Source organism: Citrobacter sp. FP75 (assembly GCF_018342065.1).
Classification (GTDB): Bacteria; Pseudomonadota; Gammaproteobacteria; order Enterobacterales; family Enterobacteriaceae; genus Citrobacter.
Genome location: NZ_JAFDOE010000004.1, coordinates 230687 through 288357, shown reverse-complemented (window position 1 = coordinate 288357; position 57671 = coordinate 230687). Strand labels below are relative to the sequence as shown.

Below are 57671 nucleotides of genomic sequence, written 5' to 3'. Positions count from 1 at the left end.
TGAGATAGCCAGGCAATACACGCCCGCATCTTTGCTATACAGAGTGATAAGCACGCCAACCGCGTAAGGTCCACAGAAGCCGCCGAGGTTGCCCAGCGCGTTGATCACGCCGCGTGCGCCGCCTGCCATTTCAGCGCTGAACAGACGTGCCGGAATAGTCCAGAACACGCCTGCCGCCGATTGCAGGAAGAACCCACAACCAACCAGCGCGGAGTAAGCCAGCCAGACGTTATTTTTCAGCACCACGGAGAGGAACATGCACAGGGCGAAGCCAACCAGCGGCAGGCAAACAAACATTTTACGTTTGCCGGTACGGTCAGAGAGGGTGGAGAACAGGAACATCCCGGCAATGGCGCCGACGTAGGGCAGAATGGCGAGCATGCCGACCTGCCCCATGGTGCTATGGGTCAGCTCTTTGAGGATGGTCGGTAGCCAAAGGGTGTAGCCGTAAATCCCGGTCTGATAAAAGAAGTTCAGCGCGATAAGCTGCCACATGGTTTTATCGGAAAGCACCGCGCCGAGAGAGGCGTTTTTGACTTCGGTTCCGGCAATCGCTTTTTGTTCGGCAGCCAGCGTTTCGACCAGATAGTTTTTCTCGGCGTCGGATATCCAGCGCGCTTCCTGCGGACGGTCATAGACGGTATAGGCCCACAGTACCAGCACAGCCACAGAGAGCAGACCTTCAATGATGAACAGCCAGCGCCAGTCGAGTACGGTGATTATCCAACCTGAGAGCGGGGCGGTGATAATCCCGGCAATCGGCACAAACATGATCACAATCGCGTTAGCACGACCGCGTTCGGCGTCGGGGAACCAGTTGCTGATCATCGTCAGCACTACCGGCAGCATGCCGCCTTCGGCTACACCGAGTAAGAAGCGCAGCACCAGCAACTGGTACTGATTGGTGATTAAACCTGTGAGGACGGAGATAATCGCCCAGGCAACCAGCGACCAGCCGATAAACTTCTTGCCGCTGCCGTGAACGGCAATTTTGCCGCCGGGAACCTGTAAAAACAGATAGCCAATAAAGAAAATACCGCCAGCCAGTCCCGCCATGGTGGCGGAAATACCTAACTCAGCATCCATGCCGCCGGGCATCGCGAAGGCGATATTGACGCGGTCCATATAAGAAATAATACAGGCGATTAAAATAGGTGGAATAATCCGCAGCCAGCGCTGACGGGGTATATCTTTGAGTGTAGGGCGAGAGGTCATGTTCATATTAATGTTCTCGTAGAGTAGTATGTTTTTATTATAATTTTGCTTTATTTAATGCAGCGATCCCGTCGCGTAATATTGCTACGCGATGGTTAACATCCGCATTGGCGTTTATTTCCAGCAATTTAATGCCAGCAAATTGCAAGGGTTCGCTTCCGGCACCGGCGAATAACTCGCGGGCATGATCGGCGGTCATCAGGCTTTGCGGGCAGAACGGAGCAAACGGCGCGTGCAAATCCTGCCATTCGCCGTACTCACCGGTGAGCGTGGTGCCGGAAAACATCAGCGCACCGAGTTTTCCGGCCTGTTTAGCCTGCTGTGTGTGGGTCAGCGGTAGGACCGTATTTTGTCCTTCAATGGCAGAGCGCGCCCAGTTGATGCACACGCTGATGTCATAACCGGCAACCACTTCCAGCACGTTGTCTAACGGCAGAAATCCTTTACGCGGCGCGGGACCTGTCATGGCGTCGCAATGTTCCAGCACCAGATCGCAGGACCAGTCCCAGTTGGCGATCTCTTTGAGTGAACGGGCAAACGCATCAGTGGCCTGAGTGACGTTCGGATCTCCTGCCAGCGGGGCGGCATGTAGCTCAAGCGCAATCACTTTCCCGGCGCTGGTGGCGTTGATGCTGTTGATTTTCTGCTGAAGATGGCGGTAGTACGCCACGCAGGCTTTGCGTTGTTCTTCGTCGCTGGAGGCCAACCCAAAACCGCTGTTTCCGCCACGGCGGCGCATGGTCTCCATAATGGCGGTGACCACAATTTGCCAGTCACCCGGCGTATGGCGCAATAACCATTCGTCGCCTAGCGGGTGAAGATGCTCGAGGCAGGGCTGCTCCAGACCGCGAATATCCGGGGTATCCGCGAGTTGTCGCCAGAATTCCTTCTCTTCCTCTTCACTCTTTTGGTGAAATGAGGGTGCACAGGGGTACGCACCGATAATATAACCGGCATTATTAACGCTCATGTTGTGCTCCTTTTTATAAAACTGAAATAGCGACCTTCACGACTATTTTGCGGATCGTTGTGGCGACAGTTTTATGACATGCAGGGCGGTGAACATCCTGCGGGAAAAATATGGCGTAGCTTCCCGGAATCATTTCGATGAAAGATTCATGTTCGCTGGCGTGATAAAAAATAATATCGCGTTGTTCTAATAACGATTCGCTAATTTGGTTATTACCGGTATCAATGGCGATACCGATTTTTTCTTCGCCCCAGGCTAAAAACTGAATATCCAGATAGCGACGATGAACTTCCGGGCGGTTTTCGGCAGCGTCGCGGGTGGTTAAATCGATAACCTGCGCGAAGATATTTTTGCCGTCAATCTCCACCACGCCCGGCTCCAGCACGCTGAAGTCTGTGCTGCGCAGAAAGTCGAGCGCCCTTTCAATGGCGGCGGGCAAACGACACGGATTAGGCTGAGCGATATGACCAAAGATCATGGTTTATCTCCTTATAACGCCTGGATTTTGGCCCATACGCTGTCATCAACGGTGATACCGTTGCGGCGATTTTCTTCCAGTAGCTTTGTAAACTCGTGACCGGGCAGGCGGACTGGCGTCTCCTCATCCGCGCGTTCAGCGGTGGTGATGAAATCCATAATGCGCTGCAGTTTGGCGTCGCGGGAGGCGCCATCGATCAACTTGTCTACTTCAATGGCGATGAAAATCTGCGAAATGCCGTATTCATCGCTGTTGTCCTGGGTGACTTCGGCCACGGAAGAACCGTCTGAAAGCAGGGTGGCGATCATATCCAGTACGATCGACAGGCCGGAACCCTTCCAGTAGCCCATTGGCAAAATACGGCGATTTTTCTCGATAACGCCAGGTTCTCTGGTGAGGTTGCCTTCATCGTCGAACCCACCGTCCACCGGCAGTTCACGACCCGCCAGACGGTTAACTTCCAGCATGCCGTAGGAGAACATCGACATCGACATATCCACCATGGTGATCGGCGTTGATGGGATGGCGACAATCAGCGGATTGGTGCCGATGCAGCACTCTTTAGAACCCCACGCAGGCATCACGGCGATGGAGTTGGTCCAGCAGATGCCGATGTAACCTTTTTCTGCGGCCTGCCAGCCATAGCTGCCGCCGCGCATCCAGTGATTTGCATTACGCAGCGCCACCAGGCCAATGCCGTGATCGGAGGCAAGCTCGATGGCTCGGTCCATCATCTTTTTCGCCGTCAAATTGCCGATCGAACGTTGGGCGTCCCACTGCTCAATCGCACCCAGGCTGGTAATACGCTGCGGTTTGGCCTCAGGAATGATGTCGCCGTTGTCCAGTTGCTGAATGAAGCGAGGAAAACGGTTCACGCCATGCGAATAGACGCCGGATTCGGTGGTGCGTGCGAACATTTCAGCACAGGCATCCGCGGTTTCAACGGCAAGACCGCGTGCCAGCAGCACCCGATTGAACGCTTCTTTCAACTGCTCAAAAGTGACTTTCATTCCTGTTTCCTTAATTAAATTTGATCGCTTTTTTGTCTCTAAATTTCACTATGCGAAATCTGATTTCAAATATAGCGATCAAATTTTGACAGATCAACGGGGTGGCCTGTTTTTTAAAATTATCAAAATCAAATGGTTATGTTTTTTTGGTTCAGATCGTGAACTGAAACACACTTTGCGCTACCATCAGAGCGCGACGAAAAGGGGAGCGGAAGCGATGGGCACAAAAGAGAATGAGATGACGCAAGAAAAAGAGAGGCCAGCCGGAAGTCAGAGCCTGTTTCGTGGTTTGATGTTGATTGAGATCCTGAGCAACTATCCGAATGGCTGCCCGTTGGCCCACCTGTCTGAGCTGGCGGGGCTGAACAAAAGTACCGTGCACCGGCTGCTGCAAGGGCTGCAATCTTGTGGATACGTCACGCCCGCGCCCGCAGCGGGGAGCTATCGCCTGACCACCAAATTCATCGCCGTTGGGCAGAAGGCGCTGTCGTCACTGAATATTATCCATGTCGCCGCGCCGCACCTTGAAGCGCTTAACATCGCCACCGGCGAAACAATCAACTTTTCCAGCCGTGAAGATGATCACGCGATTCTGATTTATAAGCTGGAGCCCACCACCGGTATGCTGCGTACCCGCGCCTATATTGGTCAGCATATGCCGCTGTATTGCTCGGCGATGGGCAAAATTTATATGGCGTTTGGTCATCCGGACTATGTGGCGTCTTACTGGGAAAGCCACCAGGATATGATTCAGCCGCTGACACGCAATACGATTACTGGTTTACCGGCGATGTACGATGAGCTGGCGCAAATCCGTGAAAGCAGCATGGCGATGGACCGTGAAGAGAACGAGCTGGGCGTGTCCTGCATTGCGGTGCCGGTGTTTGATATTCATGGGCGGGTGCCATACTCGGTATCGATTTCACTCTCTACCTCGCGACTTAAGCAGGTCGGAGAAAAGAATTTACTCAAGCCGCTGCGGGAAACTGCTCAGGCAATTTCTAATGAACTGGGCTTTACCGTTCGCGATTAGGCGCAACGCCAGAGTCGCTCACATACCTGACAAAATTTAACCGTTTCCCCTGTCCGATCAAGGCGGCAGGGGCAGCGTCTCTGGCACTCTGTGGTTTTAACGGCGACGGAGAAGGCAATGAACGGGTTTATTATGGCGGATGCGGCAAAATGTATTGGGTGTCGTACCTGCGAAGTGGCCTGCGTCGTCGCGCACCAGGAAGACCAGGACTGTGCGGCGGTCTCTTCCTCCGCCTTTATCCCGCGTATTCGGGTGATCAAAGATGATGCGTTTACCACAGCGGTTGCCTGTCATCAATGTGAAGATGCTCCTTGCGCGAATTCTTGCCCAACAAGCGCCATTCGCCGCGAACGTGGGCATATCTTCGTTGAACAGGCGCGCTGCATTGGCTGTAAAAGCTGTATGCTAGCCTGCCCGTTTGGTGCCATGAATGTGGTTGCCCGTTCGTCACGGGCGCAGGCGATTAAATGCGATTTGTGCTGGCATCGCGAGACGGGCCCGGCGTGTGTAGAAGCCTGTCCGACCAGCGCGTTGCAGTGCGTTGACGCTGCCAAAATTCAGCAGCAGCGTCTGCGTTCACAGCCACTGTAATACAATACCTGACCGGCTATGCGGTCGGGTTTTGCATCAGCCTTCGCGCCAGGCGCGTTCTATCTCTTCAGCCAGAATCTTCACGCCCGCCTCGATTTTCTCCGGTTCCGGAACGTAGTTCATCCGCATGCACTGATGGGTATGCGGCCACGGCTTATCCAGCCCCGGGAAGAAGTAATCACCAGGAACCATCAGCACGCCACGCGCTTTCAGGCGCTGATACAGCAGTTCGGTAGTGATGGGCAAATCCTTGAACCACAGCCACAGGAAAATCGCCCCCTCTGGTTTATGGATCAGACAGCGTTCTTCAGACAGGTAACGGCGAATGATCGCCACGGTTTCCTGAACGCGCTGATAATAAAACGGTTTGATCACGGTCTCTGACAGGCGCAGCAGATCGTTGCGCTTAATCATCTCGCACATAATCGCCGGACCCATGCCGCCAGGTGCAAGGCTGATAATGCCGTTCATATTGGTGATAGCGGTGATGATTTTTTCATTGGCGATGATAATGCCGCAGCGCGAACCCGGCAGCCCGAGCTTGGAAAGGCTCATGCACAGCACAATGTTGGGGTTCCACAGCGGACGTGCTTCACTAAAGATAATGCCAGGAAACGGGACGCCGTACGCGTTATCAATCACCAGCGGTATACCGTGCTGATTAGCAAGGCGGTCCAGCTTCAGTAGCTCTTCGTCAGTGATCACATTGCCTGTCGGGTTGGTGGGGCGCGACACGCAAATCATGCCGGTTTCTTCGCCAATGTGCAGGTGTTCAAAGTCAACGTGATACTTAAACTGGCCTTCCGGTAACAGTTCGATGTTTGGTCGTGCGGAGACGAAGAGATCTTCTTCCAGTCCGGAATCGGCATAACCAATGTATTCCGGTGCCAGTGGGAACAGGACTTTTCGGGTGGTCCCGTCGGCGCGGCGTCCGGCGAAGAGATTGAATAAGTAGAAAAACGCGCTCTGACTGCCATTTGTCAGTGCAATATTTTGTGGTTCGATATCCCAGCCCAGCTTTTCGCGCAGCAGTGTGGCCAGCTCAGCCAGTAGCTCAGTTTTACCTTGTGGACCGTCATAATTACAAAGCGCATCAGTGACTTTGCCGTTTTCCAGCATCTCTGCCAGCAGAGACTGAAAATAATCCTGCATTTGTGGGATTTGCGCCGGATTACCGCCGCCAAGCATGATCGCGCCGGGCGTACGTAAACCGTCGTTGAGGTCCTCCATCAGGCGGGTGATGCCTGAATGGCGGGTAAATTTGTCGCCAAAAAGTGAGAATGTCATAGCAGGTGATCTGTCGAGCTGAGTAATAAAGTGGCTAACCATAGCGCTACCTATGGCAGGGTGCAAATCAGGCCCGCAGGGCTTGATTGACGTATTGTGCTGCAGATTTGTGACGGGCTGGTTTTTTATTTTGCATCAGGCTTCCCGTACCATCCTGTACGAGAAGCCTGATGGGATTAGGGCTGGCCTGCCCAGATGACCATCACTTTGTCATCACCGTGCTCGCGGGTAAACCCGTAGCCTTGCTTTAACGTCAGGGTGGTTTGCTTACCCGCACCGATGGCGGAATGCCTGGCCCTGAACTGGCTGATTTTCTGCCAGTGTGCGACGCTGGTGGCAGATTTACCGCTGACATCCAGCCAGTTCATATCGGAGCGTGTGCCCTGTAAAGGGTCTGAGCCAGTGGGGCCGAATGGGCGGGCCGACTCGTCGCCGTAAAACAGCTGCACCGCGCCGGGTGCCAGCAGCAACAGTTCGGCTGCTTTATCTCCACCTTCGCGGAACAGGCGCGTATCGTGCGATGAGAGATAGCTCAGGACGTTAAAATCCTGCAATTTATCCGCCATCTGCTGCCAGGTGAGATCCATATTGGCCAGGCAGTCGACGGCGTTGGCCGCCTGCTCCTGATAATCAAAATTGATCATCGCGTCGAAGCCGTGGCGGTAATAATCGCTGCGCATGACGCCATGACCCCACGCCTCGCCAGTCATCCAGAACGGTTTATCATCCAGCGCTTTGTCCGGGTTGGCTTTTTTCCATTCGGCCAGCGCTGCGCTGGCCTGGGTTTTCAACTGCTGCCAGGCGGGAAGCTCGACGTGTTTGGCGGTATCGACCCGAAAACCGTCAATTCCGTAATCGCGTACCCATTGGCTGAGCCAATGGGTGAGGTAGTCGCGTGGGGCGAAGCCGTCGATGGCTTTGGCGTGCGTGTCCGGTTTCTGGCGATAGAAATTCGGCAGGCCGCTCGGCGTCGTGGACTCGGTTTTCAGGTCGGGCAGGAACGCCAGCGACATTGTCAGGTCGTCAAAACCGGGACTGTCGTAGTCGCCGATGTCGGTGCGGATCCAGTTTTTCCCCCACCATTTTTCCCAGGCGGTTTTATCGCTGAAGTTGATGTAATCATTAAAGCTGTGCCAGCTCTGTCCGGCGGTGGGCTTCCAGTCTGTCCAGCGTTCGCCAAGCGTATTTTTTAGTTCATCGCCCGATAAGTACAGCGCCCCAAACTGATACTCCTGCATATCGGCAAGCGTCGCGTAACCGGCGTGGTTCATCACCACATCGAACAGGACGCGGATCCCGCGCTGATGAGCGCCATCGACCAGCGCACGCAGATCGGCCTCGTTGCCCATATTAGCGTCGAGCGTGGTCCAGTCCTGCGTGTAATAGCCATGATAGGCGTAGTGGGGGAAATCTCCTTTAGTGCCACCGCCAACCCAGCCGTGAATCTGTTCAAACGGAGCGCTGATCCACAGGGCGTTTACCCCCAACCGTTGCAGGTAGTCGAGTTTGCTGGCAAGACCGCGTAAATCGCCGCCATGAAAGGTACCAATCTCCTGCATGCCGTCATTGTGACGGCCATAGCTGTGGTCGTTAGTCTGATCGCCATTCTGAAAACGGTCGGTCAGCACGAAATACACCGTGGCATTATGCCAGTCGAAGGGGGCAGGTAAGTCCGTTTCTGCGCGTTCAAGCAACAACAGCCCGTTGCTGGCTGCGGCAGGCTGCATTGCGATCTGACCGTTCTTCACCGTTGCCGTTTGCTGGCTGTAGTAATCGCGTACCACAGTCCCTTCCGGAAAGGTCTGGCTCACGTCCAGTGTTAACGGTGAACCATCCCATTTTGGACACTGGCGAATCTGGACCGTGACGGGATCGTTGGTGCTTTTAACCGAAAGCATCAGCGTTGGCGTACCGGAGCGGGTATCGACTTCCAGCGTATAGCGACCGTCTTTGAATAAACGCCACTGCGGTGGCTCGCCTTCGCAGGGTTTGAGCGACAGCATCTGATTGAGTTTAATGGTATCGGCAGGCTGCCAGCACTGTTGGTCAAAATTTAGAATTAAAGGACGGGTACCCTTCGTCAACGCTGCATGGCTGACAAACTTACCCGTTCCTTCCACTTCGAAGACGGGGAACCCTTGAGAAGTCCATGAAGAGGCGATGGCGATGCCGGGCATAAGCGCCAGCGCAAAGGCGGCAAGTTTCATAACGCTGTCCTTGATGCTGCGGTTTTAGCCAGTTTGCCAGCGAATTACCGTCGGAGACTCATCCTTTGGGTGGATTCCACCAGGATGAGACGTGAGGGTGAGCGATCGTGCGCAAAAAACGATGTTATTTTGCGATAACCTCCACATTTTCTTCGAATTAATGCCAATCTTAACCGTTAGCGCGTGACATAGTTTCGGAATTGGACTATTCCTTTGGGTGCTCTTGACGGCTATTTTTGCTATGATTTGAGATTCATCTCTCATTTTTGTGAAAAATATAAGGTGTTGGAATGTATAAATCCGACCAGGAGACCTAATGATATTGACTCCCATTCGACGATATGGGGCAATGATTCTTATGTTACTCACCATTGCATTTTCGGGTGAGGTGCTGGCAAAGACACACACGGCAACAACGAGTCAAAAGCCCCAGGCAACCAAGACAAGTAATACACAGGTAAGCAGTAAACAAGAGTATTCTCGCAATAGTGCAAAGAGTAGTTCACTTCCTGATTTGCGAAAATACCCTTCCGGAACACCAAGGAAAAAAGCGTTTCTCCGGACGGTTATGCCTTACATTACCAGTCAAAATGCGGCCATTACTGCTGAACGTAACTGGCTGATTTCAAAGCAGTACCAGAATCGCTGGTCGCCGAGCGAGCGTGCGCGTATGAAAGATATCGCCAAACGCTATAAGGTGAGCTGGTCTGGTAACACGCGTAAAATTCCGTGGAATACGCTGCTCGAGCGTGTGGACATTATCCCGACCAGTATGGTTGCGACCATGGCTGCGGCTGAAAGCGGCTGGGGTACGTCGAAGCTGGCGCGTAGCAACAACAACCTGTTTGGCATGAAATGTGTCAAAGGGCGCTGCACCAATGCGCCGGGTAAGGTGAAAGGCTACTCTCAGTTTGACTCGGTGAAAGAGTCGGTGACGGCCTACGTCATCAACCTGAATACGCATCCGGCGTACTCTTCTTTCCGTAAATCTCGTGCCCAGTTGCGTAAAACGGATCAGGAAGTCACCGCCACGGCGATGATTCACAAGCTGAAGGGTTATTCCACTAAAGGACAGAGCTACAACAACTATCTGTTCGCGATGTATCAGGATAACCAGCGCTTAATCGCCGCGCACATGTAATCTCAGCATGCCTTCAGGCCTACATGATGATGTGTAGGCCTGATAGCGCGGTGCCATCAGGCAATGCTCTTCACAGCAACACTTCACTGTTCACATCGCGATACTCTTTTGGCGTCGTGTCGTACTCTTTTTTGAAGACAGAATAGAAATACTGCAGGGATGGATAACCGCACATCTGCGAAATCTCGTTGATCGACAGCGTGGTCGAAATCAACAGGCTGCGCGCTTTTTCCAGCTTTTCGGCATGGATCACCGCGTGGATAGTCTCCCCGACCTCCTCTTTAAAACGTTTCTCCAGATTCGAACGCGAAATCCCCACCGAGTCCAGCACTTGATCAACCTTGATACCTTTGCAGGCATGGTTGCGAATGTAATGCATGGCCTGAATAACAGCAGGATCGGTAAGCGAACGATAATCCGTAGACTGACGCTCAACAACGCGTACAGGAGATACCAGAATGCGCTGTAAGGGTATCTCTTCGTGAGCCAGCAGGCGGTGGAGGAGTTTGGCTGCCTGATACCCCATTTGTCTGGCTCCCTGAGCGACGGAGGACAAGGCGACGCGTGACAGGTAACGAGTGAGCTCTTCGTTGTCGATACCAATGACGCACAGTTTTTCCGGTACCGGAATATGCAGATGTTCACAGGCCTGCAGAACGTGCCGCGCACGCGCGTCGGTGACGGCGATAATACCGGTATGCGGCGGCAGGGTTTGCAGCCAGTCGGCCAGCCGATTTTGTGCGTGCTGCCAGTTTTCTGGCGCAGTTTCCAGACCCTGATACACCACGCCACGGTATTTTTCTTTTGCGACCAGCTGACAAAAGGCATACTCGCGCTCCTCCGCCCAGCGCTTGCCGCTTGAGGCCGGAAGACCATAAAATGCAAACCGGTTAATCCCTTTTTCTTTTAAATGCAAAAAGGCGCTTTCAACCAAAGCATGGTTGTCGGTGGCGATGTAATGGACCGGTGGATAATGTTCGGCAAGATGGTAGGACCCCCCGATGCCGATGATAGGAACATCCACATCGACAAGTAATTGCGCAATGTCATCATCGTCATAATCGGCAATAACGCCGTCGCCTAACCACTCTTTAATGTTATCTATGCGAGCACGAAAATCTTCTTCAATGAAGATATCCCACTCCGATTGCGAGGCCTGTAAATACTCACCCACGCCCTCTACCACCTGGCGGTCGTAGGCCTTATTGGCATTAAATAACAACGTAATGCGATGACGTTTATAAAACATGGTTCTTTTCCTGCTGAATCATGTAGAAAAGACAATGCCGGTTGCATTAACCGGCATTGCGATACACCCACTTCCTAAATTCAGGCTCGACGTTTGGTTGCCGAGTCCATCCATACCGCCAACAACAATATCGCCCCTTTCACGATGTATTGCCAGAAGGTGGGAACGTCCATCATACTCATTCCATTATCGAGAGAAGCCATAATAAATGCGCCCATGACGGCGCCGGCAACACTCCCGACCCCTCCCGCCAGGCTGGTTCCCCCGATGACACACGCGGCAATAGCATCCAGTTCTGCAATATTCCCTGCAGAAGGGGAACCTGCGCCAAGTCGAGAGCTAAGAATGAGCCCGGCAATGGCGACCATCAAACCATTAATAGCGAAGACGGCAAGTTTGGTGCGTTCAACGTTGATGCCGGAAAGGCGAGCGGCTTCCAGGTTCCCACCAATGGCGTAAATCCGCCGACCGAATGCGGTGCGGGTGGCCATAAACATCCCACCGAGCAACAGCAGCGTCAGCAGCAGGACGGGCGTTGGGACACCACGATAATCGTTTAATAGCCAGATTGCCCCTAAGACGATAATGGCAGTGAATGCCTGGCGACCCACGGCCGACGTCGATGCGGGAGTAGTAAGGCCTAACGCCTGGCGACGCATACGGCCGCGCCATTGCCAGCCAACAAACGCCATTAAGCCGAGAGCGCCGATGACAAAGCCTGTGCCATCGGACAAGTAGCTCTGACCAATCTGAGACATTGCTGCGCTGGTGGGAGATACGGTTGTGCCGTTGGTGATGCCAATCAGAATGCCGCGGAAAGCCAGCATTCCCGCGAGGGTGACGATAAACGACGGAACCTTACGGTAAGCAACCCACCATCCATTCCATGCCCCGAGGAGCAATCCCAGAGCCAGGGTTACGATCACCGTCAGCGGTAAGGGCCAGCCTAACCAGACATCACAGATCGCCGCTACGCCGCCCAACAACCCCATCATGGAACCGACTGACAGATCGATTTCAGCGGAAATGATCACAAACACCATCCCCACGGCAAGAATACCGGTAATCGCAGTCTGTCGAAGCAGGTTCGAGACATTACGTGCGCTCAGGTATGCGCCATCAGTGGTCCACGTGAAAAACAACATAATCACGATGATCGCCGCAATCATGACGAAGACTTGTAAGTTAAGCGATTTTATTGCTGGGAAACCGCCTGCGAGAGAGGGTGAAAGTTTCGCTTCAGACGGATTGTTTTTCGACATGATGTTCGCTCCTTAATGCGGCTTCCATCACCTGCTCCTGAGTCAGGTTATGATTTACCAGGTTAGCTTTCAGTTTTCCTTCATGCATCACGAGGATGCGATCGCTTAGTCCGAGCACTTCAGGTAATTCAGAGGAGATGACAATCACGGCAATGCCTTCCTGAACGAGCTGGTTGATGAGCTTGTAGATTTCATATTTGGCACCGATATCAATGCCCCTGGTGGGTTCATCAAGAATGAGAATTCGGGGATTTAACAGGAGGCAACGCGCGAGAATCGCTTTTTGCTGATTCCCTCCGCTCAGACGCCCGATCGCAAGGTCGGGAGACGATGTTTTCACTTTGAGCTGTTGCAGCGATTCCAGAATACATTTCTGCTCTGCAGCATCATCAAGATGGCTCATGCTCCCGGTAAATTTATCGAGCGCGGCCAGCGTGATATTTTTCCCCACAGCCATCACCGGAACAATGCCATCTTTTTTTCTGTCTTCCGGCACCATGGCGATGCCGTGAGCAATAGCTTGCTGGCAGTTATGGATATGCACCTGAGTGCCTTCAATAAAAATCTTTCCCTCCCAACGACCAGGCCAGACGCCAAACAGGCACTGTACGGCTTCGGTACGTCCTGCGCCGACGAGTCCGGCAATGCCGAGAATTTCGCCCTGCTTGAGTGAGAAAGAAATGTCGTTGACGCGTTTTATATGGCGATTGACGGGATGCCAGGCTGTCAGATTCTCAACCCGTAAAATCTCTTCTCCCGTGGTATGAGGCTCACTGGGGTAGAGTGCGGTGAGCTCACGACCAACCATCATGGTGATAATATCGTCCTCAGTCATATTGGTCGCATCGCGTGTGCCGATGTGCTTACCGTCGCGAATGACGCAAATGGTATTCGAGATAGCCTTAACCTCATTCAATTTGTGTGAAATATAAATGCAGGCAATATCATGCTGTTGCAGGTCTCGTATAATATTCAGCAGTATTGCGGTTTCCTGCTCGGTGAGGGAGGCCGTAGGTTCATCCAGAATAAGTAAGCGGACCTGCTTATTCAGCGCTTTTGCAATTTCTACCAGCTGTTGTTGCCCTAAGCCTAAATCGCCCACGCGCGTATCTGGCGAAATAGACAAACTGACCTGATCGAGTAATTTTTGGCAGCGTAACGTCATCATCTCGTAATCAAGAACGCCGTTACGGGTCATTTCGCTACCGAGGAAAATGTTTTCCAGTATTGTTAACTCTTTCACCAGGGCTAATTCCTGGTGGATGATCGCAATACCCTTACGTTCGGTATCACGAATATGGCTGGCACGGATGGTTTCGCCAGCAAAAATGATCTCGCCTTCGTAGGTTCCATGCGGATAAATTCCGCACAGCACTTTCATTAGCGTCGATTTACCCGAACCATTTTCACCGCATAATGAAACGATTTCGCCAGCATTGACCCTGAGACTAACGTTATCAACAGCCTTCACTACGCCGAATGTCTTGGTAATGTTTTTCATTTCAAGAAGATATGGCATAACTGCTCCACATAAGCCAATAAGAGAACCCTTCGTGGACGTTCACGTATACCCGTGGCGAATTTGACACCACGTTTTATTGCCCTCTGATTTTGCAGAGGGCACACGGCTTACAGATCGCTGTTCTTGTGGAATCCGTCTTTAATAACGGTCTCGCTTATATTGTCTTTGTTAACATCAATGGGTGTGAGCAGTCGGGAAGGGACATCTTTCAGGCCATTATTCAACGTAGTATCTGCTTTAGGCTGTTGATCATTTCCCAGTTCGACGGCGATTTCCGCAGCGGTATTTGCGAGTAATGTAATGGGTTTATAAACCGTCATGGTTTGAGTCCCGGCGACAATGCGTTTGATGCCCGCAAGGTCTGCATCCTGTCCGGAAATAGCGACTTTTCCTGATAATCCTTGCGCACTCAGCGCCTGAATCGCACCGCCAGCGGTGGCGTCATTTGAGGCAACTACCGCGTCAATTTTGTTATTGTTGGCGGTTAGCGCATTTTCCATAATCTTCAACGCATTTTCCGGTAACCAGCCGTCGACCCATTGATCGCCCACCACCTTAATTTTTCCGCTGTCGATATAAGGTTTTAATACTTTCATTTGCCCGGCGCGGAACAGTTTCGCGTTGTTATCAACCGGTGAGCCGCCCATCAGGAAATAATTCCCTTGGGGGACAATATTGACTAATGATTGGGCCTGTAACTCACCTACTTTTTCATTATCGAAAGAGATATAAAAATCGATGTCAGCATCATTGATCATGCGATCGTAAGCCAGCACCTTAATCCCTTCTTGTTTTGCTTCTTTGATAACATTGCTTAATACCTGGCCGTTGTAAGGGATTATCACAAGGACATCCACGCCCCGGTTTATCATGTTTTCAATCTGCGACATTTGGGTTTCTTCATTACCATTTGCCGATTGTACAAATACTTTCGCACCAAGCGATTCAGCTTTGCTGACGAAAATATCGCGATCTTTTTGCCAGCGTTCCAGACGGAGATCATCAATCGCCATACCGATTTTTACTTCTTTGGCATGACCTGCGACGCTGGTGAGTAAAAGGGATGTGCAAACAGCAAGTAAAATGTTCTTCATCTTCATAATCGTGATGCCTTTTGTAGGGGAGAGACAGCAGTAAAAGTAACAATCACAGCATAAGACGTAGCAAAGTTTTAACAGGTAACGCCCGGAAGGCAATTATAGATTTTTATCTTCCAATTACGTTTTTTGGTTTATTTCTTGATTTATGACCGGGATCGTATTTTAAATGATTCGTTGCCTGGGTTGCATTTAAGTCTGATAAGTAACGATTTTTAAATTGATCAAATTTTATTTTGAGAACTGGCGCACACTTGTGAATTATCTCAATAGCAGTGTGAAATAACATAATTGAGCAATAGGTGGGGAGTGCCCAATATTACGACATTATCCATCACCCGCGCATTACCTGATTATGGAGTTCATTATGCCAGCCTATTTTGACCAGCTTGAGCGTGTCCGTTATGAAGGCACCAAATCAACTAATCCATTAGCATTTCGCCACTACAACCCTGATGAGTTAGTGTTAGGCAAGCGTATGGAAGATCACCTGCGTTTTGCGGCCTGCTACTGGCACACTTTCTGCTGGAATGGTGCCGATATGTTTGGTGTTGGTGCGTTTAATCGCCCGTGGCAGCAGCCCGGTGAAGCGCTTGAATTAGCGAAGCGCAAAGCGGATGTGGCGTTTGAATTTTTCCACAAGCTGAATGTGCCTTACTACTGCTTCCATGATGTGGATGTCTCGCCTGAAGGCGCGTCACTGAAAGAATACAAAAACAACTTCGCACAAATGGTTGATGTGCTGGCCGCAAAACAGGAACAGAGCGGCGTGAAGCTGCTGTGGGGAACGGCAAACTGCTTTACTAACCCACGTTACGGCGCAGGTGCAGCCACCAACCCGGATCCGGAAGTATTCAGCTGGGCGGCTACTCAGGTGGTGACCGCCATGGATGCCACGCATAAATTAGGTGGGGAGAACTATGTCCTGTGGGGCGGTCGTGAAGGCTATGAAACGCTGCTGAATACCGATCTGCGCCAGGAACGTGAACAGATTGGTCGTTTCATGCAGCTGGTGGTTGAGCACAAACACAAAACTGGTTTCCAGGGCACCTTGCTGATCGAACCTAAGCCGCAGGAACCGACCAAACACCAGTACGACTACGATGCGGCGACCGTCTATGGCTTCCTGAAGCAGTTCGGTCTGGAAAAAGAGATCAAACTGAATATCGAAGCCAACCACGCCACGCTTGCGGGCCACTCTTTCCATCACGAAATCGCCACCGCGATCGCGCTGGGCCTGTTTGGCTCTGTTGACGCCAACCGCGGTGATGCGCAACTGGGCTGGGATACCGACCAGTTCCCGAACAGCGTAGAAGAGAATGCGCTGGTGATGTACGAAATCCTGAAAGCAGGCGGTTTCACCACTGGCGGCCTGAACTTTGATGCCAAAGTCCGTCGCCAGAGCACCGATAAATACGATCTGTTCTATGGTCATATTGGGGCGATGGACACCATGGCGCTGTCGCTGAAAATTGCGGCGCGCATGATTGAAGATGGTGGTCTGGATCAGCGCGTGGCAAAACGTTATGCCGGATGGAATGGTGAGCTGGGCCAGCAAATTCTGAAAGGCCAGATGACGCTGACGGAAATTGCGCAGTACGCTGAACAGCATAACCTGGCACCGGAACATCAGAGCGGTCATCAGGAACAGCTGGAAAATCTGGTAAACCATTATTTGTTCGACAAATAACGGATCGTTGAGAACGTTCGTAAGCCCGGATAGCGACGCGCTGCCGGGCCTTTCTTTAAGGAACGATACCCTATGTATATCGGGATAGATCTTGGCACATCAGGCGTAAAGGCCATACTGCTGAATGAGCAGGGGGATGTCGTAGCCTCGCAGACGGAGAAGCTTACGGTCTCGCGTCCTCATCCGTTATGGTCGGAGCAGGATCCTGAACAATGGTGGCAGGCAACGGATTGCGCCGTCAAAGCGCTGGGCCTGCAGCATTCACTCAGCGAGGTGAAGGCGCTGGGTATTGCGGGTCAAATGCACGGTGCGACGCTACTTGATAAGCAGCAGAAGGTATTGCGCCCGGCGATTCTGTGGAATGACGGACGCTGTGCGCAAGAGTGCGAGATACTGGAAAACCTGGTTCCGCAGTCTCGCAGGATCACCGGCAATCTGATGATGCCGGGTTTTACGGCACCAAAATTGCTGTGGGTTCAGCGCCATGAGCCGGAGATTTTCAGTCAGGTTGATAAAGTCCTGCTGCCGAAAGATTACCTGCGTTTGCGAATGACCGGGAAATTTGCCAGCGATATGTCTGATGCCGCCGGTACGATGTGGCTGGACGTCGCGAAGCGTGACTGGAGTGACGTCATGCTGGCGGCCTGTCGCCTGACCCGCGCGCATATGCCCGCGTTGTTTGAAGGCAGCGAGATCACCGGAGCGTTGTTGCCTGCCGTTGCTCAATCCTGGGGCATGTCAGAGATTCCGGTAGTGGCGGGCGGCGGCGATAACGCGGCGGGCGCAGTTGGCGTCGGCATGATGAATGCCGGTCAGGCGATGCTCTCGCTGGGCACGTCCGGTGTTTACTTTGCGGTAAGCGACGGATTCCTCAGTAAACCGGAAAGTGCGGTACACAGTTTTTGTCATGCTTTGCCCGAGAGATGGCACCTGATGTCCGTTATGCTCAGTGCGGCATCCTGCCTTGACTGGGCGGCAAAGTTAACCGGACTGGCGAGCGTTCCTGCCTTGATTGCCGCAGCGCAACAGGCGGATGAGCAGGCTGAACCCATCTGGTTTTTGCCGTACCTGTCGGGTGAACGCACACCGCACAATAACCCGCAGGCGAAAGGCGTGTTTTTTGGCCTGACGCATCAGCATGGCCCGGCAGAACTGGCGCGGGCGGTGCTGGAGGGTGTGGGATTCGCGTTGGCAGATGGCATGGATGTGGTGCATGCCTGCGGCGTTAAACCAGCCAGCATTACGCTCATTGGTGGCGGGGCTCGTAGCGAGTACTGGCGTCAGATGCTGTCTGATATCAGCGGGTTGCAGCTGGATTACCGTACCGGTGGCGATGTTGGTCCTGCATTGGGCGCGGCGCGTCTGGCGCAAATTGCGCTGAACCCACAGCAGCCATTATCTGACCTGCTGCCTCAACTGATGCTGGAACAGGCACACTATCCTGATGTTGAGCGCCACGCACTTTATCAGCAACGCCGCGAAACCTTCCGTCGTATCTATCAGCAATTGCTGCCGCTAATGTCCTGACCTTATTTCCCCTCTGCTATTCGGAGGGGATTTTTATAATCTATATATTCTCCGAATTAATAATGTGCGTGCATGGATTTATTCTGAAAATCTGATCAGGTGTTATTTTTCAGTGTTGTCTTTAGTGGGTTATTCATATTGTATCTGTGATGGATAAGGAGATCCCAATGAAGGCGACAAGGTTGATGGCATGGCTATTATTCTTTTCTGGCGCACTGATTTACGTTATCGGCTTATGGCGGGCATGCCCGTTATTGAGCGGAAAAGGGTATTTTTTTGGTACGTTGATGACGGGAATGTTCGTTGCGTACGTTTATCAGCGGGCTGAAATTCGTAATCAAAACGATGAGCGCTTTACCTCTGTGTGTCAGATGGTGGTGCTAATCACGGTAGGATTATTGCTGGTGGGTGTGTGGAATACCCCGTTAGCGCCCATTGAGCTGGGGCTGTATCCGGCAGCATTCTTCGTATGTTTACTGGGACAAGTTTTGCTATTGCGCTCATCAGAAAATTTAACCAAAGGACAGGAACTCTGAATGGAAAATAGAACATCAACTTATTCCCCCGCATTTAGCATTGTGTCATGGATAGCGCTCTTCGGCGGTATAGGAACTTATCTGCTGGGGTTGTGGAATGCCGATATGCAGTTGAACGAAAAGGGGTATTACTTTGCTGTTTTGGTGCTTGGTTTGTTTTCTGCTGCGTCGTATCAAAAGACGGTACGGGATAAATATGAGGGTATCCCGACTACGCCGATTTACTATGTAACCTGTCTGTCTGCATTTATTATTGCGGTTGCATTGCTGGTTGTCGGTTTGTGGAATGCCACGTTGCTGCTCAGCGAAAAAGGGTTTTACGGTCTGGCCTTCTTTTTGAGTCTGTTTGGCGCGGTCGCTGTGCAGAAAAACATTCGTGATGGAGGTTTTGAGCGTTCAAAAGAAACGGTGGCTGTCGCAGAAGATCTTACGGAGTGACCGTATGCCCTTGATTGTTACCGATCGAGGGCTTTTCTTTTTAGCTCACCAGCCTGCGCGTATCGATGCGCTGCAGCAGGATAGATAGCAACAGACTTCCTGCCAGCGTGGCGCTAAAAATCCATAGCATATCCAGCGGCGGCCAGCGCTTTAGTTCAAGACCGTTGGTGCGTAGCGCATGAATAATCAGCGCATGGAAGCCGTAGATGCCCAGTGAGTGGCGGGAAATCAGGCCCAGTACGGGAATGGTGCGTGTGTCGAGGGTATTTTTGACCAGCGTAAGCAGCGAGACCGCGCAAATGAACACCGCGGGGCCGCAGTAAAGATACCAGGTGTCGGCGAAATTTCCTCGCCAGCGGAGCTCATATAACGTTCCACGAGAGATAACAAACACGGTGGTGATGTACAGCGCCGCACTGATCCAGGTGAGCGATCGTTTTTGCGTGTTCATCATGCCAATCGCCCGGCCCAGCATGCCGTACAGGATGTAATAGACCGTATCGCCGCTGATGTACAGGTTGATGGGCAGCCACTCAACGCCCCCGATTTTTTGCGATATGGTGTTGGGATTGGCAAGAATGCCAAGCACTACCATCAGCGCCAGCAGCATTTTCCCGCTGATATTTTTTACCTGAATCAGCGGTGACACCAGGTAGATGACGGCGATGGCGAAGAAAAACCACAGGTGATAGAACACCGGTTTTTGCAGCAGATTTTTCAACGACAGCCCGACGTTGATCGAGGTAAACAGTGAGATGTAAGCCAGCGCGACGGTACTGTAAAACAGAATGCAGAGCGCAATACGGAGAAAATGTCGTGGCTGGGCGCTGCGTTCGCCAAAAAACAGATAGCCTGAAATCATGAAAAACAGCGGTACGCTAACGCGTGAAGCAGAATTAAGCACATTGGCGAGATCCCAGGTTAACGGGCTGACGCTTTGCGCATTGGTGATGTACCAGGTGGTGGTATGGATCATGACAACCATTAAACAGGCAATCCCGCGCGCGTTATCAATCCAGAAAATTTTGGGCTGCATCAGTTCCTCTGTTTCCATTTAAAAAAAGTCTGACTGGCATTTCGTGGGCGTATCTCACTGGAATAATCTGAGTTTTTACGCTAAAGCTTGTGATGGTCCGATGAGATTCTCAAAATAGGACCGGTTTCCAGACAGTAATAATAATAAAGCTGACCCGCAAATCAGGGGCAATAAAATGATGATGAAGTATTTCTTTCCCGCGATGGTTGCCCTCCTGCTGGCAGGATGCGCTGATCCGCAAACGCCAGCGCCGACTCAGAAAGCGCAAAAGGCCAAAGTGAGTCCTTCGCATTCGCTGGACATGGAAGCATTGTGCAAAAATGAAGCCGCGGAACGCTATAACACGGGCACAAAGAAAATTGATGTTACCGGCTTCGAACAGTTCCAGGGCAGCTATGAGATGCGGGGTTCTACCTTCCGTAAAGAGAGTTTTGTCTGCTCATTTGACGCAGACGGGCAGTTTTTGCACCTTTCCATGCGCTAAGTTCCGCCTTTTTCCCGTTTCGTACTGTATATCTTGCAGCCAGCGGGTATACTGACCGCTTCCTTTAAATCCACACGTATCCAGCACGAAATAATATGCAAAAGTTTGATACCAGGACCTTCCAGGGCTTGATCCTGACCTTACAGGATTACTGGGCTCGCCAGGGCTGCACCATCGTTCAACCATTGGACATGGAAGTCGGCGCGGGCACTTCTCACCCAATGACCTGCCTGCGCGCGCTGGGGCCGGAGCCGATGGCGACTGCTTACGTGCAGCCTTCTCGTCGTCCGACCGACGGTCGCTATGGCGAAAACCCGAACCGCTTACAGCACTACTATCAGTTCCAGGTCGTCATTAAGCCGTCCCCGGACAATATTCAGGAGCTGTACCTTGGTTCCCTGAAAGAGCTGGGTATGGATCCGACCATTCACGATATCCGTTTCGTGGAAGATAACTGGGAAAACCCAACGCTGGGTGCCTGGGGTCTGGGTTGGGAAGTGTGGCTGAACGGCATGGAAGTGACGCAGTTCACCTACTTCCAACAGGTGGGCGGTCTGGAATGTAAGCCTGTGACCGGCGAAATCACCTACGGTCTGGAACGTCTGGCCATGTACATTCAGGGCGTAGACAGCGTTTACGACCTGGTCTGGAGCGACGGCCCACTGGGTAAAACCACCTACGGTGACGTATTCCATCAGAACGAAGTCGAGCAATCGACTTACAACTTCGAATACGCCGATGTGGACTTCCTGTTCTCCTGCTTCGAGCAGTACGAGAAAGAAGCCCAGCAGCTGTTGGCGCTGGAAAACCCGCTGCCGCTGCCTGCTTACGAACGTATTCTGAAAGCCGCCCATAGCTTCAACCTGCTGGATGCGCGTAAAGCCATCTCCGTCACCGAGCGTCAGCGCTATATTCTGCGCATTCGCACCCTGACCAAAGCAGTGGCAGAAGCTTACTACGCTTCCCGTGAAGCCCTTGGCTTCCCGATGTGCAACAAAGACAAATAAGAGGCGGCCATGTCTGAGAAAACTTTTCTGGTGGAAATTGGCACTGAAGAGCTGCCACCAAAAGCACTGCGCAGCCTGGCTGAGTCCTTTGCTGCGAATTTCACTGCGGAGCTGGACAACGCTGGCCTCGCACACGGCAACGTAGAGTGGTTTGCCGCCCCACGTCGTCTGGCGCTGAAAGTGGCTGCCCTTGCTGAATCTCAACCGGATCGTGAAGTTGAAAAGCGCGGCCCGGCTATTGCTCAGGCGTTTGACGCGGAAGGCAAACCGAGCAAAGCGGCAGAAGGTTGGGCACGTGGCTGCGGCATCACGGTTGATCAGGCTGAGCGTCTGACTACCGACAAAGGCGAATGGTTGCTGTATCGTGCGCATGTGAAAGGTGAAAGCGCTGAAGCGCTGCTGCCGAACATGATTGCCACGTCACTGGCGAAGCTGCCGATCCCGAAACTGATGCGCTGGGGCGCGTCTGACGTCCACTTCGTGCGTCCGGTTCACACCGTCACTCTGCTGCTGGGCGACAAAGTGATCCCGGCAACGATTCTGGGCATTCAGTCCGATCGCGTGATCCGTGGACATCGCTTTATGGGCGAGCCGGAATTCACCATCGATTCTGCCGATCAGTACCCGGAAATCCTGCGCCAGCGCGGTAAAGTGATTGCCGATTACGCCGAGCGTAAGGCAAAAATCAAGGCCGATGCCGAAGAAGCGGCGCGTAAGATTGGCGGCAACGCTGACCTGAGCGAAAGCCTGCTGGAAGAAGTGGCTTCTCTGGTTGAATGGCCGGTGGTGCTGACTGCGAAATTCGAAGAAAAATTCCTCGCGGTGCCGTCTGAAGCGCTGGTTCACACCATGAAAGGTGACCAGAAGTACTTCCCGGTGTATGCGAACGACGGCAAACTGCTGCCAAACTTTATCTTCGTTGCTAACATCGAATCGAAAGATCCGATTCAGATTATTTCCGGTAACGAGAAAGTCGTGCGTCCGCGTCTGGCAGATGCCGAATTCTTCTTCAATACTGACCGCAAAAAACGTCTGGAAGACCATCTGCCGCGTCTGCAAACCGTGCTGTTCCAACAGCAACTGGGTACGTTGCGCGACAAGACCGATCGTATTCAGGCCCTGGCGGGCTGGATTGCCGAGCAGATTGGTGCTGACGTTAACCACGCGACCCGCGCGGGCCTGCTGTCCAAGTGTGACCTGATGACCAACATGGTCTTCGAGTTCACCGACACTCAGGGCGTGATGGGCATGCACTATGCGCGTTATGATGGTGAAGCGGAAGACGTGGCCGTGGCGTTGAACGAACAGTATCAGCCGCGCTTTGCTGGTGATGAGCTGCCGTCCAACCCGGTTGCCTGTGCCGTAGCGATTGCCGACAAGATGGACACCCTGGCGGGTATCTTCGGCATTGGTCAGCATCCGAAAGGCGACAAAGACCCGTTTGCGCTGCGTCGTGCTGCGCTGGGCGTGCTGCGTATCATCGTTGAGAAGAATCTGAATCTGGATCTGCAAACGCTGACCGAAGAAGCGGCTCGTCTGTATGGCGATAAGCTGACCAACGCCAGCGTAGTGGATGATGTCATCGACTTTATGCTGGGTCGCTTCCGCGCCTGGTATCAGGACGAAGGTTATACCGTAGATACCATTCAGGCCGTGCTGGCGCGTCGTCCGACCCGTCCGGCTGATTTCGACGCTCGTATGAAGGCGGTTTCGCACTTCCGTACGCTGGAAGCCGCGTCCGCGCTGGCTGCTGCCAACAAACGTGTATCGAATATTCTGGCGAAGTCAGAAGAAACGCTGAATGACCGCGTAAATGCGGCCACTCTGAAAGAGCCGGAAGAAATTGCGCTGGCGATGCAGGTTGTGGTGTTACGCGATAAGCTGGAGCCTGTCTTCGCTGCTGGTCGTTACCAGGAAGCGCTGGTTGAGTTATCGGCGCTGCGCGAACCGGTCGATGCGTTCTTCGAGAAAGTGATGGTGAACGTAGAAGATAAAGATCTGCGTATTAACCGTCTGTCTATGCTTGAAAAACTGCGCGAACTGTTCCTGCGCGTGGCGGATATTTCTCTGCTGCAGTAACGGCCCTGAGCTGACGTAGAAAATGCCGGATCGCGTTGCGCCATCCGGCATTTTTTTATGTTGTTAGCGCAGTTGCAATTCGGTCAGGCAGGTCTGGCTGTCATTCATCGTCTTAATGGCATGAGTGGCTTTTTTGCCGTTGTAGCTGACTTCAATCGTGCCTTCCATATTGCGCGGCAGCCATACGCCGATAAAACCATTGCGATAACTCGTCATCTCTTTCTGCACCACAACGTCACCCTTGCTATCCGTCACTTTGACATCAAAGGTTTTCTCGGGCATTTCTCCCTTGCAGCCAGAAAGGCTGTGGTTGAAACAGGGATGGGTTTGCCATTCATACGGGGCAAAGGAGAGATAGAATTTGTCACCGAGCGGCAGCGTATAAACCTGTTCACCGGAAGAGAGCTTCAGCTCGGTGCTGGTGATGGCAGCGGAATAAGGCAGTGGTCGGCTCTGAGGCGACTGGTCAATGGCGTCGACGATTTGCTCAACGGATTTCCCGCTCAGCCCGTGTTGCGCCAGAAAGGTTGATTCTGGAGTAGCAGCGAATACGCTACTTGTGGTGAGCAAACCTAATAACAGCAGCAGTGAGGATTTCGACATAGCTTCAATTCCTTGTGGAAATTGTGGAATACATGCCGGCGTACTATAAAGCTTACCCTTAGGGAAAGGTCAAAGGTGCGGTGGGTAAAGTAATGCAAAGAAGCAGTTGGGGGATTTAGTGTGAAAAACAGATAAAAAAATCCCCGCCGTTTGGCAGGGATCTTGAATTTTTTAGCTTTTTAAGCTTACAGGCTGGTTACGTTGCCAGCTGCCGGGCCTTTAGCGCCGCTTTCGATGGTGAAGGAAACTTTCTGACCTTCATCCAGAGATTTGTAGCCTTCGTTCTGGATAGCAGAGAAGTGTACGAACACGTCTTTTGAGCCATCGTCAGGAGTGATGAAACCGAAGCCTTTATCAGCGTTGAACCATTTTACGATACCAGTCATTTTACCGGACATAGTGTATTACCTTTTAAAAAATAAGTGTGCCTTTCGGCGATATGGCGTGCTTTACAGATTTTTTAACAGTAAAGGAAAATGCTCACTACGAAGGGTATCAATGATAACTCTTGAAGGGACTTGCCTTACTAAACTGCTGTAATGGTCTGTACGTCAAACCGTTGAGCGCATTAACTCATTTTATGCCTGAGGATGCAACTACTATTTTCTTTTTTGTTGTTGGAGCAGGTAGGAAAACGGTCCTTTTGCAGGACCGTTCTTAAGAAGAACTAGAAAATATCTCAATCCATCAATTGCTTACTTAGTCTTGGGTCGGCCTGAATCAGGCGCATCAATTTCAATTCGGTGCTGGAAGGCTTTACGCGCTTAGACTCCCACTCATGAACCATAGCGACGGTTACGCCCATTACTCGGGCAAAATCATCGGTTTTTAAACCCGTCCCTCGTCGTAGCTGTTCAAATTCAGTAAAGGGGTTGGCTTTTTGCTTCAGGGTAACCGTCTGCGATACATCTTTAAAAACAATCTGTTCCAGACTGCTAAGCAGTTCAAGCATAGGATCTTTATATTCCATTGAGGACTCCTAAAATCACACAGCGGGATCGTGAATTTCATCGAAGCTCATTAAGAATAGTCGTAAAAAATGAAGGTGAGCGCCTGGTTTGCGTGGGGGGATGCGTTTCAGCGGAGCGCGGAGTCAACCTGTCGTTTGCTAACGGCCTGATAAAGGTCGGGATCTCCGATCGCCTAAACGCAATTGTAAAGATGACGAAAATATTACGTCGTTCGGCTTATGGCGCATTGTTTAGCAAAACGCAGGGTCGCAGAAACGGTTATTTTCCCCCACAAGATTACGCGGAAAGGGTATCTTGCGGGGCTGACCTGGACTATCCTTGTCATCGTCAGGCACGCGGGTGTCGTTGTGCGCATTTTTGGGTGAAGGAGTATTAAAATGGCGACAGGTAAGTCCTGCTCTCGCTGGTTTGCGCCTGTTTTGGCGCTCTTAATGGTAGTTGGCCTGAGTGGGTGTTTTGATAAAGAAGGCGATCAACGCAAAGCGTTTGTCGATTTCCTGCAGAATACTGCAATGCGTAGCGGAGAGCGTTTACCGACGCTGACCGCCGATCAGAAAAAACAGTTTGGCCCGTTTGTCTCCGATTACGCGATTCTTTATGGCTATTCGCAGCAGGTCAATCAGGCGATGGACTCCGGTCTGCGCCCGGTTGTTGATAGTGTAAATGCCATCCGTGTTCCTCAGGATTATGTGACTCAGCGTGAACCGCTGCGTCAGGCAAATGGTGCGCTGGGCGTGTTAGGGCAACAACTGCAGAATGCGAAGCTGCAGGCAGATGCCGCACGTGGTGCGCTGAAACAAAGCGAAGATCTGAAACCGGTCTTTGATCAGGTCTACAGCAAAGTCGTGACCGCACCGTCAGAGGCGTTACAGCCGCTGATTCCTGCCGCGCAAATCTTCACGCAGCAGCTGGTACAGGTGGGTGATTTTATCGCACAGCAGGATACGCAGGTGAGCTTTGTGGCGAATGGTATCCAGTTCCCGACATCACAACAGGCAAGTCAGTACAATACGCTGATTGGCCCGCTGGCAGCCCAGCATCAGGCATTTAATCAGGCCTGGACTGCTGCGGTGAACGCAGCCCAGTAATTCTCGCAATAACGGTATACAGAATGCCGGGTACGCATTAGCGCCGCCCGGCATTTTTTTATCCTGCCACCTGCGGGTTCACGCAGTTCTTCTCGACGTTCCCTTGCAGCGCATCAATGAGGTTATCCACCGCGCAGGCCGCCATGTTGTAGCGCGTTTCATGGGTTGCTGAACCAATATGCGGTACTGCTACCACGTTTGGCAGCGACAGCAGCGGTGAGTCCACGGGCAGCGGTTCCTGCTCAAACACATCCAGACCGGCGGCATGAATTTCCCCGCTTTGCAGCGCCGCAATCAACGCGGTTTCATCCACGACCGGGCCACGTCCGGCATTAATGAAAATGGCGGAGGACTTCATTTTGGCAAACTGCTCGGTACTAAACAGATGATGCGTTTCTTCGGTTAATGGCAGGATCAGACAAACAAAATCAGACTCTTGCAACAGCGTATCCAGATTGCAGTAGCGCGCGTTGAAGCGCTCTTCCGCTTCCTTATGCTGACGGCGAGCGTTATAGAGAATCGGCATACCAAAGCCGAAATGTGCGCGTTGTGCCAGCGCCAGGCCGATGCGGCCCATGCCGACGATCCCCAATGTTTTGTGGTGTACATCGGTGCCAAACCAGTCCGGCCCGATACTTTTGGTCCATTCGCCCACTTTCACGCGTTCAGCCACTTCTACCACACGGCGAGCGGTGCTCAGCACCAGCGCCATCACCGTATCAGCCACGGTTTCGGTCAGCACGGTTGGCGTGTGCATCAGCAGCACCTTACGTGCGTTAAGCGCATCAACGTCGAAATTGTCATAGCCTACAGAGATCGTTGAGGTCGCACGCAGCCTGGGCATTTTCTCCAGCAGGGCGCTATTGACGGTTTCGCTGGAGCCCAGCAGACCTTCCGCACTGGCAAAAGCTTCGGCGTGCTGTGCGACCGTTTCCGGGCGCAGGTTAGGCACCTGAGTCACAGTAAAATGCTCTTCCAGGCGGTGCAGTAAATCGTCAGGTAACGCTTTATAGAGAATAATGGACGGCTTCATGCGAATCTCCGTAAGTTAAAATTTAAGCGTGGCGTGCGCCAACGGGGAGTTGCTGATTATTAGCAGGCTTAACAATTAAAGTTAGCCACACTGAGACAAAAAGCGCCACCCCCATAAAAATGTACGAGGCGGACGGGCTGCCGGTGGTGCCATTGAGGTAGCCAACAAACCAGGAGCCAAAGAATGAGCCTAGCGCGCCCATACTGTTAATTAGCGCCATGGCGCCTCCGGCGACATTACGTGGCAGCATTTCAGGAATAATGGCAAAGAAAGGGCCATAAGGGGCGTACATTGCCGCACCCGCAATCACTAGCAGGGTGTAAGAAATCCAGAAGTGGTCAGCGCCAACGGCCCAGGAGCCAATAAAGGCACAAGCCGCAATCAGCAACAGTGGCCAGACGAATAGCTTACGGTTTTGCAGTTTGTCGGAAGCCCATGAAGCCAGGATCATGGCAACGGTTGCGGCCAGATACGGGACCGAGGAAAGCCAGCCCACTTCCACCATACCCAGATTTTCGCCGCCGCTGCGGATGATGGACGGCAGCCATAATACAAAACCGTAAACGCCAATACTCCAGGTGAAATACTGCATACACAGCAGGATCACATTGCGTGAGCGAAAAGCCTCACCATAGTTTCGTACAGCTTTAATCCCCTGCTGCTCTTGTTCCAGTTGCGCCTGCAGCGCGCTTTTTTCGGCTTCCGTTAGCCAGCCCACCTGGGAAGGCTTGTCTTTGACCAGCATCCACCAGCAGAACGCCCAGATGACAGCCGGAAAGCCCTCAATGATGAACATTTCACGCCAGCCAAGCGCCTGAATCAGATAACCGGAAACCACGGACATCCACAGCACGGTAACCGGGTTACCGAGGATCAGGAAAGTGTTGGCGCGCGAGCGCTCGGATTTGGTAAACCAGTTACTGATGTATATCAGCATTGCGGGCATCACGGCAGCTTCAACGACGCCAAGAATAAAGCGAATGGCGACAAGCATGGGGATGTTACTGACCATGCCGGTCAGTGAGGCACATCCGCCCCAGAGGATCAGACAGACAAAAATCAGTTTTCGCACGCTGCGGCGTTCGGCGTAAATTGCGCCTGGGATCTGAAAGAAGAAATAGCCGAGGAAAAACAGCGCGCCCAGCAGGGAAGAGATCCCTTTGGTAATACCGAGGTCTTCGTTGATACCGGCGGCGGAGGCGAAGCTGAAGTTCGCGCGGTCGAGATACGCCAGGCTGTACGTGATAAACACGATTGGCATGATGTACCACCAGCGTTTTGCTGCATTGGTTGAGCTATTCATAGACTGCCCTCTGGTTATGCTGATACGCCGCCTCTGTTTGTAGGGTACAGAGACAGAGTTGGCCGGGAGTTTATTCCCCTAATTGTTCACGTGTGGGTAATCCTTCGCTGTCGCCCTGAACCTGAATGGCCAGTGCGCCAATTTTATTGCCTCGGGTCACCGCCTGATGCAGCGGGCGACCTTCCAGCAGGGCGCTGATAACGCCCACGGCAAAGCCATCACCTGCGCCGACGGTATCGACCACGTTGTCGACGTTTACCGGCGCGACGCAGCCCTGCTCGCCGTTGGCGGCTTTATACCAGGCGCCATCGGCCCCTGTTTTTATGATTACCGCCTTCACGCCGTGGCGCAGATAAAAGTCTGCGATGGCTTCTGGTGTCTGTTGTCCGGTTAAAATCATGCCCTCTTTTAACCCCGGCAAAACCCAGTCTGCCTGGAATGCCAGTCGGTTCAGTTTTTCCACCATTTCGGCTTCGCTTTTCCACAGTACCGGGCGCAAGTTAGGGTCGAACGAGAGTGTCTTACCCTGTGCTTTCATGGTGCGGGCGGTATGGGCCAGCAGTTCATACGAACTGTCGGACAACGCTGCTGCCACGCCGCTCAGGTGCAGGTGACGTGCGCTGGAGAAGTACGCTTCGTGGTAATCCTCAATGCTGAGATGGCTGGCAGCGGAACCTTTGCGGAAGTACTCCACAATGGGATCGGTTCCATTTTCGACCTTAGATTTAAGCTGAAAGCCGGTAGCATAGCGCTCGTCCTGGGTGACTCCCTGCGCATCAATCCCTTCTTTTTCCAGCGACTTAACAATGAAACGGCCAAAACTGTCATTACCTACGCGGCTTACCCAGCCTACGTTAAGGCCCAGGCGAGCAAGACCAGTCGCCACGTTGAGTTCCGCGCCTGCGACGCGCTTGATAAAGGGCTCCACATCAGCCAGTTCGCCAGTTTGCGTGGCGACAAACATCGCCATCGCCTCGCCAATGGTGACGACATCCAGTGTGTTTTTCATGCGTTACTCCTTGCGTAACAGCTCGACGTAGTGACGGGTTACCGCCGTCAAATCTTGCCCTTCCAGGGGGAATTCAATACCGCGTGGAACATCGTTGGGCAGCGTGTTTAACAGCGCCAGCCAGCGCGAGTCTGCCGCATCAGGTGGAACAGCACGGTAGCTGTCGTGATGCGGTGTAGCGGCTTTGACATGGATATAGCCCACGGCAGAGGCGAGTTGTTGCGCCGCGTCTTCCGGAGAATCGCCGACCCACAGCCAGTTGCCCATGTCGAAGGTCAGGGATATCGGCAGATCCTGTGTCTGGCAGGCATCACGAAAGCGCAGCATAGGCTGCAGGCGTCCGCAGGGCGTTTGATCGTTTTCGACCACCAGTTCCATTCCGCTGTTGTCGAGCCACTCACGTAATGTGTCGAACTGTTTGCTGTGCGAAAAATGGCCAAGGGAGACTTTCAACCACAGCGCCTGCAGGGCTTGCGCTTCCTGGAGTAGCGCGGGAAGGCGGGGATTAAGGTTGCCATCTTCAACGAACAGGGGTTCAGGGGCGGAGTAGCAGGCCAGCAGACCAAAAATTTCGATGGCGGAAGCCATGGTCGGCAGCGTTTTTAGCTCGGCGTCGCTCAGCATCTCGCGGCGAATTTCAACACCGTCAGCTCCGGCTTCGGCAATAATGGGCAGCATGGCGGTTTGCCCGCCTGCGGCGCGTACCTGGTCGTAACCGTAAGCGGCAGTGACCACCATAATTTTTCTTTTCATGAAAACTCCAAAACTTGCGTTCTTGCTATAACGCTAGATGGAACCGGTTCCAAAGAAAAGACTACGATGTCGAATTTATGATCACCATCACGAAGGAAATTTATCGGGCGGTAGAGCCGCGGACGATCAGCTCACCGCAGAAAACCTGTTCCTGAATGGCATCCGATTTGCCCTCGATCCGGCGCACAACCTGCTCGACGGCGGTATAGCCAATCTGCCATGTGGGTTGTTTCAGGGTGGTGATGCCGACGCCTGCCAGCTCGGCCCATTCCAGCTCGTCAAAACCGAGCAGGCCGATGTCGCTGCCCCAGTGGAGGCCAATACGCTTCAGCGAACGGGCCACCTGCAGTGTGAGCGCGCCATTGGCGGAGATAACGGCTTTACGCATCCCCCGATGCTGCTGATGAAACTGGCGCAGCGTGTCATCCAGTTGCGTATTTTCCGCCAGCGGGACCTCAGCATTTTCGGCGATAACGCCAGGATATTGCGCCAGCGTGGCGCGAAAGGCGCTCAGACGCTCGCGGCGCGTGTTGACCATGCCCAGCGGCTCGCTGAGGAACAGGATTGCTTCAAAGCCTTGCTCAAGCAGGTGTTCAGTGGCAACCGTCGCTGCCTGGGTGTTATCCAGTCCGACCATATCGCAGGCGAAATCCGGGATCTTACGGTCAATCAGCACCATCGGCAGCGCGGACTGCTGCAGGCGGTTCAACCCTTCTTCGCGCATCCCAACGGCGTTGACCACAATCCCTTCGACCTGGTAACTGCGCAGCAGGTCGAGATAATGCAGCTCCTGGTCCACCTCGTTGTTGGTGTTGCAGACCAGCGGAGTGAAGCCTTTTTCGCGACAGGCGGCTTCGATACCGCTTAACACGTTGACGGAGTAGGGGTTGGTAATGTCGGCGATGATCAGGCCGATCAGGCGGGTACGCCCATGTTTCAGACCTCGCGCCATCAGGCTAGGGCGATAATCGAGGTCGGCAATGGCGTGTTCAATGCGGGCCAGCAGCGCGTCGGAGAGCAGGTGCTTTTCACCGTTGAGGTAGCGTGAAATGCTGGTCTTACCCGTTTTTGCGGCTTTTGCCACGTCGCTGATGGTGGCGCGTGTTGATTTGCTCATCGCTGATTTCCCTGAATTTGGTGTGAACACCTTAGCGTGAAAATCAACGATGGCAAGTGCTACATACCGGATAAGGAGTTGCCAGTATCCGGCACAAAACGTTACTGGATCGGGCTTAAGGTGATCTCTACGCGGCGGTTCTGCGCTTTACCTTCTGCCGTGCTGTTGCTGGCGATTGGATTCGCCGGGCCCATTCCGCGAGTGCGGATACGGTTAGCTTCCACACCCTGAGTGATCAGGGCGCTGGCGACGGAGTCTGCACGCTGCTGTGACAGACGCATATTCAGATCCTGGCTGCCGGTGCTGTCGGTGAAGCCCAACACATTGACCGCGGTTTTATTGTACTCTTTCAGCACCATTGCCACGCCGGTCAGGGTGTTTGCCCCGGCGGGTTTCAGGTTGGCACTGCTGCTGTCAAAGGTGACGTTGTTTGGCATATTCAGAATGATGTTATCGCCACTGCGCGTCACGCTGACGCCGGTTCCCTGCATTTTTTCGCGCAGTTTCGCTTCCTGCACGTCCATGTAGTAACCGATACCGCCGCCAACGGCGGCCCCTGCAGCCGCGCCAATCAGCGCGCCTTTGCCGCGATCTTTCTTCGACGAGGAGAGCGCGCCAATACCTGCGCCGACCAGCGAACCAATGCCCGCGCCAATACCGGATTTACCCGCTTCGCGTTCACCGGTATAAGGGTTTGTGGTGCAGCCGGAAACCGCCAGGGCGCCGCTCACGATGGCAGCAATCACAAATACACGTTTCTTCATCTTAATTCCTTAATGACTTTTTATTCTTTACCACAGCGACCGTGGCGGTTGATTATGACGTGTGAACATGAAGAAAATTCCAGGGAAGACTCTGAAATTTGTAAGTAACATTGAACGGCATAATAAATAAGCCGTCACATCGCATTCAGGAGCGCCATTTTGGCTAATTCACCCGCACACGACTCGGTGTTAACCGCCGCCCACTGGGGACCTATTCTCGTCGAGACCGACGGTGAGACCGTTTTCTCTTCTCGTGGGGCGCTGCCCACCTCACAACCCAACTCGTTGCAGACCGTGGTGCGCGACCAGGTACACAGTAAAACGCGGGTGCGTTTTCCGATGGTGCGTAAAGGCTTTCTCGCCTCGCCGGAGAACCCACAGGGCGCGCGCGGGCAGGATGAATTTGTTCGCGTCAGTTGGGATGAGGCGCTGAATCTTATCCATACGCAGCATAAACGCATTCGCGACAGCTACGGTCCGGCCTCAATTTTTGCCGGATCCTACGGCTGGCGTTCGAACGGTGTGTTACACAAAGCCGCGACCCTGCTGCAGCGTTATATGGCGCTGGCGGGCGGTTATACCAGTCATCTGGGTGATTACTCAACGGGCGCGGCGCAGGCCATCATGCCGTACGTGGTGGGCGGGAACGAAGTCTATCAGCAGCAGACCAGCTGGCCTGTAGTGCTGGAACACAGCGATGTGGTGGTGCTATGGAGCGCTAACCCACTCAATACCCTGAAGATTGCCTGGAATGCCTCCGACGAACAGGGTCTCGCTTACTTTGAGGCTTTGCGCGACAGCGGCAAGCGTTTGATCTGTATCGATCCGATGCGATCGGAAAGCGTCGAATTCTTTGGCGATAAGATGGAGTGGATCGCCCCGCATATGGGAACCGACGTGGCGCTGATGTTGGGCATCGCGCATACGCTGGTGGAAAACGGCTGGCACGACGAGGCGTTTCTTGCCCGCTGTACCACCGGCTATGATCGGTTTGCCGAGTATCTGCTGGGTAAATCTGACGATATCGCAAAAACGGCAGAGTGGGCTGCGGAGATTTGCGGCATACCCGCAGCGAAAATACGCGAACTTGCGGAAATTTTTCACCAGCATACCACTATGTTAATGGCCGGATGGGGCATGCAGCGCCAGCAGTATGGTGAACAAAAGCACTGGATGATCGTCACGCTGGCCGCCATGCTCGGGCAAATCGGCACGCCTGGCGGTGGATTTGGGTTGTCGTACCATTTTGCTAACGGCGGCAATCCGACCCGTCGTGCGGCGGTGCTGGCTTCAATGCAGGGCAGCGTAAAAGACGGCACCGATGCGGTGGATAAAATCCCGGTGGCGCGCATTGTCGAAGCGCTGGAGAATCCCGGCGGTTTTTACCAGCACAACGGTATGGACCGCCATTTCCCGGACATCCGTATGCTGTGGTGGGCGGGCGGGGCAAACTTTACCCATCATCAGGACACCAATCGTCTGATACGCGCCTGGCAAAAGCCGGAACTGGTGGTGATCTCAGAGTGTTTCTGGACCGCTGCGGCGAAGCATGCCGATATCGTATTGCCCGCAACCACCTCTTTTGAGCGCAACGATCTCACCATGACCGGTGATTATAGCAACCAGCACCTGGTGCCGATGAAGCAGGTGGTTCCGCCGCAGGGTGAAGCGCGCAATGATTTTGATGTTTTTGCCGGGCTGAGTGAACGCTGGGAGCAGGGCGGGTATGAGCGGTTTACCGAAGGCAAAAGCGAGCTGGAATGGCTGGCGACTTTTTACAATATTGCCGGGCAGCGTGGGGCCAGTCAGCAGGTGACGCTGCCGCCTTTCACGACGTTCTGGCAAGCTAATCAGCTTATCGAAATGCCGGAAAATTCCGCCAATGCGCAGTTTATTCGCTTTGCTGATTTTCGTCGCGACCCACAGGCGCATCCGCTGAAAACGGACAGTGGCAAAATCGAAATCTTCTCGCAAAAGATTGCCGGTTACGGCTATGCGGATTGTGCGGGACATCCAATGTGGCTGGAGCCGGATGAGTGGTTTGGCAATGCCGAGCCGGATCAGTTACAGCTGCTTTCCGCTCATCCGGCGCACCGTTTGCACAGTCAACTGAATTACAGCGCGTTACGCGAGCAGTATGCGGTGGCGGATCGCGAGCCGGTGACGATCCACCCGCAGGATGCAAAAGCACGGGGCATTGCGGATGGCGACACGGTCAGGGTGTGGAATCGGCGTGGACAAGTACTGGCGGGGGCGGTGGTGACGGCTGGCATCAAACCTGGCGTTATCTGTATTCATGAAGGTGCCTGGCCTGATTTGGATCTCGCTGCCAATGGTATGTGTAAAAATGGTGCCGTAAACGTGCTGACCAAAGATCTCCCCAGCTCGAGGCTGGGGAATGGCTGCGCGGGCAACACTGCGCTGGCGTGGCTGGAAAAATACACTGGCCCTGCGCTGACGCTTACGGCGTTTGATCCGCCTGCCAGTTCATAATCCACGTGGGATGATGTGTTTCTTCCTGCCATGCGCTGTCTTCAATACGAAAACCCAGCGCATGGTAGAAATTTACCGCCGATTGATTCTTCTGATAGACCTCAAGGCTGAGTAACGGAAAGTGCTGCTGGACATGCTGCACCAGCGCTTTGCCGATCCCATTTCTGATCGCCGCTGGTGCCACAAACAGCGCGCCCAAAAAACGCTCTTCCATTACGCTGGCAAAGCCTTTTAGCTCGCCTTTTTCTTCCCAAACCCAGGTTTGTGCGGCGGGCATGTAGACGTCGCGCACGATGGGCTCACTCTCGCGCCAGTAGCGTTCTTCGATAAACGGATGGGCATAAATTGTGCTTTCCATCCACAGCGCCAGAATCGGTGCCAGATCGTCAGGCGTTGATTGGCGAATCATGTTGCCCCCCTGGGTAGCAAATACAGTCGGTGACATGGTCGTTGACCAGGCCACATGCCTGCATAAAGGAGTAACAGATGGTGGTGCCGACAAACTTAAACCCGCGTTTTTTTAATGCTTTGGAGAGCGCGTCAGACGCAGGGGTTGAGGTGGGAATGTCGCTCAGGCTGGCGGCGCGCGTCAGCTGCGGTTGGTTATCCACGAATGACCAGACAAACTCGCTAAACGGCTCACCGTTTTGCGCCATCGCCAGATATGCTCGCGCGTTGCCGATAATGGCCTGTATTTTACCGCGATGACGAATAATACCGGCATCCAGCACCAGCCTTTCCACATCGTCTTCGGTCATCGCTGCAACGGCGACAGGATCGAAATGGTGAAATGCATGGCGGTAGTTTTCTCGTTTTTTAAGCACGGTTATCCAGGATAATCCCGCCTGCTGGCCCTCCAGGCAGATCATCTCGAACAGCTTTTGACCGTCGGTTTCGGGGACGCCCCACTCCTTGTCGTGATAGGCAATGTATAGTGGATCCTGACTGACCCAGCCGCAACGCTGCATATTCTTCCTCGCTGTTTTTACTGGCGTAAAAATTTCATTCGGCTCGCCTTGACGCGCCCGCTAAAAAGACAATATTTAATACAGGGCTGATGGCCCGGTATCCTTCACACAATGACAATAATATCGCCGAATTCGGCTCTTTTCTGGAGTCGCGTTGATGATTATAAGAAACAGTAGTGGTCGCCAGAGGTTCAGCCTTCTGGTGAGCGGCCTAGTCTGTGCGCTGTCTACCAATATGGCCTATGGCTGGCAACAAGAATATATCGTTGATGCTATGTCAGGTCATACGGCTGAACGTTATACATGGGACAGCGATCACCAACCACGCTATAACGACGTACTTGAAGAACGCATTCGTTCCACACAGAACGTGGCGGGTCCCGTGGTGAACCTGGCGGACCAAACGACCCTGGATGCGACCAGCGGTATGAGTATGGGCTGGAATTTCCCCGTGTCCAGACAGGTAACGACCGGCCCGGTCGCTGCCGTGCATTATGACGGTTCGGCAACGTCTACCTATAACGAATTTGGCGACAGTGCGACGTCCGTCACGCAGACCGATCCTTTATGGCATGCCAGCGTCAGCACTTTAGGCTGGCGAGTCGATTCGCAGTTTGGCGATGTTCGACCGTGGGCGCAAATCAGCTATAACCAGCAGTTTGGCGAGAATATCTGGAAGGCGCAGTCGGGTCTCAGTCGGATGACGGCGGCGAGCCAGGACGGCAACTGGCTGGACGTTACCGTGGGCGCCGATATGCTGCTCAATCCGCACATGGCAGCGTACGCAGCGCTCTCCCAGGCGGAAAATAGCACCAATAACAGTGACTATATGTACACCATGGGAGTGAGCGCTAAATTTTAACGCGGCATGCGTAAATAAAACAACCGTGTTACATATTCAGATCAATAATCACACGCATCTCAGTGATAGCGTGTACTCACTTGTGCGAAAAAAATCAGTCCTCTGACTTTTTGTCTCGTCATTCATTCCGCAATCCAGGCATTTCATTCCGTTCTGATGGCACTTCATGCCGTTTTCCCCAGGTCAAAAGTGCACTTCGGTATGGTTGTCGGCAGAGAATTTCCCCTTTTGTTTATGCAGGAATACTGCCATGAAAACTTCTGATTATCAGCGTACCCGGTGGCTGACCCTGATCGGCACCATCATCACCCAATTTGCCTTAGGTTCGGTTTATACCTGGAGCCTGTTCAATGGCGCGCTCTCTTCGAAGCTGGATGCGCCGGTCAGTCAGGTCGCTTTCTCCTTTGGTCTGCTGAGTCTGGGTCTGGCAATCTCTTCTTCCGTCGCCGGGAAACTTCAGGAACGCTTTGGCGTGAAGCGCGTCACCATGGCGTCCGGTATCCTGCTGGGCGTGGGCTTCTTCTTAACGGCGCACTCTGACAGTCTGATTATGCTGTGGCTGAGCGCGGGCGTGCTGGTCGGGCTGGCGGACGGCGCAGGCTACCTGTTAACGCTTTCTAACTGCGTAAAATGGTTCCCTGAGCGTAAAGGGCTGATTTCCGCTTTTGCTATCGGCTCTTATGGTTTGGGTAGTCTCGGCTTCAAATTTATTGACAGCCATCTGCTGGAAACCGTCGGGCTGGAAAAGACCTTTGTTATCTGGGGCGCAATTGTGCTGGTGATGATTGTTTTTGGTTCTACGCTGATGAAAGATGCACCAAATCAGGAAGTTAAAATGGTGAACGGTGTAGTAGAGAATGACTACACTCTGGCGCAATCCATGCGTAAACCACAGTACTGGATGCTGGCGGTGATGTTCCTGACAGCATGTATGAGCGGGCTGTATGTGATTGGCGTGGCGAAAGACATCGCACAAAGCCTGGCGCATATGGATGTGGCGACGGCAGCCAATGCGGTAACGGTGATTTCTATCGCCAACCTGTCAGGTCGTCTGGTGCTGGGTATTCTGTCCGACAAGATTTCCCGTATTCGCGTTATCACCATTGGTCAGGTTGTCTCGCTGGTCGGTATGGCGGCGCTGTTGTTTGCTCCGCTGAACGAAGCGACTTTCTTTGCGGCGATTGCCTGTGTGGCCTTTAACTTTGGCGGCACGATTACCGTGTTCCCGTCGCTGGTGAGTGAGTTCTTCGGCCTGAATAATCTGGCGAAAAACTACGGTGTTATTTACTTGGGCTTCGGGATTGGCAGCATTTGCGGTTCAATCATTGCCTCGCTGTTTGGCGGGTTCTACGTGACCTTCTGCGTTATCTTCGCGCTGTTAATCATTTCGCTGGCGCTGTCTACCACCATTCGTCAGCCACAACGTAGCGTATATACCGAGGCGCACGCCTAAACCTATTAGTAGTCTGATTAATACCGGGCGCATATATTTACAAAAATATATGCGCCATTGTCATTCTCTATAAGCACTTTTGCCCCCTCCTGTGGTCTACTTACCCGCGCTGTAGAATTTTCTTATTATCTGCACTTGTCGCACTTTTCCCCTGTTTGGCCTGACAGGCCTTTGCACAGGGTGTCTTTATCCCGATTCCCAGGGTTTGTTTGCATGAGATACATTAAGTCGATGACGCAGCAGAAACTCAGTTTCTTGCTGGCAATCTATATCGGTTTGTTTATGAACTGTGCTGTATTTTTCCGTCGCTTTGGCGGATATGCGCACGAGTTCACCGTCTGGAAAGGACTCTCTGCGGTTGTTGAATTAGCTGGCACGGTGCTGGTGACTTTCTTTTTACTCCGTCTTCTCTCTTTATTTGGCCGACGCGCCTGGCGTGTACTGGCAACCCTTGTGGTGCTCTGCTCTGCTGGCGCCAGCTATTATATGACGTTCCTGAATGTGGTGATTGGCTACGGTATTATTGCCTCCGTAATGACCACGGACATTGATTTATCAAAAGAAGTCGTCGGCTGGCATTTTATCGTATGGCTGGTTTCGGTAAGTATTTTACCGTTGGTTCTGATTTGGAGTAACCGTTGCCGCTATACCCTGATGAGACAGATTCGTACACCTGGCATGAGATGGCGTAGCGTGGCGGCGGTTTTATTGGCTGGCCTGATGGTGTGGGTGCCGATTCGCCTGCTCAGCATGCAGCAGAAATCCGTGGAGCGCGAAACAGGCATCGATTTACCCAGCTACGGTGGCGTCGTGGCGAACTCCTATCTGCCGTCAAACTGGCTCTCCGCGCTAGGGCTGTATGCCTGGGCGCAGGTTGATGAGTCTTCAGATAACAAATCGCTGATGAACCCGGCGAAGAAGTTCACCTACGTTGCACCCAAAAACCTCGACGACACCTATGTCGTGTTTATTATTGGTGAAACCACGCGCTGGGATCATATGGGCATTTTTGGCTACGAGCGAAACACCACGCCAAGACTGGCTCAGGAGAAAAACCTGGCGGCCTTCCGTGGATATTCCTGTGATACCGCGACCAAGCTTTCGCTGCGCTGCATGTTCGTTCGTGAAGGCGGGGCAGAGGAAAATCCGCAGCGTACGCTGAAAGAACAAAACGTCTTTTCCGTGCTTGGTCAGTTAGGATTTAAAACCGATCTGTACGCGATGCAAAGCGAAATGTGGTTCTACAGCAACACCATGGCTGAAAACATCGCCTATCGTGAACAGATTGGCGCAGAGCCGCGTAACCGCGGCAAAACGGTTGACGATATGCTGCTGATCACCGAAATGCAGCAATCCTTAAAGCAGAATGACAGCGGTAAACATCTGATTATTCTGCATACTAAAGGCTCGCATTTTAACTACACGCAGCGCTACACCCGTGATTATGCGCAGTGGAAGCCAGAGTGTGTGGATGTCGATAGCGGTTGTTCTAAAGCCCAGATGATTAACTCTTTCGACAATTCGGTGACTTATGTCGATCACTTTATTACCAAAGTGTTTGATCAACTGCGCGATAAGAAAGCGATCGTGTTCTATGCCGCCGACCACGGTGAGTCGATTAACGAGCGTGAACACCTGCACGGTACGCCGCGTAAAATGGCGCCGCCAGAGCAGTTCCGCGTACCTATGATGGTGTGGATGTCTGACAGGTATCTGGAAGACCCCGATCACGCGAAGGCGTTTGCTCACCTGAAGCAAGAGGCGGATATGAAGGTGCCGCGTCGTCATGTTGAACTGTACGACACCATTTTGGGTTGCCTCGGTTATACCTCGCCAAACGGCGGTATTAACGAGAATAATAACTGGTGCAAAGTTCCGGACTGGAAGAAAGCAGCGGCTCAGTAACAGGCCTGCTGACTTTCTCGCCGATCGAATGGCATTTTGATACTAAGGGATTGACGGGCGTGCACCTGAGCAGTAAGATGCGCCCCGCATTCGGTGATTGGCGCAGCCTGGTAGCGCACTTCGTTCGGGACGAAGGGGTCGGAGGTTCGAATCCTCTATCACCGACCAAATTTAAAACCCTGCTCAACGAGCAGGGTTTTTTGCATTTGAAGCCCAAGAGGATGAGAACCTCCGGGGGTAAGAACTGACCTTCATTTTATCTGCAAAAATTGTCTACCACTTCCCACTGTCTGTTAACGATTCTGTGACATATTCCATTGTCTTTTTTTATATTTGCTTGAAACTTTTTTTGCGCTACTTATGGCTGAACCTGGCATTTTCCGCTGTGCGCTTTAACGTTCATGGCATTAATCGCTCAGATATGCAGCATGTATTAAGAAAATTTTCATATTTTGCATAAATGTTAATCACTAAATGTTGCTAAATATGAAGATATTTATTCTGGTATAGGCCGCGTAGCACAAATTTCCCTGCTGAAAATGCCCCTCTGCACTTTTTTTAATCTTTGTTTGCCAATTCTCACCGTTGGTGTAAATCGCGGTTACCTGTATTGACGTTTTCACATTCTGTTGACAGATTGTAGGGCATGAGGGGCATTTCATGGAGAATCCGCACTGCAACTCAGTCGCTTATGTGAACGGAATCCCCATCCTCTTAACGCCGACCCGGCCGGGTAAAAAACAAAAAAGGCCAGGCGGTGCAAACCCACTGCAAAGGGTAAAACAACAAACATCACATTTGGAGCAGAAGAATGAGTATTTCCTTGAAGAAGTCAGGGATGCTGAAGCTTGGTCTGAGCCTGGTGGCTATGACCGTCGCGGCAAGCGTACAGGCTAAAACTCTGGTTTATTGTTCAGAAGGATCTCCTGAAGGCTTTAACCCACAGCTTTTTACTTCTGGCACAACCTATGATGCCAGCTCCGTACCGATCTATAACCGCCTGGTTGAGTTCAAAACCGGTACGACTGAAGTGATCCCGGGCCTTGCTGAGAAGTGGGAAATCAGCGAAGACGGTAAAACCTATACCTTCCATCTGCGCCAGGGCGTGAAGTGGCAGGACAACAAAGATTTCAAACCGACGCGTGACATGAACGCCGACGATATCGTCTTCTCCTTCGATCGTCAGAAAAACGCGCAGAACCCGTATCATAAAGTCTCTGGCGGCAGCTATGAATACTTTGAAGGCATGGGCCTGCAAGACCTGATTAGCGAAGTGAAGAAAGTCGACGACAACACCGTTCAGTTCGTGCTGACTCGCCCGGAAGCACCTTTCCTGGCGGATCTGGCGATGGACTTCGCCTCTATTCTCTCCAAAGAATATGCTGACAACATGCTGAAAGCGGGCTCCCCGGAGAAAGTCGACCTGAACCCAATCGGTACCGGCCCATTCCAGCTGCAGCAGTACCAGAAAGACTCGCGTATTCTGTATAAAGCGTTCCCGGGCTACTGGGGCACCAAGCCGCAGATTGACCGTCTGGTCTTCTCCATTACGCCTGACGCTTCCGTGCGTTACGCCAAGTTGCAGAAGAATGAATGCCAGGTAATGCCGTACCCGAACCCGGCGGACATCGCACGCATGAAACAGGACAAAAACCTCAACCTGATGGAGCAGGCGGGCCTGAACGTGGGTTACCTGTCCTTCAATACCGAGAAAAAACCGTTTGATGACGTGAAGGTGCGTCAGGCGTTGACCTACGCGGTGAACAAAGAGGCGATCATCAAAGCGGTTTACCAGGGCGCTGGCGTTGCCGCGAAAAACCTGATCCCGCCAACCATGTGGGGCTATAACGACGATGTTAAGGACTACACCTACGATCCGGAAAAAGCTAAAGCGCTGCTGAAAGAAGCGGGCCAGGACAAAGGCTTCACCGTTGAGCTGTGGGCGATGCCGGTACAGCGTCCGTACAACCCGAACGCTCGCCGTATGGCAGAGATGATTCAGGCTGACTGGGCGAAGATCGGCGTACAGGCCAAAATCGTGACCTACGAGTGGGGCGAGTACCTCAAGCGTGCGAAAGCGGGCGAGCATCAGGCTGTCATGATGGGCTGGACCGGCGACAATGGGGACCCGGATAACTTCTTCGCTACGTTGTTCAGCTGCGCGGCGGCAAAAGACGGTTCCAACTATTCTCGCTGGTGCTACAAGCCGTTTGAGGACCTGATTCAACCGGCGCGTGCGACCGACGACCACAACAAGCGTATTGAACTGTACAAACAGGCTCAGGTAGTGATGCATGACCAGGCGCCTGCGCTGATCATCGCTCACTCCACCGTGTATGAGCCAGTGCGTAAAGAAGTCAAAGGCTATGTGGTTGATCCATTAGGTAAGCACCACTTCGAAAACGTCTCTGTCGAATAATTAAAAGCAAGCCAGGAGCGCCACGCACCGTTAAGTCGGGCAAGCGTAGCGCCACCTGGCAGTAATGCTTTATCTCCTCCTCACTTGAGGGGGAGATAAGATTTGTGAGCAATACAGATTCACGGTTCCAGGCCGTGTGTCATTAGAGAGAATCCGGGTTATGTTGCAGTTCATTCTCCGACGTTTGGGACTCGTCATCCCCACGTTTATCGGTATCACTCTTCTCACCTTTGCCTTCGTCCATATGATCCCCGGCGATCCGGTGATGATCATGGCAGGTGAGCGTGGTATCTCCCCTGAGCGTCATGCACAACTGCTGGCTGAACTCGGTTTGGATAAGCCGATGTGGCAGCAGTACCTCCACTATATCTGGGGGGTGATGCATGGTGATTTAGGCATTTCGTTAAAAAGCCGCTTACCGGTGTGGGAAGAGTTTGTGCCTCGCTTTAAAGCGACGCTGGAGCTCGGCGTCTGCGCCATGATTTTTGCTACCGCAGTGGGTATTCCGGTTGGCGTACTTGCTGCTGTTAAGCGCGGCTCCATTTTCGATCACACCGCCGTGGGTCTGGCGCTGACCGGTTACTCCATGCCTATCTTTTGGTGGGGCATGATGCTGATCATGCTGGTTTCCGTGCAGTGGAACCTGACGCCGGTTTCCGGGCGGGTGAGCGACATGGTGTTCCTTGATGATTCCAACCCGCTGACCGGCTTTATGCTGATCGACACCGCCATCTGGGGGGAAGAGGGTAATTTCATTGATGCCGCAGTACATATGATCCTGCCGGCAATGGTGCTGGGCACCATTCCACTGGCGGTGATTGTACGTATGACCCGTTCGTCAATGCTGGAAGTGCTGGGCGAAGATTACATTCGTACCGCCCGTGCTAAAGGTCTGACCCGTATGCGTGTCATCATCATTCACGCTCTGCGCAACGCCATGCTACCCGTGGTGACCGTTATCGGCCTGCAGGTCGGTACGCTGCTGGCAGGGGCGATCCTGACCGAAACCATCTTCTCGTGGCCGGGGCTGGGGCGCTGGCTGATTGATGCGCTGCAACGCCGTGATTATCCGGTAGTGCAGGGCGGTGTATTACTGGTGGCGACGATGATTATTCTTGTCAACCTGCTGGTAGACCTGCTGTACGGCGTGGTGAACCCGCGTATTCGGCATAAGAAGTAAGGGGCCATCATGTCACAGGTTACTGAAAATAAAGTTATTGCTGCACCGGTGCCGATGACCCCGTTGCAAGAGTTCTGGCACTATTTTAAACGCAACAAGGGTGCGGTCGTTGGACTCGTTTATGTGGTCATCGTGCTGTTTATTGCCATTTTCGCCAACTGGATTGCGCCCTATAACCCGGCGGAACAGTTTCGCGATACGCTGCTGGCACCACCTGCGTGGCAGGAAGGGGGCTCGTGGGCGCATCTGTTTGGTACTGACGACGTGGGGCGCGATGTGCTGTCGCGCCTGATGTACGGCGCTCGCTTGTCGCTGCTGGTTGGCTGTCTGGTGGTGGTGCTGTCGTTGGTGATGGGGGTTGTTCTCGGCCTAGTGGCGGGCTACTTCGGCGGTATTGTTGATAACATCATCATGCGTGTGGTCGATATCATGCTGGCGCTGCCGAGCCTGTTATTGGCGCTGGTGCTGGTGGCGGTATTTGGTCCGTCGATTGGTAACGCCGCGCTGGCGCTGACGTTCGTGGCATTGCCGCACTATGTGCGTCTGACGCGTGCCGCCGTGCTGGTGGAAGTCAACCGCGACTACGTCACCGCTTCCCGCGTGGCAGGGGCCGGGGCGATGCGCCAGATGTTCGTCAATATTCTTCCTAACTGCCTTGCGCCGCTGATTGTTCAGGCGTCGCTTGGTTTCTCTAACGCCATTCTCGATATGGCCGCGCTTGGCTTCCTGGGCATGGGCGCGCAGCCGCCAACACCGGAGTGGGGCACCATGCTCTCCGACGTGTTGCAGTTCGCGCAAAGTGCCTGGTGGGTCGTGACCTTCCCGGGTCTGGCGATCCTGCTGACGGTGCTGGCATTTAACCTGATGGGTGACGGTCTGCGTGACGCGCTCGATCCCAAACTGAAGCAGTAAGAGGTTCGAGATGGCGTTATTAAATGTAGATAAATTATCCGTGCATTTCGGCGACGTTGGCGCCGAATTCCGTGCTGTAGACCGCATTAGCTACAGTGTAAACCAGGGTGAAGTGGTGGGGATTGTCGGGGAATCCGGCTCCGGTAAGTCCGTCAGCTCGCTGGCGATTATGGGGCTGATTGACTACCCTGGCCGCGTGATGGCAGAAAGCCTTGAGTTTAACGGTCGCGACCTGAAGCGCATCTCTGAGAAAGAGCGCCGCCAGTTGGTAGGGGCCGAAGTGGCGATGATCTTCCAGGACCCAATGACCAGCCTCAACCCGTGCTACACCGTCGGCTACCAGATTATGGAAGCCATTAAGGTGCATCAGGGTGGCAACAAGAAAACCCGCATTCAGCGGGCGATTGACCTGCTGACGCTGGTGGGCATTCCCGACCCGGCCTCGCGCCTCGATGTGTATCCGCACCAGCTGTCCGGGGGGATGAGCCAGCGCGTGATGATCGCCATGGCGATTGCCTGTCGTCCGAAACTGCTGATTGCCGATGAACCGACAACCGCGCTGGACGTGACTATTCAGGCACAGATCATCGAACTGCTGCTGGAATTGCAGCAGAAAGAAAATATGGCGCTGGTGTTGATTACTCATGACCTGGCGCTGGTGGCAGAAGCGGCGCACAAAATCATCGTCATGTATGCCGGTCAGGTCGTGGAAACCGGGGCGGCGCACGATATCTTCCGCGCGCCTCGTCATCCGTATACCCAGGCACTGCTGCGTGCGTTGCCGGAGTTTGCGCAGGATAAAGCGCGTTTGGCCTCGCTACCGGGCGTGGTTCCTGGCAAGTACGACCGTCCGAACGGATGTCTGCTGAACCCGCGCTGCCCGTATGCCACGGACAAATGCCGTAGCGTAGAACCGGAGCTGAACATACTCAGTGAAGGTCGCCAGTCGAAATGCCACTACCCACTTGATGATGCCGGGAGGCCCACACTATGAGTACGCATGAGGCCACCACGCAACAGCCTCTGTTGCTGGCCACCGATCTGAAAAAATACTACCCGGTGAAGAAAGGGCTGTTCGCTCCGGAACGTCTGGTAAAAGCGCTGGACGGCGTGTCATTTACCTTAGAACGCGGTAAAACGCTGGCGGTGGTTGGCGAGTCGGGTTGCGGGAAATCGACGCTTGGTCGCCTGCTAACGATGATTGAAGTCCCGACCGGCGGTGAGCTGTATTACCAGGGACAGGATCTGCTCAAACATGACCCGCAGGCGCAGAAGCTGCGTCGGCAGAAAATCCAGATTGTGTTCCAGAATCCGTACGGCTCCCTGAACCCGCGTAAGAAAGTGGGGCAGATTCTGGAGGAGCCGCTGCAGATCAACACCAGCTTAAGCAAAGAGCAGCGTCGCGAAAAAGCGCTGGCGATGATGGCGAAAGTCGGCCTGAAAACCGAGCACTACGACCGCTATCCGCATATGTTCTCCGGCGGTCAGCGCCAGCGTATCGCCATTGCCCGTGGTCTGATGCTTGACCCGGACGTGGTGATTGCCGACGAACCGGTCTCGGCGCTGGACGTTTCTGTGCGTGCACAGGTACTGAATCTGATGATGGATCTGCAGCAAGATTTGGGGTTGTCCTATGTCTTTATCTCCCACGACCTGTCGGTAGTGGAACATATTGCCGATGAAGTGATGGTGATGTATTTAGGCCGCTGCGTGGAAAAAGGAACGAAGGATCAGATCTTCAATAATCCGCGTCATCCGTACACGCAGGCGCTGCTCTCCGCAACGCCGCGCCTGAACCCGGACGATCGCCGCGAGCGTATCAAGCTGACCGGCGAGCTGCCAAGCCCGCTGAATCCGCCGCCGGGCTGCGCATTCAATGCCCGTTGCCGTCGCCGCTTTGGCCCTTGTACTCAACTGCAGCCGCAGCTTAAAGATTACAGCGGCCAACTGGTGGCGTGCTTTGCCGTTGACCAGGATGAGAACCCACAGCAATAAGCGTGGGTTATGACCCAATAACCGGAGCCTTGTGCTCCGGTTTTTTTATATTTCGTTTTTACTTCCACAATGTGAGTCCATTGGCAGAACATTATTCCATAGCGTCTAGAATGTAGTCAGATTCTTGAACATCACAGAAATATCTACTTCGCAATTGCTAACGACCTGGAGCAAATGTGGTCACGATACGCTGGGATATTAAAACAATTGATCGCCTGTCTATGGTTGAGGATGTCCTGAAGGAGTTTTCCTGCTGTGATATCAATATCATATCAATGAAGGTGACGGCTGGCCGGATCCTGATTAAATCCTGGTGCCGCCAGCTGCAGGATATTTCCAGCGTGCAATCCTGTTTAAGCCAGCGTGCCGATATTATTAACGTCGCTTACCTTTGCGAAGAGATAAGCGAACTGTCGATGTCCGAACCGGAACGCCCGCGCTATTTCTCAGACATTATTTGCAGCAGCCAGAGCATGCAGGCACTGATCGAAAAGGCGATTAGAGTGGCGGACAGCAAATATACCGTCCTGATCCGTGGTGAAACAGGGACCGGCAAAGAGCTGCTGGCCCGGGCGATTCATAATTCTGGTCAGCGTAGTTTTTATCCATTTATTCCGGTTAACTGCTCAGCATTGCCCGAGTCGCTGATGGAGAGTGAATTCTTCGGTTATGAAAAAGGGGCTTTCAGCGGTGCGGACTGTAAAGGCAAAAAAGGCCTGTTTGAAATGGCCGATAAAGGCACCCTTTTTCTTGATGAATTTGGTGAGATGCCGCTAAATTTACAGGCCAAATTACTGCGTGTACTGCAGGATGGCGGGATCCGCCGCGTGGGTGGGGCGCAAATTATTCCGGTTAACGTCCGCATTATTGTGGCAACCAACGCCAATCTGGAAGAGATGGTCGAACAACGTTTGCTACGTGCCGATCTCTATTATCGTATTAACGTACTCTCCCTGACTATTCCTCCTTTGCGGGAACGTCCGCAGGATCTCAGCCTGCTAATCCGCCACTTTGTGCAGAAATATGCAAAAGAATTCCAGCGACGGTTAATTCTGGATAAAGCCTGCTTTGATGCCATGCATCATCACGGCTGGCCGGGGAACGTACGCGAACTGGAAAACACCATTATTCGTCTGATGTTGATGGCAGAATCCGATGTGATTACCCAAGAGGATTTGGGAATAGCGAATATAACATCGGGTAACCAGACCCACGCAGGGCGGCCTTTTAAGCAGCAGGTTCAATGCGCTGAGCGTCAACTGATTGAGCAGATGGTAGAAGAGAATGTCTCGTCGCGACATATTGCCAAAGCGCTGGGGGTGTCGCATACCACGGTGCTGAATAAAATTCGCAGCTATCAACTGGAGAGTGTGAATTAAGCGCCGCCAGGGTTGACGGCGCTGTCATCGGGTTATTCAATCAGCTTCAACAATGGCGACAGACACAGCAAAATCCCGTACAGCAGGATAAGCCAGGTTTTCAGCCCGCGCAGTTTTTCCAGTTGTGTGACTTTATAAATCAGGAAGAACGGAATAATGCACGAGACGATACCGTAAAGTGGACTTCCTAACTGGAAGAACACCAGCACCGACACGCGGAACGACACCCAAATAACCAGCGTGGTCACGATAAAGGCGCAAATTCCCAGCGTCAGAATCAGTGGGTTAATTTTCTCAACGTCGATGACACGACCCAGTACGTTCAGAATAATGCCCTTCATGGCCTCGTGGAATCCCAGATAAATACCGAAGAATGCCGTCAGCACAGCAAAAATATTCAACACCGTAGAGGTGATGTGAATAATTTGTCCTGGGATAACCTGAGCCGCCAGCGCCAGTGCGGAAATATTTTGTTCGAAGGCCGATACTGCTTCTTCATGGCTAATAGAGAAGGTAAAGGAAAATGAGAAAAACAGAATGACCGCAATCAGCGTGATATAGCTGATGCGGTGGGTGCGAATGACCATGCGTGTAGCCAACACCCGGTCTGACACCCGTTTGCGGTAGGCGATATTCATGGGGTTCAGCACCTGAATAAACACCGCCGAGAAGAAACAGAACGGGATGGTCAGCAGGACATCGCGAAAGAAGACGCCAGCCTCAGGGAACGCGCTGATATTGCCGAAGTTCCAGTGTGGAACCATCGCAAAACCAAACACGATGATGATGCCAACCTTTACCACCACCATCGGACCGGAGATTTTGAACAGCAGCTTTTCCCCGCCGGAAGCAATGGCGACCAGAACGGCAAAAATGGCCACTTTGTAGATTATCGACTGCGAAAGATCGGCATCGGTGAGTCCGAAGGTTTTTATATAGGAGGCGCTGTCAAAAACAACGGATAATGAATAGATAAAGATGCCGTGGATAATCATCAGAAAATAGATGACACCGAGAAATACGCCCCAGTTTTTACCTAAGTAATGACTAATAATATCAGTGTAGTCATTACAGGTTTCACTTTCAGAGAGCGTTTTTAAATAAATATCCTGCACAATATAGGTGGCCGGATAGGCAATAATAAAGGCGACAATAAATACCCAAATACCGGTTAAGCCAATTTGTACTGGCATCAGCACTGTTCCGGCGCCAATCGCCATGCCGATGCAAAGTAATACCCAGCCAAAATCGTATTTAGTAAACGGTAGTTTTTTTGAGAAGGATGCGGCGGTTGCTGTCGTGTTGCTTAATTGTAATGTGTTGTCCTGCATAGAACCCCCTGCCGAAAATACCCGCTCTCCCCGGAAAAGGATCACGCGTATAGCCAGGCTGTTGTGCCTTGATTCTCAACGGCCTGAACCGATCTGCGCCGGTTCAGGCCGTAATAGTCAGAATGTTGCCTTTCTGATGGCGTGTTCAAGGTCGTTAATAATATCTTCTGGATCTTCAAGACCGACAGAAAGACGGATAAGTCCGTCGGTAATACCTGCTTTAAGCCGTTCCTCTGGTGCAACGGGCGAATGTGTCATAGACGCTGGGTGCTGAATGAGGGTTTCGGTATCACCGAGACTGACCGCGAGGAGGCATAATTCTACAGAATTGATCATCCGTCTGCCAGCCTCGAGGCCTCCGGCGATTTCGAAGCTGATAATTCCTCCCGGCAGGCTCATCTGGCGTTTACCCAGCTCATACTGCGGGTGTGAAGGCAGACCAGGGTAATACACGCGGGTAATGGCCGGGTGCTCTTCCAGGAAGCGGGCAATTTTTAACGCGTTTTCACAGTGGCGCTCCATACGGATACCCAACGTCTTCACGCCGCGCAGCGTCAGCCAGGCGTTGAACGGGCTCATGCAGCCGCCGGTGATATCTTTCAGTCCGACGAATCGTGCCTGGTCGATAAATTCCTGCTTACCGACAATGATGCCACCAATCACGTCCCCGTGGCCGTTGATGTATTTGGTGACGCTGTGCACCACGATGTCGGCACCCAGCAGCAGGGGTTGCTGGCAGTAGGGCGACATAAAGGTGTTATCCACGACCATCACTGCGCCCTGCTGATGGGCGATCCCGGCGACCGTTTCAATATCAACCAGTGAGAGCGTTGGGTTTGCCGGCGTTTCGATATACACCACTTTGGTTTCCGGGCGCATAGCGGCGCGGATTTCTTCCGGTTTTGCGGCGTCGACGAAGCTGACGTTAATGCCGAACTTCGGCATGCTGTGTGACAAAAAAGCGTGGGTACAGCCGTAAATGGCGCTGGCGGAAACAATATGATCGCCCTGCTGGCACAGGGTCAGCAACGACGTGGTGATGGCCGAAATTCCGGACGCGGTAGCCAGCGCGGCTTCACCTCTTTCCAGCACTGCCAGCTTTTTCTCCAGCGCGTCGGTAGTAGGGTTCCCCAGGCGTGTATAGATGTAGCCGGGTTCTTCGAGCGCAAAGCGGGCGGCACCCTGTTCGGCGCTATCAAACACAAATGTTGACGTCTGGAAAATAGGCGTACTGAGCGCGCCAGTGGAAGGGTCGGGTTGTTGCCCCGCGTGAACGATCTGGGTATTGAATCCGTAAGCACGACAGTCAGACATGATATCTCCTTTGATTCGGAACAGAACAGCTCACACTCAAATAGCAATCGCTGTGCCAGAAAATTAATATATAGATATCAATATGTTATTTGTTTCATCGTGCGGGTAGTTGTCAGGAAAGTTGCCAGTTGGCAAGAAACTTTCCAGCGATTGGCGGATTTATTAAGACGTAATTGCGAGCTTTTACGCAGGCTGGATTACTCAGGGGTGATGGAGCGGAAGTGTTGCCGTAGAATCAGCAGCAAGCCGGGTTTACCCGGTGAGGCGCAATGTTGCGGGGGCTTGATCCCTGGCGGCATCGGTTGCTGGAAAGAGAAAACCCCCGCACGTTGTTCGGTATAAACCTGGCAACAAAACGGGGGCTAACCTTGATCCTCAACAGTTCAAGAATAGCCGCGAACAGTTGCCATTGCAACACAGGCGGCTATATGACGCTCATGCAACTGGGCGCAGCCTTCTGGCACGATCTGGCAGCGCCGATCATCGCTGGCATTATCGCCAGCCTGATTGTGAACTGGCTACGCAACCGGAAGTAATGTGCTTTATGGGCGTCTGCCTGCCGTAATGTCAACATGCGCCCGAACCAGGCCGCAGGATGTAATCTTGCGGCCTTTTTCGCGTTAATTGCAGATAAATCTCGTCGCCAGGTGCCTATCCTGCCGCGATAATGCACGCTGGGAAGTTTTCAGATACCGCCTCTCTTAATACCGCTACGATCGGGTATACTCTGACGGCAGTTTTGTCTATCCGTGGAGAGTCAGTTTGCGTGTCAGTCGCTCGTTAACAATTAAGCAGATGGCGATGGTTGCGACCGTTGTCATGGTGTTCGTTTTTATTTTTTGCACCGTTTTGCTGTTCCATCTGGTCCAGCAGAACCGCTATAACACGGCTACTCAACTGGAAAGTATCGCTCGCTCCGTCCGTGAACCCCTGTCGGCCACCATTCTGAAAGGGGATATTCCTGAAGCGGAGACGATTTTACGCCGAATTCAGCCCGCGGGCGTAGTCAGCCGCGCCGATGTGGTGCTGCCGAATCAGTTTCAGGCTCTGCGGATGAGCTTTATTCCCGAACGTTCGGTCCCGGTAATGGTAACTCGCCTGTTCGAGTTGCCGGTGCAGATCTCGCTGCCGGTCTATTCACTGGAGCGTTCAGCCAACCCGCAGCCGCTGGCCTATCTGGTACTACAGGCGGATTCGTATCGCATGTACAAATTCGTGATGAGTACGCTCTCTACGTTAGTGACCATTTACTTACTTTTGTCACTGATCCTGACGGTGGCGATCTCCTGGTGTATTAACCGATTGATTGTGCACCCATTACGTAAAATAGCGCGTGAACTGAACGACATTCCCCAGCAGGATCTTATTGGCTATCAACTGGCATTACCGCGTCTGCATCAGGATGATGAGATTGGCATGCTGGTGCGCAGTTACAACCTGAATCAGCAGATGGTGCAGCGCCACACTGAAGAGCAGAGCGACTACTCAATGCGTTTTCCAGTCTCCGATCTGCCCAACAAAACGTTTTTGATGGGGTTACTGGAACAGGTCGTGTCCCGTAAGCAGACTACGGCGCTGATGATTGTCACCTGCGAAACCTTGCGGGATACCGCAGGCGTGCTGAGCGAAACCCAACGGGAAATCCTGCTGCTGACGGTGGTCGAAAAACTCAAGTCGGTACTGGCGCCCAGAATGGTGCTTACCCAGGTCAGTGGCTACGACTTTGCCATCATTGCGCATGGCGTGAAGGAACCCTGGCATGCCATCACATTAAGTCAGCAAGTACTTACTATCATTAATGAGCGGTTGCCTATCCACGGCATCCAGCTGCGCCCCAATTGCAATATTGGCGTAGCGATGTTTTATGGCGATTTAACCGCAGAACAGCTCTACAGTCGTGCGCTCTCCGCGGCACTCACTTCGCGCCGCAAAGGTAAAAATCAGATTCAGTTCTTTGACCCACAGCAAATGGAAGAAGCTCAGCAACGTTTGACGGAAGAGAACGACATTCTTACCGCGCTGGATAACCAGCAGTTTGCGCTGTGGATGCAGCCGCAGGTAGAGATCGCCAGCGGTAAGATACTGAGTGCGGAAGCGCTGCTGCGGATGCAGCAGCCGGACGGAAGCTGGGAATTACCGGAAGGGTTAATCGACAGGATTGAATCCTGTGGTCTGATGGTTACCGTCGGATACTGGGTGCTGGAGGAGTCCTGTCGCCAGCTTGCTGCCTGGCAGGAGCGCGGCCTGATGCTCCCGCTGTCGGTAAATCTTTCTGCTCTACAGTTGATGCACCCGAATATGGTGTCGGATCTGCTGGAGCTGTTAAACCGTTATCGCGTGAAGCCTGGTACGCTGATCCTCGAAGTAACTGAAAGCCGCCATATCGATGATCCCAACGCAGCCGTCGCCATTTTGCGCCCGCTGCGTAATGCGGGAGTGCGTATCGCACTGGATGACTTTGGTATGGGATACGCCGGTTTACGCCAGCTGCAGCACATGAAGTCGCTACCGGTGGACGTACTCAAAATTGATAAGATGTTTGTCGACGGCGTGCCTGAGGATTGCAGCATGATATCCGCCATCATTCAGTTGGCTCACAGCCTCGATTTGCAGATGATTGCCGAAGGTGTCGAAACCGAAGCGCAACGAGAGTGGTTGACACAAGCGGGGGTGGAAGTGGCGCAGGGATTCTTATTTGCCCGTCCGGTTCCGGCAGATATCTTCGAAGAACGCTATTTAACGAAGCAATGAGCTGATTACAAAAGTTAAAAAAGGGTACGCTTGTGCGAGCCAGCTCAAAATTTTTAACATTTTTGTATCAATTATGATCTTTGTACATTTCTGTGATGTTGTGTGGGTGTTACTTTAGGGCCGCAGGTTAAATAAAACCTTACAAGACCTGTGGTTTTTACTTTAAGGACACCCTATGAAAACCTCGATATTCAAAAGCCTTTACTTTCAGGTCCTGACAGCGATTGCCATCGGTATTCTCCTTGGCCATTACTACCCTGAATTAGGCGCCCAAATGAAACCGCTTGGCGACGCGTTCGTTAAGCTCATTAAGATGGTCATCGCTCCCGTCATCTTCTGTACTGTCGTTACCGGCATTGCAGGCATGGAAAGTATGAAAGCAGTAGGCCGCACCGGTGCGGTTGCACTGCTTTATTTTGAAGTGGTCAGTACGATTGCGCTGATCATCGGTCTTATCATCGTCAACGTGGTGCAACCCGGTGCCGGGATGAACGTCGATCCGGCAACGCTGGATGCGAAAGCCGTCGCGATTTACGCTGAGCAGGCCAAAGACCAGGGGATTGTGGGCTTCCTGATGGATATTATCCCAGGTAGCGTCATTGGCGCGTTCGCCAGCGGCAACATCCTGCAGGTATTGCTGTTCGCGGTGATGTTTGGTTTTGCGCTGCACCGTCTGGGCAGCAAAGGCCAAATGATTTTCAATGTGATTGAAAGCTTCTCGCAGGTTATTTTCGGCATCATCAATATGATCATGCGCCTGGCGCCAATCGGTGCTTTCGGGGCCATGGCCTTTACCATCGGTAAATATGGCGTCGGTACGCTGGTACAGCTGGGGCAGTTGATTATCTGCTTCTATATCACCTGTATCCTGTTTGTGGTGGTGGTGTTGGGATCGATTGCCCGGGCAACTGGCTTTAGCATCTTCAAATTCATCCGCTATATCCGTGAAGAACTGCTGATCGTTTTGGGCACGTCTTCTTCCGAGTCCGCGCTGCCGCGTATGCTCGATAAGATGGAAAAACTTGGCTGTCGGAAGTCGGTGGTCGGGTTGGTTATCCCTACCGGCTACTCGTTTAACCTTGATGGGACATCGATCTATCTGACGATGGCGGCGGTGTTTATCGCCCAGGCAACGAACAGTCATATGGATATCTTCCATCAGATAACCCTGTTGGTGGTGCTGCTGCTCTCCTCGAAAGGGGCTGCGGGAGTGACCGGAAGCGGCTTTATTGTACTGGCAGCTACTATCTCCGCTGTGGGTCATTTGCCGATTGCCGGTCTGGCGCTGATTCTCGGCATTGACCGCTTCATGTCTGAAGCCCGTGCGCTGACCAACCTGATTGGTAACGGCGTGGCAACCGTCGTTGTCGCGAAATGGGTGAAAGAACTGGATAGCAAAAAGTTGGATGATGTGCTGAATAATCGTGCGCCGGATGGCAAAACGCACGAAATATCCTCTTAATCCCTCCACTTATGCCCGTAGTCCCTTGTAGGGCTACGGGCACCTGCGCATAATTACCCCCTGTACCTGAAACCGTCGATCCGAAGGTTTCGGGATTTTTTCACTTCTTCCGTGACATTTTCATGTTCTCGCGGTCTAACACGAAGTGTTTTAACGTCATATTCAGAGAGTCCTTTTTCAGGGCTGTCTTTTTATTACCAGGATTGTTGATCAGGGGTTCACATGCAGGGCACAAAAATTCGACTTTTAGCGGGCAGCTTGCTGATGATGGCCTCTGCCGGCTATGTGCAGGCAGATGCGCTCCAGCCTGACCCGGCGTGGCAACAGGGTACGCTGGCAAACGGTTTACAGTGGCAAGTGTTAGCCACTCCCCAGCGCCCCAGCGACCGTATTGAGGTTCGCCTGCTGGTTAATACCGGTTCACTCACCGAGAGTACACAACAGAGTGGTTTCAGCCACGCGATCCCGCGTATCGCGCTGACGCAAAGCGGTGGCCTGGATGCCACGCAAGCCCGTTCACTGTGGCAGCAGGGGTTCGATCCCAAGCGTCCCATGCCGCCAGTTATCGTTTCCTATGACTCCACGCTGTATAACCTCAGCTTGCCCAACAACCGTAACGATCTGCTGAAAGAGTCGCTCTCTTATCTGGCGAATATCTCCGGCAAGCTGACCATCACGCCAGAAACCATCAATCATGCGCTGAGCAGCGAAGATATGGTGACAACCTGGCCGATGGATACCAAAGAAGGCTGGTGGCGCTACCGTCTGAAGGGATCGACACTGCTGGGACACGATCCCGCCGATCCGCTGAAAACCCCGGTAGATGCCGAGAAAATCCAGTCGTTCTACCAGAAATGGTATACCCCGGACGCCATGACGCTGATTATCGTCGGCAACGTTGACGCGCGCAGCGTGGCTGAGCAAATCAACAAAACCTTTGGCGAATTAAAAGGTAAACGTGAGACACCAGCACCGGTGCCGACACTTTCCCCGCTACGCGCTGAAGCGGTGAGCATTATGACCGACGCGGTACGCCAGGATCGCCTCTCCATCATGTGGGACACGCCGTGGCAACCGATCCGTGAATCCGCCGCGCTGTTGCGCTACTGGCGTGCTGATTTAGCCCGTGAAGCGCTGTTCTGGCATATCCAGCAGGAGCTAACCAGGAACAATGCGAAAGACATCGGTCTGGGCTTTGACTGTCGGGTGCTATTCCTGCGTGCGCAGTGCGCCATCAACGTAGAGTCACCGAATGATAAGCTGAATGCGAATCTGGGGACGGTGGCGCGTGAGTTGGCGAAAGTGCGTGATAAGGGTCTGCCGGAAGAAGAGTTTAACGCGCTGGTGGCGCAAAAAAATCTGGAACTGCAGAAGCTGTTTGCCACCTATGGCCGTACCGATACCGATATTTTGATCAGCCAGCGTCTGCGCTCGCTGCAAAATCAGGTGGTGGATATCGCGCCGGAACAGTACCAGCGTTTACGCCAGAACTTCCTCAACGGCCTGACCGTGGAGATGTTGAATCAGGATCTGCGCCAGCAACTGTCGCAAGAGATGGCTCTTATTCTGCTTCAGCCGAAGGGTGAGCCTGAATTCAATATGAAGGATCTGCAGGCGACGTGGGATGGCATTATGGCACCCGTTACCGCTGCGGCAGCGTCCGTTGAAACCGATGAATCTCATCCTGAAGTGACGGACATTCCGCCAGTGCAATAAAGGAAATCGTAACCTGTATGCCGGGCAAGCGAAGCGCCCCCGGCATACAAGAATAACGGTTTACTGCGGCATCGCGTCGCGAGGAATAATCGCCCCGCGATGCTGAATGACCGTGCTGGCTGTCAAGTGGCCGCGTTTGGCGGCTTCTGTGGCATTGCCTCCGGTTAAGCGTACCGCCAGATACCCGGCGCTGAACGAATCGCCCGCGGCGGTGGTATCAATCACTTTCTCTTTTGGCAGTTTTACCGCCGGTACATCAATGAGCTCTTCGCCATTGATGGACACCAGGCACGAGTCGGCGCCACGCTTCACCACCACTTCCTGCACGCCTGCTGCGTGAGTGCGGGCAATCACCTCAGCAACGGGTTTTTCACCCCACAACGCATCTTCATCATCCAGCGTCAGGAACGCGATATCGGTGCATTCCAGCATCTGCTGATACACCTGCTGGGTCTCTTCTTTGCTGCTCCACAGGCGTGGGCGGTAGTTGTTGTCAAAAATGACTTTTCCGCCGTTGGCGCGGCATTCGCGCAGCAGTGACAGCAGTTTCTCACGGCTGGACGGGCTTAAAATGGCGAGGCTTATGCCGCTCAGATACAGGTAGTCGAACGTCGCCAGCTCTTCGCAAATGGCGGTGGAGTGTTCACTTTCCAGCCAGAATTTTGCCGCCGCTTCATTACGCCAGTAGTAGAAGGTACGCTCACCGCTGCTGTCTGTCTCAATGTAATAGAGACCCGGAAGGCGGTTTTCCATACGCTGCGTTAATGAGGTATTGACGTTTTCGCCGTGCCAGGATTCCAGCATTTGTTGGCTGAAACTGTCCGTGCCCAGCGCCGTGACATAGTGTACGGAAAGGGCCGCAGCATCGACCTGACGGGCGATATAAACGGATGTATTCAACGTGTCGCCACCAAAACCGCGCTGAACGTCAGCGCCTTTCTGTGACAGTTCAATCATGCATTCGCCAATCACGGCAATCTTGCTGGACATAGTCGTAACCTGCTCTGAAAAAATTAGCGTTAGTGTGCGCT

Annotated in this window: 51 protein-coding genes and 1 tRNA gene (1 of these 52 cut by a window edge); 27 read left to right on the top strand and 25 right to left on the bottom strand. The window is 52.9% G+C overall.

Annotated elements, in window-relative coordinates; all coding sequences use genetic code 11:
* The 4 genes in view from JQ822_RS15925 to yiaK are tightly spaced (at most 31 nt apart) and all read right to left on the bottom strand, a layout consistent with a single transcriptional unit that may run on beyond the window.
* A protein-coding gene (locus JQ822_RS15925; RefSeq protein ID WP_213134276.1) for an MFS transporter crosses the window boundary here: on the bottom strand, positions 1 to 1221 show its 5' portion. Its footprint begins 99 nt before the window's first position; the window shows 1221 of its 1320 coding nt (coding positions 1-1221); it begins with the start codon at positions 1219 to 1221; its stop codon lies beyond the left edge, outside the window.
* Between the two features lie 31 nt (positions 1222 to 1252).
* Positions 1253 to 2185, bottom strand: a complete 933-nt coding sequence (locus JQ822_RS15920; protein WP_213134275.1) for a DUF4862 family protein — start codon at positions 2183 to 2185, stop codon at positions 1253 to 1255.
* A 13-nt stretch (positions 2186 to 2198) separates the two neighbouring features.
* The gene (locus tag JQ822_RS15915) at positions 2199 to 2663 is read right to left on the bottom strand and encodes a YhcH/YjgK/YiaL family protein (RefSeq protein ID WP_213134274.1); all 465 of its coding nucleotides are present in this window, start codon (positions 2661 to 2663) and stop codon (positions 2199 to 2201) included.
* Between the two features lie 11 nt (positions 2664 to 2674).
* On the bottom strand, positions 2675 to 3673 hold the full coding sequence (gene yiaK / locus JQ822_RS15910) for a 3-dehydro-L-gulonate 2-dehydrogenase (protein ID WP_213134273.1): 999 nt from the start codon (positions 3671 to 3673) through the stop codon (positions 2675 to 2677).
* A gap of 217 nt (positions 3674 to 3890) precedes the next feature.
* Here yiaK and yiaJ point away from each other — a divergent pair, with 217 nt between their 5' ends.
* Positions 3891 to 4706 carry an IclR family transcriptional regulator YiaJ gene (gene yiaJ, locus JQ822_RS15905; RefSeq protein WP_135323911.1) on the top strand — a complete coding sequence of 272 codons (816 nt, stop codon included), beginning with the start codon at positions 3891 to 3893 and terminating at the stop codon, positions 4704 to 4706.
* A 117-nt stretch (positions 4707 to 4823) separates the two neighbouring features.
* Complete coding sequence (locus JQ822_RS15900) at positions 4824 to 5297, top strand: 4Fe-4S dicluster domain-containing protein (protein WP_213134272.1); 474 nt, start codon at positions 4824 to 4826, stop codon at positions 5295 to 5297.
* 36 nt (positions 5298 to 5333) lie between these two features.
* On the opposite strand, the gene avtA is transcribed toward JQ822_RS15900, so the two are convergent.
* Together avtA and malS are read right to left on the bottom strand one after the other, a co-directional pair.
* Positions 5334 to 6584: a valine--pyruvate transaminase gene (gene avtA, locus JQ822_RS15895; protein WP_213134271.1), complete on the bottom strand. Its 1251-nt coding sequence runs from the start codon at positions 6582 to 6584 to the stop codon at positions 5334 to 5336.
* Between the two features lie 176 nt (positions 6585 to 6760).
* Positions 6761 to 8791, bottom strand: a complete 2031-nt coding sequence (malS, locus tag JQ822_RS15890; RefSeq protein ID WP_213134270.1) for an alpha-amylase — start codon at positions 8789 to 8791, stop codon at positions 6761 to 6763.
* Positions 8792 to 9107: 316 nt separating this feature from the next.
* On the opposite strand from malS, the gene JQ822_RS15885 reads away from it, so the two are divergent.
* Positions 9108 to 9932 carry a protein bax gene (locus tag JQ822_RS15885; protein WP_213134269.1) on the top strand — a complete coding sequence of 275 codons (825 nt, stop codon included), beginning with the start codon at positions 9108 to 9110 and terminating at the stop codon, positions 9930 to 9932.
* A 70-nt stretch (positions 9933 to 10002) separates the two neighbouring features.
* On the opposite strand, the gene xylR is transcribed toward JQ822_RS15885, so the two are convergent.
* The 4 genes from xylR to xylF form a co-directional block, all read right to left on the bottom strand.
* A complete protein-coding gene (gene xylR, locus JQ822_RS15880; RefSeq protein WP_213134268.1) occupies positions 10003 to 11181 on the bottom strand; it encodes a D-xylose utilization transcriptional activator XylR in 1179 nt (392 codons plus the stop codon).
* 80 nt (positions 11182 to 11261) lie between these two features.
* Complete coding sequence (gene xylH, locus JQ822_RS15875; protein WP_213134267.1) at positions 11262 to 12443, bottom strand: xylose ABC transporter permease XylH; 1182 nt, start codon at positions 12441 to 12443, stop codon at positions 11262 to 11264.
* On the bottom strand, positions 12421 to 13962 hold the full coding sequence (locus JQ822_RS15870; protein WP_213134266.1) for a xylose ABC transporter ATP-binding protein: 1542 nt from the start codon (positions 13960 to 13962) through the stop codon (positions 12421 to 12423). Before JQ822_RS15870 ends, xylH begins: the two co-directional genes overlap by 23 nt.
* Before the next feature lie 110 nt (positions 13963 to 14072).
* The gene (gene xylF, locus JQ822_RS15865; RefSeq protein ID WP_213134420.1) at positions 14073 to 15065 is read right to left on the bottom strand and encodes a D-xylose ABC transporter substrate-binding protein; all 993 of its coding nucleotides are present in this window, start codon (positions 15063 to 15065) and stop codon (positions 14073 to 14075) included.
* A 364-nt stretch (positions 15066 to 15429) separates the two neighbouring features.
* Between xylF and xylA the strand changes: the two genes are divergently transcribed.
* From xylA to yiaA, 4 genes are all read left to right on the top strand, one after another.
* Positions 15430 to 16752 carry a xylose isomerase gene (xylA, locus tag JQ822_RS15860; protein ID WP_213134265.1) on the top strand — a complete coding sequence of 441 codons (1323 nt, stop codon included), beginning with the start codon at positions 15430 to 15432 and terminating at the stop codon, positions 16750 to 16752.
* 72 nt (positions 16753 to 16824) lie between these two features.
* Complete coding sequence (gene xylB, locus JQ822_RS15855) at positions 16825 to 18279, top strand: xylulokinase (RefSeq protein WP_213134264.1); 1455 nt, start codon at positions 16825 to 16827, stop codon at positions 18277 to 18279.
* A gap of 167 nt (positions 18280 to 18446) precedes the next feature.
* Positions 18447 to 18815 carry an inner membrane protein YiaB gene (gene yiaB, locus JQ822_RS15850; RefSeq protein ID WP_213134263.1) on the top strand — a complete coding sequence of 123 codons (369 nt, stop codon included), beginning with the start codon at positions 18447 to 18449 and terminating at the stop codon, positions 18813 to 18815.
* Entirely contained in the window at positions 18816 to 19253 is a 438-nt protein-coding gene (yiaA, locus tag JQ822_RS15845; RefSeq protein WP_213134262.1) for an inner membrane protein YiaA, read from the top strand.
* Between the two features lie 40 nt (positions 19254 to 19293).
* On the opposite strand, the gene JQ822_RS15840 is transcribed toward yiaA, so the two are convergent.
* Positions 19294 to 20289 carry an acyltransferase gene (locus tag JQ822_RS15840; RefSeq protein WP_213134261.1) on the bottom strand — a complete coding sequence of 332 codons (996 nt, stop codon included), beginning with the start codon at positions 20287 to 20289 and terminating at the stop codon, positions 19294 to 19296.
* 175 nt (positions 20290 to 20464) lie between these two features.
* On the opposite strand from JQ822_RS15840, the gene JQ822_RS15835 reads away from it, so the two are divergent.
* The 3 genes from JQ822_RS15835 (at position 20465) to glyS (ending at position 23859) form a co-directional block, all read left to right on the top strand.
* On the top strand, positions 20465 to 20773 hold the full coding sequence (locus JQ822_RS15835; RefSeq protein ID WP_213134260.1) for a YsaB family lipoprotein: 309 nt from the start codon (positions 20465 to 20467) through the stop codon (positions 20771 to 20773).
* A gap of 95 nt (positions 20774 to 20868) precedes the next feature.
* Positions 20869 to 21780: a glycine--tRNA ligase subunit alpha gene (glyQ, locus tag JQ822_RS15830; RefSeq protein ID WP_006817708.1), complete on the top strand. Its 912-nt coding sequence runs from the start codon at positions 20869 to 20871 to the stop codon at positions 21778 to 21780.
* 9 nt (positions 21781 to 21789) lie between these two features.
* Complete coding sequence (gene glyS, locus JQ822_RS15825; protein ID WP_213134259.1) at positions 21790 to 23859, top strand: glycine--tRNA ligase subunit beta; 2070 nt, start codon at positions 21790 to 21792, stop codon at positions 23857 to 23859.
* A gap of 63 nt (positions 23860 to 23922) precedes the next feature.
* On the opposite strand, the gene cueP is transcribed toward glyS, so the two are convergent.
* From cueP to JQ822_RS15810, 3 genes are all read right to left on the bottom strand, one after another.
* Complete coding sequence (cueP, locus tag JQ822_RS15820; protein ID WP_213134258.1) at positions 23923 to 24462, bottom strand: copper-binding periplasmic metallochaperone CueP; 540 nt, start codon at positions 24460 to 24462, stop codon at positions 23923 to 23925.
* A gap of 185 nt (positions 24463 to 24647) precedes the next feature.
* On the bottom strand, positions 24648 to 24860 hold the full coding sequence (gene cspE, locus JQ822_RS15815) for a transcription antiterminator/RNA stability regulator CspE (protein ID WP_004126446.1): 213 nt from the start codon (positions 24858 to 24860) through the stop codon (positions 24648 to 24650).
* Between the two features lie 281 nt (positions 24861 to 25141).
* A complete protein-coding gene (locus JQ822_RS15810) occupies positions 25142 to 25432 on the bottom strand; it encodes an HTH-type transcriptional regulator (protein WP_135323927.1) in 291 nt (96 codons plus the stop codon).
* 378 nt (positions 25433 to 25810) lie between these two features.
* Between JQ822_RS15810 and JQ822_RS15805 the strand changes: the two genes are divergently transcribed.
* Positions 25811 to 26521 carry a DUF3053 domain-containing protein gene (locus JQ822_RS15805; RefSeq protein WP_096759146.1) on the top strand — a complete coding sequence of 237 codons (711 nt, stop codon included), beginning with the start codon at positions 25811 to 25813 and terminating at the stop codon, positions 26519 to 26521.
* A gap of 58 nt (positions 26522 to 26579) precedes the next feature.
* Here JQ822_RS15805 and ghrB read toward each other — a convergent pair whose 3' ends face one another.
* From ghrB to JQ822_RS15775, 6 genes are all read right to left on the bottom strand, one after another.
* Positions 26580 to 27554, bottom strand: coding sequence for a glyoxylate/hydroxypyruvate reductase GhrB (gene ghrB / locus JQ822_RS15800; protein WP_213134257.1), 975 nt, complete (start codon positions 27552 to 27554; stop codon positions 26580 to 26582).
* Positions 27555 to 27576: 22 nt separating this feature from the next.
* Positions 27577 to 28857, bottom strand: coding sequence for an MFS transporter (locus JQ822_RS15795; RefSeq protein WP_213134256.1), 1281 nt, complete (start codon positions 28855 to 28857; stop codon positions 27577 to 27579).
* 70 nt (positions 28858 to 28927) lie between these two features.
* Positions 28928 to 29866 carry a sugar kinase gene (locus JQ822_RS15790; protein WP_213134255.1) on the bottom strand — a complete coding sequence of 313 codons (939 nt, stop codon included), beginning with the start codon at positions 29864 to 29866 and terminating at the stop codon, positions 28928 to 28930.
* Between the two features lie 3 nt (positions 29867 to 29869).
* Complete coding sequence (locus tag JQ822_RS15785) at positions 29870 to 30619, bottom strand: sugar phosphate isomerase/epimerase family protein (protein WP_213134254.1); 750 nt, start codon at positions 30617 to 30619, stop codon at positions 29870 to 29872.
* 100 nt (positions 30620 to 30719) lie between these two features.
* Entirely contained in the window at positions 30720 to 31736 is a 1017-nt protein-coding gene (locus JQ822_RS15780; RefSeq protein WP_213134253.1) for a LacI family DNA-binding transcriptional regulator, read from the bottom strand.
* Positions 31737 to 31837: 101 nt separating this feature from the next.
* Positions 31838 to 32500 (bottom strand): OmpA family lipoprotein, encoded by a 663-nt coding sequence (locus JQ822_RS15775; RefSeq protein ID WP_213134252.1) that lies wholly within the window; start codon positions 32498 to 32500, stop codon positions 31838 to 31840.
* 159 nt (positions 32501 to 32659) lie between these two features.
* Here JQ822_RS15775 and JQ822_RS15770 point away from each other — a divergent pair, with 159 nt between their 5' ends.
* Entirely contained in the window at positions 32660 to 34993 is a 2334-nt protein-coding gene (locus JQ822_RS15770) for a molybdopterin guanine dinucleotide-containing S/N-oxide reductase (RefSeq protein WP_213134251.1), read from the top strand.
* Here the strand turns inward: JQ822_RS15770 and JQ822_RS15765 are convergent.
* On the bottom strand, positions 34962 to 35402 hold the full coding sequence (locus JQ822_RS15765; RefSeq protein ID WP_213134250.1) for an N-acetyltransferase: 441 nt from the start codon (positions 35400 to 35402) through the stop codon (positions 34962 to 34964). The two genes, JQ822_RS15770 and JQ822_RS15765, sit on opposite strands and share 32 nt — an antisense overlap.
* On the bottom strand, positions 35380 to 35961 hold the full coding sequence (gene tag, locus JQ822_RS15760) for a DNA-3-methyladenine glycosylase I (protein ID WP_213134249.1): 582 nt from the start codon (positions 35959 to 35961) through the stop codon (positions 35380 to 35382). Before tag ends, JQ822_RS15765 begins: the two co-directional genes overlap by 23 nt.
* 157 nt (positions 35962 to 36118) lie before the next feature.
* Here tag and JQ822_RS15755 point away from each other — a divergent pair, with 157 nt between their 5' ends.
* From JQ822_RS15755 to JQ822_RS15705, 11 genes are all read left to right on the top strand, one after another.
* The gene (locus JQ822_RS15755) at positions 36119 to 36823 is read left to right on the top strand and encodes an autotransporter outer membrane beta-barrel domain-containing protein (RefSeq protein ID WP_213134248.1); all 705 of its coding nucleotides are present in this window, start codon (positions 36119 to 36121) and stop codon (positions 36821 to 36823) included.
* A gap of 250 nt (positions 36824 to 37073) precedes the next feature.
* Positions 37074 to 38276 (top strand): L-lactate MFS transporter, encoded by a 1203-nt coding sequence (locus JQ822_RS15750; protein ID WP_213134247.1) that lies wholly within the window; start codon positions 37074 to 37076, stop codon positions 38274 to 38276.
* Positions 38277 to 38489: 213 nt separating this feature from the next.
* The gene (gene eptB / locus JQ822_RS15745; RefSeq protein WP_213134246.1) at positions 38490 to 40181 is read left to right on the top strand and encodes a kdo(2)-lipid A phosphoethanolamine 7''-transferase; all 1692 of its coding nucleotides are present in this window, start codon (positions 38490 to 38492) and stop codon (positions 40179 to 40181) included.
* Between the two features lie 91 nt (positions 40182 to 40272).
* Positions 40273 to 40349 (top strand) — tRNA-Pro (locus JQ822_RS15740).
* Positions 40350 to 40841: 492 nt separating this feature from the next.
* A complete protein-coding gene (locus JQ822_RS15735) occupies positions 40842 to 41078 on the top strand; it encodes a hypothetical protein (RefSeq protein WP_213134245.1) in 237 nt (78 codons plus the stop codon).
* Positions 40993 to 42600 (top strand): dipeptide ABC transporter periplasmic-binding protein DppA, encoded by a 1608-nt coding sequence (gene dppA / locus JQ822_RS15730; protein WP_213134244.1) that lies wholly within the window; start codon positions 40993 to 40995, stop codon positions 42598 to 42600. The genes JQ822_RS15735 and dppA overlap by 86 nt, the downstream gene beginning before the upstream one ends.
* Positions 42601 to 42760: 160 nt before the next feature.
* Positions 42761 to 43780, top strand: a complete 1020-nt coding sequence (gene dppB, locus JQ822_RS15725) for a dipeptide ABC transporter permease DppB (RefSeq protein WP_135323942.1) — start codon at positions 42761 to 42763, stop codon at positions 43778 to 43780.
* Between the two features lie 9 nt (positions 43781 to 43789).
* Entirely contained in the window at positions 43790 to 44692 is a 903-nt protein-coding gene (gene dppC / locus JQ822_RS15720; RefSeq protein WP_135323943.1) for a dipeptide ABC transporter permease DppC, read from the top strand.
* 10 nt (positions 44693 to 44702) lie between these two features.
* The gene (gene dppD / locus JQ822_RS15715; RefSeq protein WP_213134243.1) at positions 44703 to 45686 is read left to right on the top strand and encodes a dipeptide ABC transporter ATP-binding protein; all 984 of its coding nucleotides are present in this window, start codon (positions 44703 to 44705) and stop codon (positions 45684 to 45686) included.
* Positions 45683 to 46687, top strand: coding sequence for a dipeptide ABC transporter ATP-binding subunit DppF (gene dppF / locus JQ822_RS15710; RefSeq protein ID WP_213134242.1), 1005 nt, complete (start codon positions 45683 to 45685; stop codon positions 46685 to 46687). The genes dppD and dppF overlap by 4 nt, the downstream gene beginning before the upstream one ends.
* 176 nt (positions 46688 to 46863) lie before the next feature.
* On the top strand, positions 46864 to 48066 hold the full coding sequence (locus JQ822_RS15705) for a sigma-54 interaction domain-containing protein (protein WP_213134241.1): 1203 nt from the start codon (positions 46864 to 46866) through the stop codon (positions 48064 to 48066).
* Between the two features lie 32 nt (positions 48067 to 48098).
* Here the strand turns inward: JQ822_RS15705 and JQ822_RS15700 are convergent, their stop codons facing one another.
* Both JQ822_RS15700 and megL read right to left on the bottom strand, forming a co-directional pair.
* Positions 48099 to 49397, bottom strand: coding sequence for a transporter (locus tag JQ822_RS15700; protein WP_213134240.1), 1299 nt, complete (start codon positions 49395 to 49397; stop codon positions 48099 to 48101).
* A 117-nt stretch (positions 49398 to 49514) separates the two neighbouring features.
* The gene (gene megL / locus JQ822_RS15695; protein WP_213134239.1) at positions 49515 to 50711 is read right to left on the bottom strand and encodes a methionine gamma-lyase; all 1197 of its coding nucleotides are present in this window, start codon (positions 50709 to 50711) and stop codon (positions 49515 to 49517) included.
* 428 nt (positions 50712 to 51139) lie between these two features.
* Here megL and JQ822_RS15690 point away from each other — a divergent pair, with 428 nt between their 5' ends.
* The 4 genes from JQ822_RS15690 to JQ822_RS15675 all read left to right on the top strand — a co-directional run bounded on the left by JQ822_RS15690 (position 51140) and on the right by JQ822_RS15675 (position 56640).
* Positions 51140 to 51247, top strand: a complete 108-nt coding sequence (locus JQ822_RS15690) for a type I toxin-antitoxin system toxin Ldr family protein (protein ID WP_213134238.1) — start codon at positions 51140 to 51142, stop codon at positions 51245 to 51247.
* 226 nt (positions 51248 to 51473) lie between these two features.
* Positions 51474 to 53462, top strand: coding sequence for a biofilm formation regulator HmsP (gene hmsP, locus JQ822_RS15685; RefSeq protein WP_213134236.1), 1989 nt, complete (start codon positions 51474 to 51476; stop codon positions 53460 to 53462).
* A gap of 175 nt (positions 53463 to 53637) precedes the next feature.
* On the top strand, positions 53638 to 54924 hold the full coding sequence (locus JQ822_RS15680) for a dicarboxylate/amino acid:cation symporter (protein ID WP_213134235.1): 1287 nt from the start codon (positions 53638 to 53640) through the stop codon (positions 54922 to 54924).
* Between the two features lie 222 nt (positions 54925 to 55146).
* Positions 55147 to 56640, top strand: a complete 1494-nt coding sequence (locus JQ822_RS15675; protein ID WP_213134234.1) for a M16 family metallopeptidase — start codon at positions 55147 to 55149, stop codon at positions 56638 to 56640.
* A gap of 60 nt (positions 56641 to 56700) precedes the next feature.
* Here the strand turns inward: JQ822_RS15675 and JQ822_RS15670 are convergent, their stop codons facing one another.
* A complete protein-coding gene (locus JQ822_RS15670) occupies positions 56701 to 57630 on the bottom strand; it encodes a sugar kinase (protein ID WP_213134233.1) in 930 nt (309 codons plus the stop codon).
* Between the last annotated feature and the right edge of the window lie 41 nt (positions 57631 to 57671).

Bases quoted from the DNA above. Each gene is read 5' to 3' on its own strand.
- JQ822_RS15920 (WP_213134275.1), bottom strand. From the start codon at position 2,185: ATGAGCGTTAATAATGCCGGTTATATTATCGGTGCGTACCCCTGTGCA.
- JQ822_RS15915 (WP_213134274.1), bottom strand. From the start codon at position 2,663: ATGATCTTTGGTCATATCGCTCAGCCTAATCCGTGTCGTTTGCCCGCC.
- yiaK (WP_213134273.1), bottom strand. From the start codon at position 3,673: ATGAAAGTCACTTTTGAGCAGTTGAAAGAAGCGTTCAATCGGGTGCTG.
- yiaJ (WP_135323911.1), top strand. From the start codon at position 3,891: ATGGGCACAAAAGAGAATGAGATGACGCAAGAAAAAGAGAGGCCAGCC.
- JQ822_RS15900 (WP_213134272.1), top strand. From the start codon at position 4,824: ATGAACGGGTTTATTATGGCGGATGCGGCAAAATGTATTGGGTGTCGT.
- avtA (WP_213134271.1), bottom strand. From the start codon at position 6,584: ATGACATTCTCACTTTTTGGCGACAAATTTACCCGCCATTCAGGCATC.
- malS (WP_213134270.1), bottom strand. From the start codon at position 8,791: ATGAAACTTGCCGCCTTTGCGCTGGCGCTTATGCCCGGCATCGCCATC.
- JQ822_RS15885 (WP_213134269.1), top strand. From the start codon at position 9,108: ATGATATTGACTCCCATTCGACGATATGGGGCAATGATTCTTATGTTA.
- xylR (WP_213134268.1), bottom strand. From the start codon at position 11,181: ATGTTTTATAAACGTCATCGCATTACGTTGTTATTTAATGCCAATAAG.
- xylH (WP_213134267.1), bottom strand. From the start codon at position 12,443: ATGTCGAAAAACAATCCGTCTGAAGCGAAACTTTCACCCTCTCTCGCA.
- JQ822_RS15870 (WP_213134266.1), bottom strand. From the start codon at position 13,962: ATGCCATATCTTCTTGAAATGAAAAACATTACCAAGACATTCGGCGTA.
- xylF (WP_213134420.1), bottom strand. From the start codon at position 15,065: ATGAAGATGAAGAACATTTTACTTGCTGTTTGCACATCCCTTTTACTC.
- xylA (WP_213134265.1), top strand. From the start codon at position 15,430: ATGCCAGCCTATTTTGACCAGCTTGAGCGTGTCCGTTATGAAGGCACC.
- xylB (WP_213134264.1), top strand. From the start codon at position 16,825: ATGTATATCGGGATAGATCTTGGCACATCAGGCGTAAAGGCCATACTG.
- yiaB (WP_213134263.1), top strand. From the start codon at position 18,447: ATGAAGGCGACAAGGTTGATGGCATGGCTATTATTCTTTTCTGGCGCA.
- yiaA (WP_213134262.1), top strand. From the start codon at position 18,816: ATGGAAAATAGAACATCAACTTATTCCCCCGCATTTAGCATTGTGTCA.
- JQ822_RS15840 (WP_213134261.1), bottom strand. From the start codon at position 20,289: ATGCAGCCCAAAATTTTCTGGATTGATAACGCGCGCGGGATTGCCTGT.
- JQ822_RS15835 (WP_213134260.1), top strand. From the start codon at position 20,465: ATGATGATGAAGTATTTCTTTCCCGCGATGGTTGCCCTCCTGCTGGCA.
- glyQ (WP_006817708.1), top strand. From the start codon at position 20,869: ATGCAAAAGTTTGATACCAGGACCTTCCAGGGCTTGATCCTGACCTTA.
- glyS (WP_213134259.1), top strand. From the start codon at position 21,790: ATGTCTGAGAAAACTTTTCTGGTGGAAATTGGCACTGAAGAGCTGCCA.
- cueP (WP_213134258.1), bottom strand. From the start codon at position 24,462: ATGTCGAAATCCTCACTGCTGCTGTTATTAGGTTTGCTCACCACAAGT.
- cspE (WP_004126446.1), bottom strand. From the start codon at position 24,860: ATGTCCGGTAAAATGACTGGTATCGTAAAATGGTTCAACGCTGATAAA.
- JQ822_RS15810 (WP_135323927.1), bottom strand. From the start codon at position 25,432: ATGGAATATAAAGATCCTATGCTTGAACTGCTTAGCAGTCTGGAACAG.
- JQ822_RS15805 (WP_096759146.1), top strand. From the start codon at position 25,811: ATGGCGACAGGTAAGTCCTGCTCTCGCTGGTTTGCGCCTGTTTTGGCG.
- ghrB (WP_213134257.1), bottom strand. From the start codon at position 27,554: ATGAAGCCGTCCATTATTCTCTATAAAGCGTTACCTGACGATTTACTG.
- JQ822_RS15795 (WP_213134256.1), bottom strand. From the start codon at position 28,857: ATGAATAGCTCAACCAATGCAGCAAAACGCTGGTGGTACATCATGCCA.
- JQ822_RS15790 (WP_213134255.1), bottom strand. From the start codon at position 29,866: ATGAAAAACACACTGGATGTCGTCACCATTGGCGAGGCGATGGCGATG.
- JQ822_RS15785 (WP_213134254.1), bottom strand. From the start codon at position 30,619: ATGAAAAGAAAAATTATGGTGGTCACTGCCGCTTACGGTTACGACCAG.
- JQ822_RS15780 (WP_213134253.1), bottom strand. From the start codon at position 31,736: ATGAGCAAATCAACACGCGCCACCATCAGCGACGTGGCAAAAGCCGCA.
- JQ822_RS15775 (WP_213134252.1), bottom strand. From the start codon at position 32,500: ATGAAGAAACGTGTATTTGTGATTGCTGCCATCGTGAGCGGCGCCCTG.
- JQ822_RS15765 (WP_213134250.1), bottom strand. From the start codon at position 35,402: ATGATTCGCCAATCAACGCCTGACGATCTGGCACCGATTCTGGCGCTG.
- tag (WP_213134249.1), bottom strand. From the start codon at position 35,961: ATGCAGCGTTGCGGCTGGGTCAGTCAGGATCCACTATACATTGCCTAT.
- JQ822_RS15755 (WP_213134248.1), top strand. From the start codon at position 36,119: ATGATTATAAGAAACAGTAGTGGTCGCCAGAGGTTCAGCCTTCTGGTG.
- JQ822_RS15750 (WP_213134247.1), top strand. From the start codon at position 37,074: ATGAAAACTTCTGATTATCAGCGTACCCGGTGGCTGACCCTGATCGGC.
- eptB (WP_213134246.1), top strand. From the start codon at position 38,490: ATGAGATACATTAAGTCGATGACGCAGCAGAAACTCAGTTTCTTGCTG.
- JQ822_RS15735 (WP_213134245.1), top strand. From the start codon at position 40,842: ATGGAGAATCCGCACTGCAACTCAGTCGCTTATGTGAACGGAATCCCC.
- dppA (WP_213134244.1), top strand. From the start codon at position 40,993: ATGAGTATTTCCTTGAAGAAGTCAGGGATGCTGAAGCTTGGTCTGAGC.
- dppB (WP_135323942.1), top strand. From the start codon at position 42,761: ATGTTGCAGTTCATTCTCCGACGTTTGGGACTCGTCATCCCCACGTTT.
- dppC (WP_135323943.1), top strand. From the start codon at position 43,790: ATGTCACAGGTTACTGAAAATAAAGTTATTGCTGCACCGGTGCCGATG.
- dppD (WP_213134243.1), top strand. From the start codon at position 44,703: ATGGCGTTATTAAATGTAGATAAATTATCCGTGCATTTCGGCGACGTT.
- dppF (WP_213134242.1), top strand. From the start codon at position 45,683: ATGAGTACGCATGAGGCCACCACGCAACAGCCTCTGTTGCTGGCCACC.
- JQ822_RS15700 (WP_213134240.1), bottom strand. From the start codon at position 49,397: ATGCAGGACAACACATTACAATTAAGCAACACGACAGCAACCGCCGCA.
- megL (WP_213134239.1), bottom strand. From the start codon at position 50,711: ATGTCTGACTGTCGTGCTTACGGATTCAATACCCAGATCGTTCACGCG.
- JQ822_RS15690 (WP_213134238.1), top strand. From the start codon at position 51,140: ATGACGCTCATGCAACTGGGCGCAGCCTTCTGGCACGATCTGGCAGCG.
- JQ822_RS15680 (WP_213134235.1), top strand. From the start codon at position 53,638: ATGAAAACCTCGATATTCAAAAGCCTTTACTTTCAGGTCCTGACAGCG.
- JQ822_RS15675 (WP_213134234.1), top strand. From the start codon at position 55,147: ATGCAGGGCACAAAAATTCGACTTTTAGCGGGCAGCTTGCTGATGATG.
- JQ822_RS15670 (WP_213134233.1), bottom strand. From the start codon at position 57,630: ATGTCCAGCAAGATTGCCGTGATTGGCGAATGCATGATTGAACTGTCA.